The organism is Streptomyces sp. NPDC003393 (assembly GCF_053589015.1).
Genome location: NZ_JBSFRB010000043.1, coordinates 1 through 57107 on the forward strand (window position 1 = coordinate 1; position 57107 = coordinate 57107).

The 57107-nt window shown below is 69.2% G+C and carries 48 protein-coding genes, 1 tRNA gene and 4 pseudogenes; 28 read left to right on the forward strand and 25 right to left on the reverse strand.

Annotation, left to right across the window (positions count from 1 at the left end):
* Positions 1 to 771 precede the first annotated feature (771 nt).
* Entirely contained in the window at positions 772 to 2052 is a 1281-nt protein-coding gene (gene serS / locus ACWDUZ_RS31215; RefSeq protein WP_451635165.1) for a serine--tRNA ligase, read from the forward strand.
* Positions 2049 to 2885, forward strand: a complete 837-nt coding sequence (locus ACWDUZ_RS31220; RefSeq protein ID WP_451635166.1) for an HAD family hydrolase — start codon at positions 2049 to 2051, stop codon at positions 2883 to 2885. Before serS ends, ACWDUZ_RS31220 begins: the two co-directional genes overlap by 4 nt.
* A 59-nt stretch (positions 2886 to 2944) precedes the next feature.
* Here ACWDUZ_RS31220 and ACWDUZ_RS31225 read toward each other — a convergent pair.
* The 6 genes from ACWDUZ_RS31225 to ACWDUZ_RS31250 form a co-directional block, all read right to left on the reverse strand.
* Positions 2945 to 3031 (reverse strand) — tRNA-Ser (locus tag ACWDUZ_RS31225).
* 274 nt (positions 3032 to 3305) lie between these two features.
* Positions 3306 to 3545 carry an SGM_3592 family protein gene (locus ACWDUZ_RS31230; RefSeq protein WP_451635167.1) on the reverse strand — a complete coding sequence of 80 codons (240 nt, stop codon included), beginning with the start codon at positions 3543 to 3545 and terminating at the stop codon, positions 3306 to 3308.
* A gap of 96 nt (positions 3546 to 3641) precedes the next feature.
* The gene (locus ACWDUZ_RS31235; protein WP_451635168.1) at positions 3642 to 4361 is read right to left on the reverse strand and encodes an ABC transporter permease subunit; all 720 of its coding nucleotides are present in this window, start codon (positions 4359 to 4361) and stop codon (positions 3642 to 3644) included.
* Positions 4362 to 4371: 10 nt separating this feature from the next.
* Positions 4372 to 5283 carry an ABC transporter ATP-binding protein gene (locus tag ACWDUZ_RS31240; protein WP_451635169.1) on the reverse strand — a complete coding sequence of 304 codons (912 nt, stop codon included), beginning with the start codon at positions 5281 to 5283 and terminating at the stop codon, positions 4372 to 4374.
* Positions 5280 to 6191 carry an ABC transporter permease gene (locus ACWDUZ_RS31245; RefSeq protein WP_451635170.1) on the reverse strand — a complete coding sequence of 304 codons (912 nt, stop codon included), beginning with the start codon at positions 6189 to 6191 and terminating at the stop codon, positions 5280 to 5282. The genes ACWDUZ_RS31240 and ACWDUZ_RS31245 overlap by 4 nt, the downstream gene beginning before the upstream one ends.
* A complete protein-coding gene (locus ACWDUZ_RS31250; protein ID WP_358869619.1) occupies positions 6181 to 7152 on the reverse strand; it encodes an ABC transporter ATP-binding protein in 972 nt (323 codons plus the stop codon). The genes ACWDUZ_RS31245 and ACWDUZ_RS31250 overlap by 11 nt, the downstream gene beginning before the upstream one ends.
* A gap of 227 nt (positions 7153 to 7379) precedes the next feature.
* On the opposite strand from ACWDUZ_RS31250, the gene ACWDUZ_RS31255 reads away from it, so the two are divergent.
* The 5 genes and pseudogenes from ACWDUZ_RS31255 (at position 7380) to ACWDUZ_RS31275 (ending at position 12274) form a co-directional block, all read left to right on the forward strand.
* The gene (locus tag ACWDUZ_RS31255) at positions 7380 to 9143 is read left to right on the forward strand and encodes an SDR family oxidoreductase (RefSeq protein WP_451635171.1); all 1764 of its coding nucleotides are present in this window, start codon (positions 7380 to 7382) and stop codon (positions 9141 to 9143) included.
* A 176-nt stretch (positions 9144 to 9319) separates the two neighbouring features.
* A complete protein-coding gene (locus ACWDUZ_RS31260) occupies positions 9320 to 9868 on the forward strand; it encodes an RNA 2'-phosphotransferase (RefSeq protein WP_451635172.1) in 549 nt (182 codons plus the stop codon).
* Between the two features lie 12 nt (positions 9869 to 9880).
* A pseudogene (locus tag ACWDUZ_RS31265) lies at positions 9881 to 10344 on the forward strand (hypothetical protein).
* Between the two features lie 42 nt (positions 10345 to 10386).
* Positions 10387 to 11298 carry an LLM class flavin-dependent oxidoreductase gene (locus tag ACWDUZ_RS31270; protein WP_451635173.1) on the forward strand — a complete coding sequence of 304 codons (912 nt, stop codon included), beginning with the start codon at positions 10387 to 10389 and terminating at the stop codon, positions 11296 to 11298.
* A gap of 49 nt (positions 11299 to 11347) precedes the next feature.
* The gene (locus ACWDUZ_RS31275; RefSeq protein ID WP_451635174.1) at positions 11348 to 12274 is read left to right on the forward strand and encodes a Cof-type HAD-IIB family hydrolase; all 927 of its coding nucleotides are present in this window, start codon (positions 11348 to 11350) and stop codon (positions 12272 to 12274) included.
* Positions 12275 to 12292: 18 nt separating this feature from the next.
* Here ACWDUZ_RS31275 and cydD read toward each other — a convergent pair whose 3' ends face one another.
* The 4 genes from cydD to hisC form a co-directional block, all read right to left on the reverse strand.
* The gene (gene cydD, locus ACWDUZ_RS31280; RefSeq protein ID WP_451635175.1) at positions 12293 to 15796 is read right to left on the reverse strand and encodes a thiol reductant ABC exporter subunit CydD; all 3504 of its coding nucleotides are present in this window, start codon (positions 15794 to 15796) and stop codon (positions 12293 to 12295) included.
* A gap of 60 nt (positions 15797 to 15856) precedes the next feature.
* Entirely contained in the window at positions 15857 to 16861 is a 1005-nt protein-coding gene (gene cydB / locus ACWDUZ_RS31285) for a cytochrome d ubiquinol oxidase subunit II (protein WP_451635176.1), read from the reverse strand.
* A gap of 18 nt (positions 16862 to 16879) precedes the next feature.
* Complete coding sequence (locus ACWDUZ_RS31290; protein ID WP_451635177.1) at positions 16880 to 18388, reverse strand: cytochrome ubiquinol oxidase subunit I; 1509 nt, start codon at positions 18386 to 18388, stop codon at positions 16880 to 16882.
* Between the two features lie 549 nt (positions 18389 to 18937).
* The gene (gene hisC, locus ACWDUZ_RS31295; protein WP_451635178.1) at positions 18938 to 20017 is read right to left on the reverse strand and encodes a histidinol-phosphate transaminase; all 1080 of its coding nucleotides are present in this window, start codon (positions 20015 to 20017) and stop codon (positions 18938 to 18940) included.
* A gap of 431 nt (positions 20018 to 20448) precedes the next feature.
* Here hisC and ACWDUZ_RS31300 point away from each other — a divergent pair, with 431 nt between their 5' ends.
* The 3 genes from ACWDUZ_RS31300 (at position 20449) to ACWDUZ_RS31310 (ending at position 23897) form a co-directional block, all read left to right on the forward strand.
* A complete protein-coding gene (locus tag ACWDUZ_RS31300) occupies positions 20449 to 21561 on the forward strand; it encodes a LacI family DNA-binding transcriptional regulator (protein ID WP_451635179.1) in 1113 nt (370 codons plus the stop codon).
* Positions 21562 to 21760: 199 nt separating this feature from the next.
* Positions 21761 to 22852 carry a metallophosphoesterase gene (locus ACWDUZ_RS31305; protein WP_451635180.1) on the forward strand — a complete coding sequence of 364 codons (1092 nt, stop codon included), beginning with the start codon at positions 21761 to 21763 and terminating at the stop codon, positions 22850 to 22852.
* 193 nt (positions 22853 to 23045) lie between these two features.
* The gene (locus ACWDUZ_RS31310; protein ID WP_451635181.1) at positions 23046 to 23897 is read left to right on the forward strand and encodes a hypothetical protein; all 852 of its coding nucleotides are present in this window, start codon (positions 23046 to 23048) and stop codon (positions 23895 to 23897) included.
* A 119-nt stretch (positions 23898 to 24016) separates the two neighbouring features.
* Here ACWDUZ_RS31310 and thiC read toward each other — a convergent pair whose 3' ends face one another.
* Positions 24017 to 25801 carry a phosphomethylpyrimidine synthase ThiC gene (gene thiC, locus ACWDUZ_RS31315; protein WP_451635182.1) on the reverse strand — a complete coding sequence of 595 codons (1785 nt, stop codon included), beginning with the start codon at positions 25799 to 25801 and terminating at the stop codon, positions 24017 to 24019.
* Between the two features lie 241 nt (positions 25802 to 26042).
* On the opposite strand from thiC, the gene ACWDUZ_RS31320 reads away from it, so the two are divergent.
* The gene (locus ACWDUZ_RS31320) at positions 26043 to 27407 is read left to right on the forward strand and encodes a YibE/F family protein (protein ID WP_451635183.1); all 1365 of its coding nucleotides are present in this window, start codon (positions 26043 to 26045) and stop codon (positions 27405 to 27407) included.
* A gap of 90 nt (positions 27408 to 27497) precedes the next feature.
* Here the strand turns inward: ACWDUZ_RS31320 and ACWDUZ_RS31325 are convergent, their stop codons facing one another.
* The 4 genes from ACWDUZ_RS31325 to ACWDUZ_RS31340 form a co-directional block, all read right to left on the reverse strand.
* Complete coding sequence (locus ACWDUZ_RS31325) at positions 27498 to 27935, reverse strand: SsgA family sporulation/cell division regulator (protein WP_030168615.1); 438 nt, start codon at positions 27933 to 27935, stop codon at positions 27498 to 27500.
* Positions 27936 to 28033: 98 nt separating this feature from the next.
* Complete coding sequence (locus ACWDUZ_RS31330) at positions 28034 to 28831, reverse strand: IclR family transcriptional regulator (protein ID WP_451635184.1); 798 nt, start codon at positions 28829 to 28831, stop codon at positions 28034 to 28036.
* 303 nt (positions 28832 to 29134) lie between these two features.
* A complete protein-coding gene (locus ACWDUZ_RS31335; RefSeq protein WP_086729530.1) occupies positions 29135 to 29347 on the reverse strand; it encodes a DUF5326 family protein in 213 nt (70 codons plus the stop codon).
* Positions 29348 to 29526: 179 nt separating this feature from the next.
* Positions 29527 to 29844, reverse strand: a complete 318-nt coding sequence (locus ACWDUZ_RS31340) for a cupin domain-containing protein (protein WP_451635185.1) — start codon at positions 29842 to 29844, stop codon at positions 29527 to 29529.
* Positions 29845 to 29892: 48 nt separating this feature from the next.
* Between ACWDUZ_RS31340 and ACWDUZ_RS31345 the strand changes: the two genes are divergently transcribed.
* From ACWDUZ_RS31345 to ACWDUZ_RS31365, 5 genes are all read left to right on the forward strand, one after another.
* Positions 29893 to 30270 (forward strand): phage holin family protein, encoded by a 378-nt coding sequence (locus ACWDUZ_RS31345; protein ID WP_451635186.1) that lies wholly within the window; start codon positions 29893 to 29895, stop codon positions 30268 to 30270.
* Positions 30271 to 30438: 168 nt separating this feature from the next.
* Complete coding sequence (locus tag ACWDUZ_RS31350; RefSeq protein WP_451635187.1) at positions 30439 to 31629, forward strand: cystathionine gamma-lyase; 1191 nt, start codon at positions 30439 to 30441, stop codon at positions 31627 to 31629.
* A 217-nt stretch (positions 31630 to 31846) separates the two neighbouring features.
* The gene (locus ACWDUZ_RS31355) at positions 31847 to 32752 is read left to right on the forward strand and encodes a LysR family transcriptional regulator (protein WP_451635188.1); all 906 of its coding nucleotides are present in this window, start codon (positions 31847 to 31849) and stop codon (positions 32750 to 32752) included.
* A gap of 87 nt (positions 32753 to 32839) precedes the next feature.
* A complete protein-coding gene (locus ACWDUZ_RS31360; protein ID WP_451635189.1) occupies positions 32840 to 33322 on the forward strand; it encodes an NUDIX domain-containing protein in 483 nt (160 codons plus the stop codon).
* A gap of 138 nt (positions 33323 to 33460) precedes the next feature.
* Entirely contained in the window at positions 33461 to 34327 is an 867-nt protein-coding gene (locus ACWDUZ_RS31365) for a GNAT family N-acetyltransferase (protein ID WP_451635190.1), read from the forward strand.
* 3 nt (positions 34328 to 34330) lie between these two features.
* On the opposite strand, the pseudogene ACWDUZ_RS31370 reads toward ACWDUZ_RS31365, so the two are convergent.
* Positions 34331 to 34491 (reverse strand): annotated as a pseudogene (locus ACWDUZ_RS31370) (heme-binding protein); the annotation flags it as partial.
* Between the two features lie 49 nt (positions 34492 to 34540).
* Between ACWDUZ_RS31370 and ACWDUZ_RS31375 the strand changes: the two are divergent.
* Positions 34541 to 34675: pseudogene (locus tag ACWDUZ_RS31375) on the forward strand (MarR family transcriptional regulator); the annotation flags it as partial.
* 9 nt (positions 34676 to 34684) lie between these two features.
* Positions 34685 to 35137 carry an N-acetyltransferase family protein gene (locus ACWDUZ_RS31380; protein ID WP_451635191.1) on the forward strand — a complete coding sequence of 151 codons (453 nt, stop codon included), beginning with the start codon at positions 34685 to 34687 and terminating at the stop codon, positions 35135 to 35137.
* Between the two features lie 79 nt (positions 35138 to 35216).
* Here the strand turns inward: ACWDUZ_RS31380 and ACWDUZ_RS31385 are convergent, their stop codons facing one another.
* On the reverse strand, positions 35217 to 36602 hold the full coding sequence (locus ACWDUZ_RS31385; RefSeq protein ID WP_451635192.1) for a serine hydrolase domain-containing protein: 1386 nt from the start codon (positions 36600 to 36602) through the stop codon (positions 35217 to 35219).
* Positions 36603 to 36867: 265 nt separating this feature from the next.
* Here ACWDUZ_RS31385 and ACWDUZ_RS31390 point away from each other — a divergent pair.
* Positions 36868 to 37775, forward strand: a pseudogene (locus ACWDUZ_RS31390) (RNA polymerase subunit sigma-70).
* Between the two features lie 57 nt (positions 37776 to 37832).
* Positions 37833 to 38393 carry a dihydrofolate reductase family protein gene (locus tag ACWDUZ_RS31395; protein ID WP_451635193.1) on the forward strand — a complete coding sequence of 187 codons (561 nt, stop codon included), beginning with the start codon at positions 37833 to 37835 and terminating at the stop codon, positions 38391 to 38393.
* 101 nt (positions 38394 to 38494) lie between these two features.
* Here the strand turns inward: ACWDUZ_RS31395 and dnaB are convergent, their stop codons facing one another.
* Entirely contained in the window at positions 38495 to 39970 is a 1476-nt protein-coding gene (gene dnaB / locus ACWDUZ_RS31400) for a replicative DNA helicase (protein WP_451635194.1), read from the reverse strand.
* A 435-nt stretch (positions 39971 to 40405) separates the two neighbouring features.
* Here dnaB and ACWDUZ_RS31405 point away from each other — a divergent pair, with 435 nt between their 5' ends.
* The gene (locus tag ACWDUZ_RS31405) at positions 40406 to 41767 is read left to right on the forward strand and encodes an MATE family efflux transporter (RefSeq protein WP_451635222.1); all 1362 of its coding nucleotides are present in this window, start codon (positions 40406 to 40408) and stop codon (positions 41765 to 41767) included.
* Positions 41768 to 41946: 179 nt separating this feature from the next.
* Here the strand turns inward: ACWDUZ_RS31405 and rplI are convergent, their stop codons facing one another.
* The 4 genes from rplI to rpsF form a co-directional block, all read right to left on the reverse strand.
* The gene (gene rplI, locus ACWDUZ_RS31410) at positions 41947 to 42393 is read right to left on the reverse strand and encodes a 50S ribosomal protein L9 (protein WP_030168569.1); all 447 of its coding nucleotides are present in this window, start codon (positions 42391 to 42393) and stop codon (positions 41947 to 41949) included.
* Between the two features lie 18 nt (positions 42394 to 42411).
* Complete coding sequence (gene rpsR, locus ACWDUZ_RS31415) at positions 42412 to 42648, reverse strand: 30S ribosomal protein S18 (RefSeq protein WP_003949403.1); 237 nt, start codon at positions 42646 to 42648, stop codon at positions 42412 to 42414.
* A gap of 81 nt (positions 42649 to 42729) precedes the next feature.
* Entirely contained in the window at positions 42730 to 43308 is a 579-nt protein-coding gene (locus ACWDUZ_RS31420) for a single-stranded DNA-binding protein (protein ID WP_451635195.1), read from the reverse strand.
* 74 nt (positions 43309 to 43382) lie between these two features.
* Positions 43383 to 43673 (reverse strand): 30S ribosomal protein S6, encoded by a 291-nt coding sequence (gene rpsF / locus ACWDUZ_RS31425; RefSeq protein ID WP_009189556.1) that lies wholly within the window; start codon positions 43671 to 43673, stop codon positions 43383 to 43385.
* Positions 43674 to 43949: 276 nt separating this feature from the next.
* On the opposite strand from rpsF, the gene ACWDUZ_RS31430 reads away from it, so the two are divergent.
* The 3 genes from ACWDUZ_RS31430 (at position 43950) to ACWDUZ_RS31440 (ending at position 46702) form a co-directional block, all read left to right on the forward strand.
* The gene (locus ACWDUZ_RS31430) at positions 43950 to 44279 is read left to right on the forward strand and encodes a hypothetical protein (RefSeq protein WP_451635196.1); all 330 of its coding nucleotides are present in this window, start codon (positions 43950 to 43952) and stop codon (positions 44277 to 44279) included.
* Between the two features lie 170 nt (positions 44280 to 44449).
* Positions 44450 to 45571 carry a peptidoglycan bridge formation glycyltransferase FemX gene (femX, locus tag ACWDUZ_RS31435; protein WP_451635197.1) on the forward strand — a complete coding sequence of 374 codons (1122 nt, stop codon included), beginning with the start codon at positions 44450 to 44452 and terminating at the stop codon, positions 45569 to 45571.
* Positions 45572 to 45670: 99 nt separating this feature from the next.
* Positions 45671 to 46702: an alanine racemase gene (locus ACWDUZ_RS31440; protein ID WP_451635198.1), complete on the forward strand. Its 1032-nt coding sequence runs from the start codon at positions 45671 to 45673 to the stop codon at positions 46700 to 46702.
* An 84-nt stretch (positions 46703 to 46786) separates the two neighbouring features.
* Here ACWDUZ_RS31440 and ACWDUZ_RS31445 read toward each other — a convergent pair whose 3' ends face one another.
* Positions 46787 to 48301, reverse strand: a complete 1515-nt coding sequence (locus ACWDUZ_RS31445; RefSeq protein WP_451635199.1) for a glycosyltransferase family 87 protein — start codon at positions 48299 to 48301, stop codon at positions 46787 to 46789.
* Between the two features lie 118 nt (positions 48302 to 48419).
* Positions 48420 to 51134 (reverse strand): transglycosylase domain-containing protein, encoded by a 2715-nt coding sequence (locus ACWDUZ_RS31450; protein WP_451635200.1) that lies wholly within the window; start codon positions 51132 to 51134, stop codon positions 48420 to 48422.
* Between the two features lie 396 nt (positions 51135 to 51530).
* Between ACWDUZ_RS31450 and ACWDUZ_RS31455 the strand changes: the two genes are divergently transcribed.
* The 4 genes from ACWDUZ_RS31455 to ACWDUZ_RS31470 all read left to right on the forward strand — a co-directional run bounded on the left by ACWDUZ_RS31455 (position 51531) and on the right by ACWDUZ_RS31470 (position 55322).
* Entirely contained in the window at positions 51531 to 52214 is a 684-nt protein-coding gene (locus ACWDUZ_RS31455; protein WP_451635201.1) for a helix-turn-helix transcriptional regulator, read from the forward strand.
* 44 nt (positions 52215 to 52258) lie between these two features.
* Positions 52259 to 53341, forward strand: coding sequence for an inositol-3-phosphate synthase (locus tag ACWDUZ_RS31460; RefSeq protein ID WP_451635202.1), 1083 nt, complete (start codon positions 52259 to 52261; stop codon positions 53339 to 53341).
* Between the two features lie 91 nt (positions 53342 to 53432).
* On the forward strand, positions 53433 to 54695 hold the full coding sequence (locus ACWDUZ_RS31465; protein ID WP_451635203.1) for an MFS transporter: 1263 nt from the start codon (positions 53433 to 53435) through the stop codon (positions 54693 to 54695).
* A 126-nt stretch (positions 54696 to 54821) separates the two neighbouring features.
* Positions 54822 to 55322: an LppU/SCO3897 family protein gene (locus ACWDUZ_RS31470; RefSeq protein ID WP_451635204.1), complete on the forward strand. Its 501-nt coding sequence runs from the start codon at positions 54822 to 54824 to the stop codon at positions 55320 to 55322.
* A 100-nt stretch (positions 55323 to 55422) separates the two neighbouring features.
* Here ACWDUZ_RS31470 and ACWDUZ_RS31475 read toward each other — a convergent pair whose 3' ends face one another.
* The gene (locus ACWDUZ_RS31475; protein WP_451635205.1) at positions 55423 to 56889 is read right to left on the reverse strand and encodes a CCA tRNA nucleotidyltransferase; all 1467 of its coding nucleotides are present in this window, start codon (positions 56887 to 56889) and stop codon (positions 55423 to 55425) included.
* Positions 56890 to 57107: the final 218 nt, after the last annotated feature.

Genomic DNA, 57107 nt, shown 5'->3' on the forward strand with positions numbered 1-57107 from the left:
CCGCGGCCAACTCCCCACCCAGCACACCCCGTCAACGACACACCCGATCAAACGGACACGCCACCGGCGAGTGAACCTGACCAAGCCCTACTAGGGTCGGTGGCACGGTGCCAGGACGCCGTTTCCAAGGTTGGCGGCACGCGGCCAGGCGGCCGTTTCCAGGGTGTCCGGCGCGTGTGCGTCGTGATCCGCCGTACAGACGCCGGCTAGTCGTTTCTGACCGAATGCGATCGGTCTTACCTGCAGATCTTCGTCATCCACAGGAGTTATCCACAGGTGCCCTGATCGACCTGGGGACAAGTCGACACCGCGCGACACCTCGGTCGACATAACGCCCTTCAGACCGCAAGCCGGACCATCACCCCGTAGGTGCCCCTTCGTCCATCCGTTTCCTTTGATTCATCTTTTGGAGCGACCCCTTTCCACCCGAAAGTGGGTGTCAGGCCGGTTTGCACCGGGAATTCTCCCTTCCGGCCGATGCTTCCGGAGTGATCAATTCCGACATCCACAGATCTTGCACACAGCCTGTGGATAACTCGCCGGCGGTGATGGACCCCTGTGGACAACACAGCCCCCAAGTCCCCCTCTGCGCAAGGGAATCCAGTCAACCAGGCCTCTGCGACCGACCCCCTTCCAGGGGGCAGCGCATCCCTTTATTGACACACTCCGCAATTCGTCCATAACGGTGTGTACGCCGACGCACACCTCCGAGACGCGCGGTTCGGAATACAGGGTCGTGAGCGGGAACGTGGCACCGGTAGCCTTGACCGCGTGATTGACCTTCGTCTGCTCCGTGAGGACCCCGACCGTGCGCGCGCCTCCCAGCGCGCCCGTGGAGAGGACGTCGCGCTCGTCGACTCCCTCCTGTCTGCCGACGAGCGGCGCAGGTCGTCCGGCGTCCGCTTCGACGAGCTGCGCGCCGAACAGAAGGCGCTGGGCAAGCTCATCCCCAAGGCCACCGGTGACGAGAAGGCCGAGCTGCTGAAGAAGGCGAGCCAGCTCGCCGCCGACGTCAAGGCCGCCGACGCCGAGCGCGACGCCGCGGACAGCGAGACCCACGAACTGCTGCTCCAGCTCGGCAACCTCGTGCACCCCGACGTGCCCGTCGGCGGTGAGGAGGACTTCGTCACGCTGGAGACGCACGGCACGATCCGCGACTTCTCCGCCGAGGGCTTCACCCCCAAGGACCACCTGGAGCTCGGTCAGCTCCTCGGCGCGATCGACGTGGAGCGCGCCGCGAAGGTGTCCGGTTCGCGCTTCTACTTCCTCACCGGTGTCGGCGCCCTGCTGGAGCTGGCCCTGGTGAACGCGGCGATTGCACAGGCCACCGCGGCCGGCTTCACCCCGATGCTGACCCCCGCGCTGGTCCGCCCCCAGTCGATGGCCGGCACCGGCTTCCTCGGCCAGGCCGCGCAGGACGTCTACCACCTCGACAAGGACGACCTCTACCTGGTCGGCACGTCCGAGGTGCCGCTGGCGGCGTACCACATGGACGAGATCATCGACGCCGAACGCCTGCCGCTGCGCTACGCGGGCTTCTCGCCGTGCTTCCGCCGTGAGGCCGGCTCGCACGGCAAGGACACCCGCGGCATCTTCCGCGTGCACCAGTTCGACAAGGTCGAGATGTTCTCCTACGTGGCCCCCGAGGAGTCGCAGGAGGAGCACCGGCGGCTGCTGGAGTGGGAGAAGCAGTGGCTGACCTCGCTGGAGCTGCCGTTCCGCGTCATCGACGTGGCCTCGGGTGACCTGGGTTCCTCGGCGGCGCGCAAGTTCGACTGCGAGGCGTGGATCCCCACCCAGGGCAAGTACCGCGAGCTGACCTCGACGTCGGACTGCACCGAGTACCAGTCGCGCCGACTGCAGATCCGTGTCCGCGACGGCAAGCAGGTCAAGCCGCTGGCCACGCTCAACGGCACGCTGTGCGCGGTCCCGCGCACCATCGTGGCGATCCTGGAGAACCACCAGCAGGCCGACGGTTCGGTGCGCGTGCCCGAGGTGCTGCGTCCCTACCTCGGCGGCCGGGAGGTCCTGGAGCCGGTGGCCACCAAGTGACCCACCCCGCTCCCGAGGCCGCCGGCGACACGTCCGGCGGCCTCCCCTACCGGCTGATCGCGACCGACCTGGACGGCACGCTGCTGCGTTCCGACGAGTCGATATCGACCCGCACCCGTGAGGCGCTCGCCGCGGCCACCGAGGCGGGTGCCGCGCACATCGTGGTCACCGGCCGTGCCGTCCCGTGGACCCGGCACATCCTCGACGACCTCGACTACCGGGGCCTCGCGGTCTGCGGCCAGGGCGCCCAGGTCTACCACGCGGGTGAGCAGCGTCTGCTGACCTCGGTGACCCTGGACCGGCAGCTGGCCGGGGTGGCCCTGGCCAAGATCGAGGCGGAGGTCGGCCCGCTGTACCTGGCGGCCAGCCGGGACGGCCTGGACGGCGAGGTGATCGTGGGCCCCGGCTACACCCTCACCGGCGCCCTGCCGGCCACCCCGTTCGCGGACGCCTCGGACCTGTGGAGCGCACCGCTCAACAAGATCTACGTCCAGCATCCGACTCTCTCCGACGACGAGCTCGCCGATGCGGCGAACCGGGCCGCGGGCGGTTTCGTCTCCGTCACCATGGCCGGCGAGGGCATCGTCGAACTGCTCCCCCTCGGACTGTCCAAGGCGACGGGCCTCTCGCTCGCCGCACGACGGCTGGGCCTGAAGGCCGCCGACACGATCGCCTTCGGCGACATGCCCAACGACATCCCGATGTTCGCCTGGGCCGCGCACGGCGTGGCCATGGCCAACGCGCACGAGGAACTGAAGGCAGTCGCGGACGAGGTGACCGCCTCCCACGAGGAGGACGGCATCGCGGTGGTGCTGGAAAGGTTCCTGGGCTGAACTCGCGGCTCTCGCCGGTCTCGGTGGTGCGGTTTCGGTCTGTGCCGTTTCGGTCTCTGTGGAGGATGCACGGATCGAACGTGCGCGGGGTTTCACCCCCGACCACGGCTTAGCAAGCCGGTGCCTTACCACTCGGCCAATCCTCCGGGTGGGCGGCCCACGCGACAGCGGATCGCGTGCTCGAAGCGGCCGCCCCGGGCAGCGCCCCGTGCGGGGCGGGCTCGACGCGGAGCGGTGAGGACTACTCCGGAGCCCGCCGCGGGCTGCCCTGTCGGGAGCTGGGCGTACTGCCGTGCATGGACATCGCCACAGCTCCTCTCCCAGAACGTGGCGCCGGCTCACCCCGGCGCTGCGGACCCCATCACTGTGCCGTCCCGGGGCCACCTACGCCACCGAATTCAGCGCGCACCGCGCGATGGCTCAGCGCCGCCGCCACCCGCGTCGGCGGACCTTGCTGAAGAACCATCCCGCGGGTGGCTCGTCGGAGCGCCAGGGCTGCGGTTCGGGCGCCTCGCGGCGCCAGCGGGCGGCGAGCACCCGAGCCCGGGCGGACGGCTCGGTGGTCTCTGCGGCTCGTATGAAGTCCGCGTCGAGGACCACGTCGTCCCAGCCGTCGCCGGTGGCCCCCCGGCCGTCGCGTTCCGGCGTCTGGCCTGCCATCCCGTCCTCCCGATCGTCCGTCCGGTGCGCCCAGTGTGCGCGCGTGGGGGTGAAGGCTCCGTCAGGGCCGGGTGAGGCCCGCCCGGGAAGCGGTTCTCACTCCTCCCCGGCGAGGGTCAGGGCCCGCAGCTTCTGCCCGGCGTACCAGGTGGCCAACACGGTCACCAGCACCAGCAGCACCGTCGCCGTCGACAGCCCGACGTCGGAGGTGACCAGGTCTCCGCCGACCATCTTGTGCGCCACCGCCAGGGACCACTGCTGGATGCTCAGGGTGCGCGCTCCGGGCACCAGGGAGCCGAACAGCGCCTCCCAGACGAGGGCGTAGACGAGGCCGAAGACCACCGCGTGCCGGGAGACCGTGCCCAGCAGCAGGAACAGGGCGGAGTAGGCGATGGAGGCGACGAGTGCGGCCACCGTGTAGGCCACGGCGATCTGCTGCCCGTTGCCGTTGAGGATCAGTCCGGCGACCAGCGTCGGCACCGCCGAGAACACCATGGTCACCGCGATCGCCACGATCAGCTTGGTGAGAATGATCGTCGGCCGCTTCAGCGGCTTGGACAGCAGGTACACCACCGAGCCGTCGTCGATCTCCGGTCCGATCGCACCGGTACCGGCGATGACACCGATGATCGGGACCATGGTGGCGAGCGCGAACCCGCCCAGGACGTTCGCCGCGGTCTGGTCGTCGGCGCCGGTGAGCGCGCGGACGACCACGGCGATGACGATCAGCAGCAGCGGCAGCGCGCCGAGGATGAGGGCCCGGCGACGGCCGAGGAGGGCTCGGTAGGTGAGCCGGGCGACTGTGGGGTCGTACATCTTCGGCCTCCTACGCCGCGACCAGATACGAGAAGACGGACTCGAGGGACTCGTCGGACGGCGAGACCGTGTGCAGCCGGATGCCTCGGTCCCGGGCCACCCTCGGCAGCAGGGTCGTGAACCGGCCGAAGTCGACGGCCTGGATGTGCAGCGCGCCCTCGACCAGGTCCACCTCGATGCCGGACGTCGACGGGTCGGCGATCAGTGCGGCCGCGAGGGCGCGGTCGTCGCTGGAGCGCACCAGGTAGCGGTGCGGGCGGTCGGTCATCAGACGTCGGATCTTGCGGAAGTCGCCGCTGGCCGCGTGCCGGCCGGCGACCACCACCTCGATGTGCCAGGCCAGCTGTTCGACCTCCTCCAGGATGTGGGAGGAGAAGAGCACCGTGCGGCCCTCGTCACCCATGCGCCGCAGCAGGTCCATCAGCTGCATGCGCTGGCGCGGGTCCATGCCGTTGAACGGCTCGTCCAGCAGGAGCAGCGAGGGGTCGTGCACGAGGGCGCTGGCCATCTTCACCCGCTGCCGCATGCCCTTGGAATAGGTGGAGATCTTCCGGTCCTGTGCGTACTCCATCTCGACCGTGGCCAGGGCCTTCTGTGCCGCCTTGGCCCCGAGGCCGTGCAGCTCGGCGTTGGCGACGACGAACTCGCGGCCGGTGAGGAAGTCGTACATCGCCTCCCGCTCGGGGACGACGCCGATGTGCCGGTAGATCTGCTCGTTGCGCCACACCGGCTGTCCGTCGAGGGTGACGGAGCCGGTGGAGGGGGCGAGGAAGCCGCCCATCATGTTGATCAGCGTGGACTTGCCGGCTCCGTTGGGGCCGAGCAGACCGGTGACGCCGGGGCCGATCGTCATGGTGATGTCGTTGACGGCGACCACATTGCCGAACCAGCGGGAGACATGGTCGATGGTGAGGGTCGTCACAGTCCCACCTTCTTGTAGCGGCGCAGCAGGAGGCCGTAGGCAGCGGCGATGAGGCCCAGGAGGACGAGGACGTAGACGACGCCCTCTCCGGTGCCGGGGCCGACGGCACCGGGCGCCGCGGACGTCGCGCCCAGGAAGGCGGTCTGCACGCCGTCGATCAGGGTGACCGGCGAGAACAGGCCGATCCAGGGGATCGCGCCGGTGTTGTTCTGGGCGTCGGCGATGGCCTGGAGGGTGGAGACCGCGCCGTAGGAGATGACCAGCACGGCGATCACGGCCGCTATGCCGAAGCCGCGGCGCGGGGTCACGGCGGCGATGACGAGGCCGATGCCGGCGAAGAGCAGTGAGAGCAGTGCCACGGAGACGAGCCCCTGTGCGAATCCCTTGGTCTGGTCGGCGAAGTCCAGCTTGGCCAGCAGTGCGCCGACGTAGAGCACGAGCAGCGGCGCGGCGGTCAGGATGAACAGGGCCGAGGCCAGTGCCGCATACTTGGCGCGGACGTAGTCGGCGGTCTCGATCGGCCGCGAGAAGTACAGCGGCACGGTCTTGAAGCGCAGGTCCCGCGACACCGCCTGCGGTGCCTGCGAGGCGACGTACAGGCTGATCACGGCCTGCATGATGATCGCGTAGCGGGTGTAGTCGACGGGCAGGTCCTTGGTGGCGACCGCGACGGCGACCATGATGGCCGCGGGCACGCACATCACCACGAACAGCAGCATCGGCAGCACCTTGGACTTGACCGAGCGGCCGAGGCCGTAGGCGCCGCGCAGGGACTGCGAGTACAGCGAGCGGCGGGCGTAGGCACGGCCGAGGCGGGGGCCGTCGTAGGTGCGGTAGCCGATGTTGTGGATGCGGGTCTGGTCACCCGCCGGCCTGACGGGTGCGCCCATGGGCTGCTCAACTGCCATGGCCGACCGCCTCCTTCCGCTGTCCGTCGCGCTGTTCGTCGTCCCGGAAGACCTCCGAGATGTGGTGCCGGCGCTGTTCCATGCGCACCAGGCCGAGGCCGAGGTCCGCGATCACGTCCCGCACCAGGTCGTACGTCTCCTCACCCTGCGCGGTGAGGAGCAGGACGTGTCCAGCGCCCGGCAGGCCGGTGCCGTCCTCGGTCTGCATCCCGCGCGCGTGGAGCGCGTCGCGCACCGCGCGGGTGCCGTCCGGGTGCTCGTCGCTGTCGGTGACCTCGATCGCGAGGGTGGTCGTGGTCTGGGTGAAGTCGGTGGTGGAGCTGGACCGCAGGAGCTTGCCGCCGTCGATGACGACGACGTGGTCGCAGGTGCGCTCCAGCTCCCCCAGCAGGTGTGAGGTGACCAGGACCGAGATGCCGAAGTCGGTGTGGATCCGCCGGATCAGGCCGAGCATCTCGTCGCGACCGACCGGGTCGAGGCCGTTGGTCGGCTCGTCGAGGAAGACCAGCTGCGGGTCGTGCACCAGGGCCTGGGCGAGCTTGACGCGCTGTTTCATGCCGGTGGAGTAGCCGCCTATGGGGCGGTAGCGCTCCTCGTACAGTCCGACATGGCGCAGCGTGTCCGCGGTGCGCTCGCGCGCGGCGGTGGGCGGCAGGCCGGACATGCGCGCCATGTGGACGACGAACTCGGTGGCCGAGACGTCGGGTGGCAGGCAGTCGTGTTCCGGCATGTAGCCGACGCGCTCGCGGATGGCGGCGCCCTTGGTGGCGACGTCGAGGCCGAGCACCTCGGCGCGGCCCTCCGTGGCGGGGGACAGACCCAGCAGGATCTTGATCAGTGTGGACTTGCCGGCTCCGTTGGCGCCGACGAGTCCGGTCACACCGGGTCCGACGTCCACGGAGAGCCGGTCAAGCGCGGTCACCCGGGGGAACCGCTTGCTCAGGCTTTCGGTCGCGATCACAGTCACGTCTTCAACGGTAGTGACCCGTGCCACGCGAGGCGTCAGACCCCAGAGCCGTTTCTGCCTCCGACTCGAGTATTACGGGAACCCTAGGGGTCAGGCCCTGCGGTCTGACGGCGCCGGGTGGAGGAGCGTCCACCCGGCACTATTGACGACCCGTCTAACAACTGCCACAGTCGCCCACGGCTACGCGGCGAGGAGCATTGGGCAGAGGAGAGGGGACACATGTGACGTCGCTGAACGGCGCACGGGAACGCCGGGTGCGCACCGGCGGGGTCGAGCTGTGCGTGGCCGAGCTGGGCGACCCACGGCAGCCGACGGTCGTCCTGGTGCACGGCTACCCGGACAGCAAGGAGGTCTGGGCCGAGGTGGCCGAACGCCTCGCCGGCCCCGGCCGGCTGCATGTCGTGCTGTACGACGTCCGCGGCCACGGCCGCTCCACCGCGCCGAGGCCGCTGCGGGGCGGGTTCACCCTGGAGAAACTCACCGACGACTTCCTCGCGGTCGCGGACGCCGTCAGCCCCGACCGCCCGGTGCACCTGGTCGGGCACGACTGGGGTTCGGTGCAGGCCTGGGAGTTCGTCACCGTCGAGCGCACCCGGGGCCGGATCGCCTCGTTCACCTCCATGTCCGGACCGTCACTCGACCACTTCGGCCACTGGATCCACGCGCGCCTCAAGCGCCCCACTCCGCGCCGCGTGGGCCAACTCCTCGGTCAGGGCGCCAAGTCCTGGTACGTGTACCTGCTGCACACCCCCGTGCTGCCGGAACTGGCCTGGCGCGGCCCGCTCGGCAGAAGCTGGCCGAAGGTCCTCCAGCGTGTCGAGAAAGTGCCCGGCGGCGGCTATCCGACGGCGTCCCTGCCCCGGGACGCCGCGCACGGAGCCTGGTTGTACCGGGACAATGTGCGCTCCCGCCTGCGCAGCCCGCGGACGGACGCCCACGCACACACTCCCGTGCAGCTCATCACTCCCGTGGAGGACGCGTTCCTGTCCGAGCGGCTGTACGACGACCTGGAGCAGTGGGTCCCTCGGCTGGTGCGCCGCACGCTCCCCGCCAAGCACTGGATCCCGCGCACCCGGCCCGACCAGTTGGCCGCCTGGATCACAGAGTTCGTGACCGCCACCGAGAGCGGACGACCGCAGACCGCCGCCACGGGGAAGTACGCCGACCGCTTCGCCGGGCAGCTCGTGCTGGTCACGGGAGCGGGCAGCGGCATCGGCCGGGCCACGGCGTTCGCGTTCGCGGAGGCCGGCGCGCGTGTGGTGGCCGTGGACCGGGACGCGGAAGCCGCAGCGCGCACCGCCGAGCTGGCCGGGCCGCTCGGCGCGTCGGCGGCGTGGTCGGAGACCGTGGACGTCTCCGACGGGCAGGCCATGGAGAAGCTGGCCGACAAGGTCGCCGCCGAGCACGGCGTGGTGGACGTCCTGGTGAACAACGCGGGCGTCGGACTGTCCGGCTCCTTCTTCGACCACACCGTGCAGGACTGGAAGAACGTCCTCGACGTCAATCTGTGGGGCGTGATCCACGGCTGCCGGCTGTTCGGCAGGCAGATGGCCGAGCGCGGTCAAGGCGGCCACATCATCAACGTCGCGTCCGCGGCCGCGTACCAGCCCTCCCGGGCGCTGCCCGCCTACAGCACCTCCAAGGCGGCGGTGCTGATGCTCAGCGAGTGCCTGCGCGCCGAGCTGGCCGGGCAGGGAATCGGCGTCACGGCGGTCTGTCCCGGCTTCGTCGACACGGCCATCACCTCGACCGCACGCTTCACGGGCGTCGACGCGGAGGAGGAGAGGCGCCTCCGACGGCGCGCCGCCCGGTTGTACGGACTGCGAGGCTATCCGCCGGAGAAGGTCGCCGAGGCGATCCTGCGCGCGGTCGTACGCGACGAGGCGATGGTGCCGGTGACCCCGGAGGCGCGCCTCTTCCACGCGATGTCGCGCTTCACTCCGCGTGCGCTGCGCAGGCTGGCACGGGTGCGGCCACGCTGGTGAGTGGGGCGGCCGTGCGGCCTCTCTGAGTGGCAGTCTGCGGCACAACGCCCTCGCGCGGCGGTCAGTTGTCCACAGAAGTGCCCGTTCGCTTGTGGACAACACGCCTTGGCTGTGGATCAAACCTGCGGAACGAAAAAGACCTGCGTGATGCTCGTCTCTCCCGGCACGCTGATGGCATGGACGAAAGACGCACCGTGAAGGTGTCGAAGTACCTCTCCAAGCACCTACGCCATCAGCCCGGGAGGATCGGGCTCACCCTGGACGAGAGCGGCTGGGTGGCCATCGATGCGCTGATCGCGGCGGCTGCCGCGCACGGCTTCCCCGTCACGCGCGAGGAACTGGACCAGGTGGTCGCCACCAACGACAAGCAGCGGTTCGCGATCGACGGCGACCGCATCCGCGCCAGCCAGGGGCACAGCATCGACGTCGATCTCGGGCTGCCCCCGGCGACTCCGCCGCCCTACCTCTACCACGGGACCGTGGCCCGCAATCTGGAGTCGATCCGCGCCGAGGGACTGCGGCCCATGAGCCGTCACGACGTTCATCTCTCGCCTGACCGGGAGACCGCGACCCGCGTCGGCGCCCGCCGAGGCCGCCCCGTCGTGCTCGCCGTCGACGCCTTGGCCATGCACCGGGACGGCCATGTCTTCCACGTCAGCGCCAACGGGGTGTGGCTGACCAAGGGCGTACCACCGCAATACCTTCGGTTTCCCTCGGGTCACTGATCCGGCTTGGGCATGATCGTCGCCATGGACCGCCATCCGCCCACCACCGGGGCCGCCGTCACCGCCTGTCGCGCCATCGCGGCCGCGTACACACGCGAGATCGAGGTGACCCACGACATCGGCGCCGACCAGACCTCCCGTCGCAGCGCCGTCGGCGTCGGGGTGACCAACGACCCGGACGGGTCGCTCCCGCACGAGGCCTTCATCGAGTTCAGCGGCCTGCCGCGGATCGCCGTGCGGCTCTCCCCGGAGGACGACGCGCTGATCTCCGTCGAGGGGGTCGAATTCCCCGACCTGCCTCGTGACGATGTTCCCGCTTCTATTCGCGCCGTGTTCGACGACCTGGCATACGTCACGGCGCGTCGGTTCCCGCCCGGTTACCGCATGGTCGTGCCCCTCCCGACGGAGACCGCACATACAAGGAGCGTATCCCCGTGATCGGCCTCACTCCGCGGCTGAACAGCCGCATACAGTGACCGTTTCACGTGAAACACGGGCGGACGCTTAGGCTCGCCTGCATGAGTCTGCGCTTGAGCACCGTGATCCTTCCCTACCGCCGCTGGCACGAGGGCGGCCGTTCGGCGTGGACCCGCGCCGAACAACTGGGCTTCCACACCGCCTACACCTACGACCACCTGTCCTGGCGCAGCTTCCGGGACGGCCCGTGGTTCGGTGCCGTGCCGACGCTGACCGCGGCCGCCGCCGTGACCGAACGGCTCCGTCTGGGCACCCTGGTCACCTCGCCGAACTTCCGGCACCCGGTCACCCTCGCCAAGGAACTGATCTCGCTCGACGACATCTCCGGCGGCCGGATCACCCTCGGCATCGGGGCGGGCGGTACCGGCTTCGACGCCACCACGCTCGGCCAGGAGCCCTGGACTCCCCGCGAGCGCGCCGATCGCTTCGCCGAGTTCGTCCTGCTGCTCGACCGGCTGCTGACCGAGGACGGCACGGAGGGCATGTCGTACGACGGCGACTTCTATTCGGCACACGAGGCCCGCAACATCCCCGGTTGCGTCCAGCGGCCCCGGCTGCCGTTCGCGGTGGCCGCCACCGGCCCACGCGGGCTGCGGCTGGCCGCCCGCTACGGTCAGGCGTGGGTGACCACGGGCGATCCGAAGCTCTACGAGAACGGCACGCCGGAGCAGTCCGTGCAGGCCCTCCGCGGCCAGGCCGAGAAGCTGGCCGATGCGTGTGCCGAGGTCGGCCGTGACGCCGCCGGCCTCGACAAGATCCTTCTGACCGGCTTCACCCCTGACCGGGGGCGCCCGCTGGAGTCCCTCGACGCCTTCGTCGACTTCGCCGGCCGCCACCAGGAGCTGGGGTTCACCGAGATCGTGATCCACTGGCCGATCCCCGACTCGGACTTCGCCGCGGAGGAGAAGGTGTTCGAACGGATCGCCATGGAAGCGCCCTCTCAGCTGACGTGACGCAGGCTACCCCTCAAATGTGCGCACTCCCGCACGGGCGTGCGGGCATATGCGGGACAATGACGCGGTGACCTCAGCGACTCGACAGCCCGAGCCCCCGGCCTCTCCCACGCTCTCGACCTCGCTCGAGTCGGGAGGTGCTCGCGTCGTCAAGCCACGGCTCATCGCCACCGACCTCGACGGAACCCTGCTGCGCGACGACAAGTCGGTGTCGCCCCGTACGGTCGCCGCCCTCGCCGCCGCCGAGGAGGCCGGCATCGAGGTCTTCTTCGTCACCGGCCGCCCGGCCCGCTGGATGGACGTCGTCAGCGACCATGTCCACGGCCATGGCCTGGCGATCTGCGGCAACGGGGCCGCCGTGGTCGACCTCCACGGCGGCCCCGGCACCCACCGTTTCGTGAAGATCCGGGACCTGGCGCGGGACAACGCGCTGGACGCCGTGCGGCTGGTGCGCGAGGCCACACCCGGCACGGTCTACGCGGTCGAGCAGACGTACGGCTTCTACCAGGAGCCGGACTATCCGAAGCTGCACATGGAGGTGCCGGACGCCCTCGCACCCGCCGAGGAGCTGCTCGCACCCGGTGGCGTCGCCGCCGGGCAGCCGGTCCTGAAGATCCTCGCCCACCACCCGACGCTGGACCCGGACGCCTTTCTCACCGTCGCGCGCCTCGCCGTCGGGGAGCGTGCCACCATCACCCGCTCCAGTCCCAGCGCCCTGCTGGAGATCAGCGGACCGGGCGTCTCCAAGGCCAGCACGCTGGCGCTGTGCTGCGCCGAGCGCGGCATCTCGCACGAGGAGGTCGTCGCCTTCGGCGACATGCCGAACGACATCGAGATGCTCACCTGGGCCGGCCGGTCCTACGCCATGGGCAACGCCCACCCCGACGCGATCGCCGCGGCGTCCGGTCGCACGGTCGCCAACAACGAGGACGGTGTCGCCGTCGTGATCGAGCGGCTGCTGGGGGAGCGGCGGTAGTTCTCCGGGGGCGCGCCGCTACCGCGCCCCCACCAGCAGCTCCGCCGCGGCCTCCCGCTCCGCCATCCGCCGCAGCGGCCCGGGGAGGGCCGCCAGTTCCGCGTACGGCCCCCGCTGGACCACACGACCCTCGTCGAGCACGATCACCTCGTCCACGGCCTCCAGTCCGGCCAGGCGGTGGGTGATGAGCACCGTCGTACGGCCCTCGGTGGCGGCCAGCAGATCGGCGGTGAGTGCGTCGGCGGTCTCCAGGTCCAGGTGCTCGGCGGGCTCGTCGAGCACCAGGACGGGAAAGTCGGCCAGCAGCGCCCGGGCCAGGGCCAGCCGCTGGCGCTGACCACCGGAGAGCCGCGTGCCGTGCTCGCCGACGAGTGTGTCGAGGCCGTCGGGCAGAGTGTCGGCCCAGTCCAGCAGCCGGGCCCGGGCCAGCGCATCACGCAACTCGGGCTCGGTGGCGTCCTTCTTCGCCAGCAGCAGGTTCTCCCGCACCGAGCTGTCGAACATGTGCGCGTCCTGGGCACACAGCCCGACGAGCCGTCGTACGTCGTCGCCGTCCAGCGCGCGGGCATCGATGCCGCCGAGGGTGTAGACGCCCGCCGTCGGGTCGAGGAACCGCAGCAGCACCTGTGCCAGCGTCGTCTTGCCGGATCCTGACGGCCCGACCACGGCCACCCTGCGACCCGTCTCCAGAGTCAGGTCCAGCCCGCTGAGTGCGTCCCGTCCCTGCCCCGCGTGCCGGGCTGTCAGGCCCCTGACGGTGAGTGGGAACGGCGATGCCGGCGACTGCCGGGGACGTTCGGGCTCCCGGACGGGCCCGGAGGCGTCCAGGACCTCGTGTACACGCTCCGCGCTGCGACGCACCCGCTGCCGGTACTGCACGGCGAGCGGCATGCCGAGCACCGCTTCGAAGACGGCCAGCGGGGTGAGCACGACGACGGCCATGGCCACCCCGTCCAGGCGCCCGCCGGCGACCGCCTGGACGCCGGCGAGGGCCGCGGCCGCGACGGTCAGCCCGCAGACCAGGGCGGTGAGCCCGTCGCCGAGCGCGGTGGCGGTGGCCGCGCGCGAGGCGATCCGGGTCAGCGCACCGTCGGCCCGTCGCGTCTCGGCGGCACGGGAAGGCAGGGCGCCGGCGACCGTCAGTTCGGCGGTCCCGGTCAGCAGGTCGGTCACACGGGTCGCGAGGACGCCGCGGGCCGGGGCCAGCCGCCGCTCGGCGCGCCGGGCCACGGCGCTGGTGACCAGCGGGACGCCGGCACCGGCCGCGAGCAGCCCGACGGCGAGCACGGCACCGGCCTCGGGCAGCAGCCAGGAGGTGAAGGCGACGGAGGCCGTGGACACCGCCAGCGCCGCACCGGCCGGCAGCAGCCAGCGCAGCCAGTAGTCCTGCAACGCGTCCACATCGGCGACGAGCCGCGTCAGCAGATCGCCCCGGTGCAGACCGCGCAGTCCCGCGGGCGCCAACCGCTCCAGGCGCCGGTAGACGGCCACTCGTGTGTCCGCGAGCATGCGCAGCACCGCGTCGTGCGACACCAGTCGTTCCGCGTACCGGAACACCGCCCGGCCGATACCGAAGGCCCGTGTCGCCGTGACCGCCACCATCAGGTAGAGCACGGGGGGATGCTGCGACGCCCGGGAGATCAGCCAGCCGGATGTGGCCATGAGCCCGACGGCACTGCCGAGGGCGAGGCTGCCGAGGACCAGAGCGAGGGCGAGGTGGCCGCTCCGGGGCCCGGACATCGCCCGGACCCGGGTGAGGACAGCACCCTTCGCCGCCAAGGTCGCGTCCCCGGGCCCGTCTTCCGGTACGGCAGCACTGCTCCGCACCGTCTCGACCATGGGTTCCGGACGACTCGCGGGTACCGGCGCCATGGGCGCCGGGCCGTTCCTCCGGTTGCCGTCCAGTCGCACCACCCGGTCAGCGACGCCCAGCAGCGCCGGCCGGTGGACGACGAGCAGCACCGTCCGCCCGGCCGCGAGCCGCCGCACCGCCGTCACGACCTCGGCCTCGGTCGCTCCGTCCAGCGCGGCCGTCGGCTCGTCCAGCAGCAGGACCGGCCGGTCGGCGAGGAAGGCCCGTGCCAGCGCCAACCGCTGCCGCTGACCGGCGGAGAGCCCGGTGCCGTCCTCACCGAGCACCGTCCGCGTCCCGTCCGGCAGCGCGTCGACGAACTCCAGGGCCCCGGCGTCGGCCAACGCCCTGCGTACGGCCGTCTCGTCCGCGTCGGGCCGTGCCAGCCGTACGTTCTCGGCGATCGTCCCGGCATACAGGTGGGGCCGCTGAGGCACCCAGGCGATGCGGGCACGCCACTGTTCCAGATTCAGGTCGGCGAGATCGGCTCCTCCGACGCGCACCCGGCCCTCGGTGGGCCGGACGAAGCCCAGCAGAAGGTTCAGCAGGGTCGACTTGCCGGCGCCGCTCGGCCCGACGAGAGCGACCGTCTCCCCCGGCCGCACGGTGAAGGACACCTCGGCCACGGCGTCCACGCTCCGTCCGGGGTAGCGGACGCGCACGCCCTCGAAAGTCAGCGCATCGGAGGTGACGGCCGCCGTACCGGACTCCGGCAGGGGTGTCTCCAGCACGGCGAAGATCTCCTCCGCGGCCGCCAGTCCCTCCGCCGCCGCGTGGTACTGGGCGCCGACCTGGCGTAGCGGCAGGTAGGCCTCCGGCGCGAGGACGAGGATGACCAGGCCGGTGTACAGGTCCATGTTGCCGTTGACCAGCCGCATGCCGATCGACACGGCGACCAGAGCCACTGACAGAGTGGCCAGCAGCTCCAGTGCGAAGGAGGAGAGGAAGGCGAGCCGCAGGGTGCGCAGCGTCGCGCGCCGGTACTCGCCCGTGATGCGCCGGATCGAGTCCGCCTGCGCCTTGGCCCGGCCGAAGACCTTCAGGGTCGGCAGTCCCGCGACCACGTCCAGGAAGTGCCCGGAGAGTCGGGACAGCAGCCGCCACTGGCGGTCCATGCGGGACTGCGTGGCCCAGCCGATCAGCATCATGAAGACCGGGATGAGCGGAAGGGTGCCGACGATGATGGCCGCCGACACCCAGTCCTCGGTGACGATCCTCGCCAGCACTGCCACGGGGACGACCACCGCGAGCCCCAACTGCGGCAGATAGCGGGAGAAGTAGTCGTCCAAGGCGTCGACACCACGCGTCGCCAACGCCACCAGCGAGCCGGTCCGCTGCCCGCTGAGCCATCCCGGACCAAGCGCCGCCGCGCGCTCCAGCAACCGGTCGCGCAGTTCGGACTTCACCGCCGCACTCGCCCGGTGCGCGGCGAGCTCGGTGAGCCAGGAGACCAAGGCCCGGCCGCAGGCGACCGTCACCAACAGCAGCAGCGGAGTGCGGAGTTCACCGGCCGCCATTCCGTGCTGGAAGGCACCGACCACCACCTCGGCGACAAGCATGGCCTGAGCGATGACGAGGCCCGCACCGAGAGCCCCCAGGCCGAGAACGGCCATCAGAAAGAGCCGGGTGGCCCGCGCGTAGCGGAGAAGTCGCGGATCGATCGGTTTCACGTGGAGCATGCCCTTCGGCCCAGTGGGGTGTGTTTCACGTGAAACACACCCCGGTCGGACTCAGTGCGCGGGTTCGGCGATGTGGTGCGTGCCGATCCGCTTGCGGAACACCCAGTAGGTCCACCCCTGGTAGAGCAGGACGAGCGGTGTGGCGATCCCTGCGCACCAGGTCATGATCTTCAGGGTGTAGGGGCTGGACGAGGCGTTGGTGACCGTCAGGCTCCAGTCCGCGTCCAGCGTGGACGGCATGACGTTCGGGAAGAGCGACAGGAAGAGCATGGCCACGGCGGCCACGATGGTGAGACCGGACAGGGCGAACGACCATCCCTCCCGCCCGAGCTGATTGACCACCAGTGCGGTGACCAGGGCCACCACTGCCACGACCAGCGCCACCAGGCTCCGGGCGTTGCCCGAGTGGGCCTGCGTCCACAGGAGAAAGACCAGAGCCGCGACGGCCGTCAGAAGGCCCAGACGCAGGGCCAGCCTGCGCGCCCGTTCCCGGATGTCACCGACGGTCTTCAGCGCCGTGAACACCGCACCGTGGAAGGTGAACAGTGTCAGGGTCACCAGACCGCCGAGGAGCGCATACGGGTTGAGCAGGTCCCCGACGCCACCGACGTATTCGAGGTTCCTGTCGATCGGTACCCCGTGCACGATGTTGCCGAATGCCACGCCCCACAGGAAGGCGGGGATCAGCGAGCACCAGAAGATGGCGGTCTCCCAGTTGCGCTGCCAGTTCTCCTCGGGCCGCTTGGCCCGGTACTCGAAGGCGACACCCCGCACGATCAGGCAGACCAGGATGACCAGGAGCGGCAGGTAGAAGCCAGAGAAGAGCGTGGCGTACCACTCGGGGAACGCGGCGAAGGTGGCCCCGCCCGCGGTGATCAGCCACACCTCGTTGCCGTCCCAGACAGGGCCGATGGTGTTGATCAGAACACGCTTCTCGGCCCGGTTCCGGGCGAGCAGCTTGGTGAGGACGCCGACCCCGAAGTCGAAGCCCTCCAGGAAGAAGTAGCCGGTCCACAGGACGGCGATGAGGACGAACCAGACGTCGTGCAGTTCCATGACTGTGCCTCCCTCGGCCTAGTACGAGAAGGCCATCGGCTTGTCGGCGTCACGGACTTCGCCGCCGATCTTCGTGGGCGGGTTGAGGTCGGCCTCCGTGAGCTCCGGCGGGCCGGCCTTGACGTACTTCGCGAGCAGCTTCACCTCGACGACGGCGAGGATGGCGTAGAGCAGCGTGAAGACGGTCATGGAGGTGATGACCTCGCCCTGGGAGACGCCGGGGGAGACTGCCTGTCGGGTCTGGAGCACGCCGTAGACGGCCCAGGGCTGGCGGCCCATCTCGGTGAAGATCCAGCCCCAGGAGTTGGCGATCAGGGGGAACGCGAGTGTCCAGATCGCGATCCGCCAGTACCACGTCGTCAGCTGCGGGCCGAGTGCCTTGTTCTTGAACAGGACCAGGTGCGGCACCTCGTCCTCGCCGACCCGCAGATGCCGCGGCAGCAGGAACTTCTTGCGGGTGAGCCAGAGCCCGGCCAGGCCGATGGAGAAGGACGTCATCCCGAATCCGATCATCCACCGGAAGCCCCAGAAGGTGACGGGGATGTTGGGCCGGTAGTCGCCGGGACCGAACTGTTGCTGCTCGGCCTTGTTGACGTCGTTGATGCCGGGGACGTAGGAGCTGAAGCTGTCGTCGGCCAGGAAGGACAGCAGGCCGGGTATCTCGATCGCGACCGAGTTGTGGCCCTTCTCCACGTCGCCGTAGGCGAAGACCGAGAACGGGGCCGGCTTCTGTCCGTCCCAGAGCGCCTCGGCGGCGGCCATCTTCATCGGCTGCTGCTTGAACATGACCTTGCCGAGGGTGTCACCGCTGACGGCGGTGAGCAGGCCGGCGATGGTGACGGTGACCAGGCCGAGCCGCAGCGAGGTCTTCATCGTGCTCACGTGCTTCTTGCGCAGCAGGTGGTAGGAGGCGATGCCGACCATGAAGGCGCCACCGGTGAGGAAGGCGGCCGAGAGGGTGTGGAAGGCCTGGCTGAGTGCGGTGTTCTGGGTCAGGACGGCCCAGAAGTCGGTGAGTTCGGCACGGCCCCTGGCCTTGTCGATCCGGTAGCCGACGGGATGCTGCATCCACGAGTTGGCCGCGAGGATGAAGTACGCCGAGAGGATCGTGCCGAGGGAGACCATCCAGATGCACGCCAGATGGATCTTCTTGGGCAGCTTGTCCCAGCCGAAGATCCACAGGCCGATGAAGGTCGACTCGAAGAAGAACGCGATCAGTGCCTCGAAGGCGAGCGGGGCACCGAAGATGTCGCCGACGAAGCGGGAGTAGTCCGACCAGTTCATGCCGAACTGGAACTCCTGCACGATGCCGGTGACCACACCCATGGCGATGTTGATCAGGAAGAGCTTGCCCCAGAACTTGGTCGCCCTGAGGTACTTCTCCTTCTCCGTGCGCACCCAGGCGGTCTGCAGCCCGGCCGTCAGGGCGGCCAGGGAGATCGTCAGGGGAACGAACAGGAAGTGGTAGACGGTCGTGATGCCGAACTGCCAGCGCGCCAGTGTCTCCGGCGCCAAAGCCAGGTTCACGTCGTCACTCTCCTTACGTCGCCGTGGTCGAGGCGACGGTTTGCCCCGATATGTCCCACACAACAGGGCAGTAATCGGACTCGCTTGTGAACGCGTTCACATTCACAAGCAATTATGACGCACAGGTTTTCGGTGCGGAACCCGGGGGGTCCCTGTTCTCCGTCACGTCAAGACCTGGGCAAGAAATTCAACAAGTTGTTGAACGACATCTCATGCGGATGCAGATCTCCCGGCCCGCGGGACACCTCACCGCGACCCGTGTTCCACGTGAAACAGACGCCCAGCAGGTCGTCGGCCCAGGCACGGTCGCCTTCTGGACCGACGGTGATGTCGCCGGCCCTTCCCTACGGGCGCCCGCGCCCATCCCACCAGGCCGGAGTCTCCCCCGAAGGAGTTCGGGGGAGGGCGCCCACCTCATGAGCCCATGCAACGTCCTCAGCAGGATCGACGGCGGCCCCCGCCTTCCGACGACCGTGTGTGCTGGCGACCCGGTATGCGTGGAACCTCTCGAGGGCTACCAGCGGCGATCGGAAAGACCGCGCCGGCCGCTCAGGCCTCCCTGCGGAAGGCTTCCGCGGTCTTCAGGAAGATGTCATTCGCCTCGGTCTCCCCGACGGTCACGCGCACACCCTCGCCCACGAACGGCCGGACGACCACGCCGGCGTGCTCGCAGGCCTCGGCGAAGGCCATCGTCCGGTCCCCCAGCCGCAGCCACACGAAGTTCGCCTGCGTCTCGGGCACCGTCCAGCCCTGCGCACGCAACGCGTCGACCACGCGTGTACGTTCGCACACCAGCGAGCCGACCCGGCCGAGCAGCTCGTCCTCGGCACGCAGCGAGGCGACGGCCGCGTCCTGGGCCAGCTGGCTCACTCCGAACGGCACCGCCGTCTTGCGCAGCGCCGCCGCCACCGGTTCATGGGCGATCGCGAAACCCACCCGCAGCCCGGCCAGGCCATAGGCCTTGGAGAAGGTGCGCAACACACAGACGTTGGGCCGCTCCCGGTACAGCGACACACCGTCCGGCACCTCGGCGTCGCGGATGAACTCGCGGTAAGCCTCGTCGAGCACCACCAGGACATCGCTGGGCACCCGGTCGAGGAAGCGTTCCAGCTCGGCCCGTCGCACCACCGTGCCGGTCGGGTTGTTGGGGTTGCAGACGAAGATCAGTCGGGTGCGGTCGGTGATCGCGTCCGCCATCGCGTCCAGGTCGTGCACATCGCCCGGCGTCAGCGGGACCTGCACCGAGGTCGCCCCGCTGATCTGCGTGATGATCGGATAGGCCTCGAAGGAACGCCAGGCGTAGATGACCTCGTCGCCGGGGCCACTGGTGGCCTGGAGCAGCTGCTGGGCGACGCCGACGGAGCCGGTGCCGGTGGCCACGTGGGCGGCCGGCACCCCGAAACGCTCGGCCAGCTCCTCGGTCAGGGCGGTGCACGCCATGTCCGGGTACCGGTTGAAGGAGCAGGCGGCAGCCGTCACGGTCTCCATGACCCCGGGCAGCGGCGGGTACGGGTTCTCGTTGGAGGACAGCTTGTAGGCCGCCGGGCCGCCGGCCGCGGCGGGCTTGCCCGGCTTGTAGGTGGGGATACCCTCCAGCTCGGCGCGCAGCTTCGGGCTCGTCTCGCTCACCGCAGTCCTCCTCGTGACCACACCGGCTTTCAATACTGCACACCTTATGAGGATTGGGCGCCCGTGCGAATGGGCGGGGCCCGATCGCTCCCGCCCGGCCGCCGACCTGGCCTCTCACCCCGCCTCAGCAGCGTCGGGGGTCACCATCGTACGAATATGTACGGATACGAGGGGCGCGTCGCACATATATCTACGCGCCGGTGGCTCGCGCCGTGGCGCGCATCCCTCGTGAAGGTGAGTTGAGACCTCTTCGAGACCTCGAAGGCACGCCAGGTGCACGCGCGCCACCGCGTCATCTCCTGACACCTCACCTGCTAACTTACTTGTTTTCTAAGGTAGTTGGACCGAAATGACCATGCAGAAACGTGCCTGTCAATGCGCGCATATGCGTCCGCACTACCCCACCCCATGAGCCCTACTATCGGCTCGCCATGACAGCAGCAGGGAAGCACCAGGTGAGCCGCGCGGAAACCTCACGTCGAGGCAGTCGGCCGGGCCGGGCGGGCATCAGAGACGTGGCCGCCGCCGCCGGAGTCTCCATCACGACCGTCTCCGACGCCCTCAACGGCAAGGGCCGGCTCCCGGACGCCACCCGGCGCCATGTCCGCGAGGTGGCCGACCGGCTGGGATACCGCCCCTCGGCCGCAGCCCGCACCCTTCGTACCGGCAAGTCGGGCCTCATCGGCCTGACCGTGACGACGTACGGGGATGAACCTTTCACCTTCACCGAGTTCGCGTACTTCGCCGAGATGGCCCGCGCCGCCACCTCCGCCGCGCTCGCCCGCGGCTACGCCCTCGTCATCCTCCCCGCGACCTCACGCCACGACGTGTGGTCGAACGTCGCCCTGGACGGCACGGTCGTCATCGACCCCTCCGACCAGGATCCGGTCGTCAGCGAACTGGTCCGCCAGGGCTTACCGGTGGTCAGCGACGGCCGCCCGGCCGGTTCGCTCCCCGTCACCGCCTGGGTCGACAACGACCACGAGGCCGCCGTGCTGGACATCCTCGACCACCTCGCCGAGGCCGGTGCCCGCCGTATCGGCCTGCTCACCGGCACCACCACGGACACCTACACCCACCTGTCGACCACCGCCTACCTGCACTGGTGCGAACGCGTCGGCCAGGACCCGGTGTACGAGGCCTATCCCGCCCACGATCCCTGCGCGGGCGCCGTCGCCGCCGACCGGCTGCTCGCCCGCCCCGATCGGCCGGACGCCGTCTACGGGCTGTTCGACCCGAACGGCACCGACCTGCTCGCCGCCGCCCGCCGCTACGGCCTGCGCGTGCCCGACGACCTGCTGCTGGTCTGCTGCAGCGAGTCCACGGTGTACGCCAACACCGAGCCGCCCATCACAACGCTCTCCCTCAAGCCGCGCCGCATCGGCACGGCGGTGGTGCAACTGCTCATCGACGCCATCGAGGGACTGGAGTCCGACCACCCGGTCGAGCAGGTCATACCGACCGAGCTGATCGTGCGCACCTCGTCCCAGCGGCGCCCGCCGCGCACGACCGTCAGCCCGCCACGCACACCGGAAGGGCACTGAGAACCCGGGGCACCGGGGACAGCCGGTCGCGGGAGCGCCGAAGACGGCCCAATCGGGGCGAAAGCCGCGGTGAACCTGAGTCCTGTTCCGATTCACCACCCCTGGGTCATCACATGGCGCGATCCGCATTCCTATGATGGGCCCACGACACCGCGGGCCGCTGCGACCAGGCAGTCCGAAGCGGTGCAGATGCGGCGCGATGGTGGAGGGGTCGATGACTCAGGGGGCCGGTCAGGGACCCGAAGTGGAGCGGACGGCGACGCTGCGCGACTTCCGGGTACCCGCGTACGTGAACGAGACCGGCCCGTACGCCCACGACACCCACCCCGCGGAGCCCCTCCGGCCGACCGAGGACGGCTACCCGGACGCGTACACGCCCACCCAGCGCGACCTTCCCGTCATCAACCGCGGCGACACACTCCAGGTGACCGTGGACCCGGCTCCCGCCCCGGCCCCCCAGCCCGCGACCGGGCCCGGCCCGCTGTACGTCGTCGGTGACGTGCACGGCTATCTCGACCAGTTGATCGCCGCCCTGCAGGAACAGGGCCTCGTCGACTCCGCCGGCCAGTGGTGTGCCGGCGCCGCGCGGCTGTGGTTCCTCGGCGACTTCACCGACCGCGGCCCGGACGGCATCGGCGTCATCGACCTCGTGATGCGGCTGTCCGCCGAGGCAGCCGCGGCCGGCGGCTACTGCAAGGCCCTCATGGGCAACCACGAACTGCTGCTGCTGGGCGCCAGGCGGTTCGGGGACACACCCGTCAACTCCGGGGCGGGCACCGCCACCTTCCAGGCCGCCTGGCTGCTCAACGGCGGCCAGAAGTCCGACATGGACCGCCTCCAGGACCACCACCTGCAGTGGATGGCCCGCCTCGACGCCATCGAGGAGGTCGACGGCTACCTGCTCGTGCACTCCGACACCACCGCCTACCTCGACTACGGCGACTCGATCGAAGAGGTCAACGACACCGTCCACGAGACGCTCACCCGCAACGACGCGGACGAGTGCTGGGACCTGTTCCGCAAGTTCACCAAACGCTTCTCCTTCCGCGACGAGGGGGGCGCCGACGCCGTACGCTCCCTCCTCGATACGTACGGCGGCACCCGCATCGTTCACGGCCACAGCCCCATCCCCTACCTGCTGGGCCACGTCGGCTCCGAGGACGGTGACGACGCCGCGGGCCCCGTGGTCGAGGGACCGCACGTCTACGCCGACGGACTGGCCATCGCGATGGACGGCGGCGTGACCATGGCCGGAAAACTGCTGGTCCGGCAACTGCCGCTCGACTCCTGACCGTTCACCGTACGGGCGTCCCCACCGCCGCCCCGGGCACGGCCGGCCGCCCGACGGCAAGCAATTTGTGAAAACCCCCTGTCACCGCGTGCCCGCACGGCTCTACCATCGGCCTATCCGTAGCAGGCTCCCCTCCGTTTCTGCCCGACGGCTCGCCGCCATGCGAGCCCCAAGCCCTACGGAGCATCGGGGGATGCACATGAACAGCGTTCCGCAGCACCTGTTGAGCGAGGACCGCCAGGAATACGAGCGGATCCTCGATGAGGCGCTGCGCTCCGCCCCACACCGCCCGGAACTGGCCGCGCTCGGCGGGCGGCTCAACACCGAACAACTGCGCACCATGGCGCTGAGCGCCACCGCTCTGATCACCACGGCCGCCGCCGCCGAGTACCACCACTACGTGAAGATCCGCGAGGAACTGCGCAGGCCCGCACCGTCCACCCCGTCGTCCGCCGGCGAGACCGAGTCCGGCGGGGCCGCGACCGGGCTCGCCGCCACCGTGGGCGAGGTCGCCGAGACCACCGGCGCGGGCGCGGCCGCCGTCGTCGCGGTCCTCGCTCCCGTGCTCGCCGGAGTCGCGGCGGCCCTCTTCCTGCTCGTCGGCTACATCCTGGAGATGCTGGACCCGGCCCCCGCCTTCGCCCGGACCATGGTCACGGCGGGCTGGGTGTTCGGCGCCGTGACCGCGGCCTCGATCGTCGTCGCGGGCACCGGACTGCTCCTCACCGCCCTGCGTAACCGCCCGTCGCCCGAGACGGGACCGTACGGCGAACTGAGCGCGGAACTCGCCCAGGCCAGGCAGGCCTGGCGTGACGCCCTGCTGGAACGCGGCATCCTGCCCTTCCTGCGCGACGCGCTCGCCGCCTCCGGCCCGAACGCACACCGTACGGACCCGTCGGCACCGGGCGGCCGCATCCCACAACTCGGCTACGACCGCCCCGGTTTCAGCAGCCCCGACGACGGCGTCCCGAGTTCCCGCCCGAGCTTCTCCAGCCCGGACTTCACCAGCCCTGACTTCGGAGGACCCGAGCACCAGCCGGAGTGACCAGCATCCGGAGCCGCACCGGCCGACTCCCGTACGGGCAGGTGGCCACGGCACCGGCTGGTCCGGGCCGCACAAGCGAGTGCCCGGACCAGTGCGACCCCCGTCGCGCTCCGCCGCGCTCAGTCCGCGATCGGCAGATACACGCGGTTCCCCGCGGCCGCGAACTCCTTCGACTTCTGAGCCATACCCTCCTCGATCTCGCTCCGGCTGCTGCCGTGCTCACGACGGATGTCCTGCGAGATCTTCATCGAACAGAACTTCGGGCCGCACATCGAGCAGAAGTGGGCCGTCTTGGCGGGTTCCGCCGGGAGTGTCTCGTCGTGGAACTCCCGTGCCGTGTCCGGGTCGAGGGCGAGGTTGAACTGATCCTCCCACCGGAACTCGAAGCGGGCGTCGGACAGGGCGTCGTCCCATTCCTGGGCGCCGGGGTGTCCCTTGGCTAGGTCGGCAGCGTGCGCGGCGATCTTGTAGGTGATGACGCCGGTCTTGACGTCATCGCGGTTGGGCAGGCCCAAGTGCTCCTTGGGCGTGACATAGCAGAGCATGGCGGTGCCCCACCAGGCGATCATCGCGGCGCCGATGCCGGAGGTGATGTGGTCGTACGCCGGAGCGACGTCCGTCGTCAGCGGGCCGAGCGTATAGAACGGAGCTTCATCGCAGATCTCCTGCTGAAGGTCGATGTTCTCCTTGATCTTGTGCATCGGGACGTGTCCCGGGCCCTCGATCATCGTCTGTACGTGGAAACGCCTGGCGACGCGGTTGAGTTCCCCGAGCGTGCGCAACTCCGCGAACTGCGCCTCGTCGTTGGCGTCCGCGATCGAGCCCGGCCTGAGTCCGTCACCGAGGGAGTACGTGACGTCGTAGGCGGCGAGGATCTCGCAGAGCTCCTCGAAGTGCTCGTAGAGGAACGACTCCTTGTGGTGCGCGAGGCACCAGGCCGCCATGATCGAGCCACCACGAGAGACGATGCCGGTCTTGCGGTTCGCGGTCAGTGGCACATACGCCAGGCGCACGCCGGCGTGGACCGTCATATAGTCCACACCCTGTTCGGCCTGCTCGATGACCGTGTCCTTGTAGATCTCCCAGGTCAGCTCCTCGGCCTTGCCGTCCACCTTCTCCAGAGCCTGGTAGAGCGGCACTGTGCCGATGGGAACGGGGGAGTTGCGGAGCACCCACTCACGGGTGGTGTGGATGTTGCGGCCGGTGGAGAGGTCCATGACCGTGTCGGCGCCCCAGCGGGTCGCCCAGGTCATCTTCTCGACCTCCTCCTCGATCGAGGAGGTGACCGCCGAGTTGCCGATGTTGGCGTTGACCTTCACCAGGAACCGCTTGCCGATGATCATAGGCTCGATCTCCGGGTGGTTGACGTTGGCCGGCAGTACCGCGCGGCCCGCCGCGACTTCCTCGCGGACGACCTCGGGCGACACGTTCTCCCGGAGTGCCACGAACTCCATCTCCGGAGTGATCTCTCCGCGGTGCGCGTACGCGAGTTGCGTCACCGCCTGCCCAGCACGCCCGCGGCGCGGCTGGCGCGGCCGGCCCGGGAACACCGCGTCGAGGTTGCGCAGGCCCCCGCGCGGCGAAGTGTGCTTGATCCCGTCGTCCTCGGGGCGTACCGGACGGCCCGCGTACTCCTCGGTGTCGCCGCGGGTGATGATCCAGTTCTCCCGCAACGGTGACAGACCCCTGCGGACATCGGTGTCGACGAGCGGATCGGTGTACGGGCCCGAAGTGTCGTACAGCGTCACCGACTGCCCGTTGGTGAGATGCACCTGACGGACCGGCACCCGCAGGTCGGGGCGTGAACCCTCGACGTGCGCCTTGTGCCAGCCGATGGACTTTCCGGCCTCCTGGGACTTTTCGTCCTGAGTAGAGGCAGGCGTGCGTGCGTCCTTGTTGGTCATGAGACCTACTCCCTACGCCGGCATTACCCGGTAACAGGTTCGGCGGTCGACGCAGCGGTTCTCGTCTGCCGACGTTTCATGTGAAACATCGCTCGTTCCACGTGAAACGTCGCTATGACGAAGGTCAGCGCCCTCTCAGCCCGGTGCTCCGAGCTCCCGCGTGTGCAAAGGTGCCTCCACGCTAGCGTCATTCGTGGCGCGGTGAACAGTGGGCCCCTGCCGTTCTTGCAATGATCTGGCGGTGACCACGACGCAGCAGTCCCCTCACGGGTCTCCTCCCGGGCACGGCGGCGGACTCGGGCACGCGCACAGCCACAGCCATGGACCGGCGACTCCCGTCTCCCAGCACCTCCGCAAGGTCATCGCGGCCATCCTGATCCCGTTCGCCGCCGCGGTCGTGGTCGGGTTGGTGGTGCTCTGGCCCGGCAGCTCACCGTCGCACCAGCGCACCGGTGTGGGCTTCGACCGGCAGACCCAGCAAGCCACGGTCACCAAGGTGATGGCAGTGAGCTGTACGTCGTTGAACGCCTCCGGGAACACGCCGACCGGCGACACGTCGACGGCCGAGGGGCTCTCTGCGCGAGCCCAGACGGCCGGCACCTGCAAGAAGGCCACGGTCCGTGTCGACACTGGCCACGACAAGGGGCGTACCTTCACCGAGATCGTGCAACCTGACCAGTCACGGCAGTTGCACCACGGCGAAAAGATCGTGGTCGCCTACGAGCCCTCCGCGCCGGAGGAGTTGCAGTACTCGATCACCGACGTCGACCGGCACTTCCCGATGGCGCTGCTGGCCGGTGTCTTCGCGCTCGCCGTCGTGGTGGTGGGGCGGATGCGTGGCGTCATGGCGCTGATCGCGCTGGCTGTCAGCTTCCTGGTACTGAACCTGTTCATCCTTCCCGCGATCCTCCAGGGTTCGAACCCGCTGCTCGTGGCCGTGGTGGGGTCGAGCGCCATCATGCTGACCGCCCTCTACATGTGCCATGGCCTGTCCGCCCGCACATCGGTGGCAGTGCTCGGCACGCTGATCTCGCTGGTGCTGATCGGCGTCCTGGGCTCACTGTTCATCGGCTGGGCCGCGCTCACCGGCAACACCGACGACAACACCGAGCTCATCCATGGCCTGTTCCCGTCGATCGACATGAGCGGTCTGCTGCTCGCCGGGGTCATCATCGGCTCGCTCGGTGTCCTCGACGACGTGACCGTGACGCAGACGTCCGCGGTCTGGGAGCTGTACGAGGCCAATCCGGCGATGGGCTGGCGGGGGCTGTACCGCGCGGGTATCCGTATCGGCCGCGACCACATCGCGTCCGTCGTCAACACCCTTGTCCTGGCCTATGCGGGCGCGGCGCTGCCGCTGCTGCTGCTCTTCTCCATCGCGCAGCGCAGTGTAGGGGACGTCGCCAACAGTGAGCTGGTCGCGGAGGAGATCGTCCGTACGCTGGTGGGCTCGATCGGCCTGGTCGCCTCGGTGCCGGTCACCACTGCCCTGGCGGCCCTCGTGGTCTCGGCCGACCGGACGGGTCACGGGCCGATGCGCGGGCGCGCGACGCCCCACGTGCCGGCTCCCGAGCGCGGCGGCAGGGGAAGACGTCGCAAGCGGTGACCCCGGGACACCGGATTTTCCCCGGTTCCATGTGACCGGCGTACGCGGTGAAGCGTTACGCCACCGCACACGCCCTGCCGCCGAAACGCTTCAGCCCGCGCTCTGTTCCTCGGCCAGAATGCGCCCCAGGGCCTCGTCGAGGTGCGCGTCGAAGTCGGCCAGGGCGCCCTCCTGGCCCAGTGGTACCAGCTTGTCCGTGCGGTCCAGGAACGCCACGAGAGGCGCCGTGGAGGAACGGAACAGTGCCCGGTCACTGCCGACCTGAAGTCGGATCAGGACCTCGCTGAGCGAGTCCGCGTCCGCGGGCGAGATTCGGACGTCGCCGTCCCCGCACGGTGTGCCCACCCCGTCGATCAGCAGCTCGCGTCCGAAGGCCCAGGTCACAGGGGCGTCTCCGGGCAAGTGGAACGTCAGCCGTACGGCGTAGGGATCACAGGTCTCGTACCGCAGCTCCACCGGGATGCGGAAGGAGAGCTCCTCGGACACGAGAAAGCTCATCATGACCTCTGCCTGTACGGACTCGCGCATCGCTACCCCGTCATCTGCCGTCGACTGGCCGGGAATCGTCCCCGTGACACTGGTGGCATCTTGCTGAACGTACACGACAGATCACAAGGAGTGAGTTTTCAGATACTGATAGCGAGTGCGAGGGCTCCGGCACACCGTTCCACCTCGTGCTGCAGTTGCAGCGCCGCGGGCATCAGCCGGTCGTCCTGGTGGGCGGGAAGCGACAGGGCGATGGTCACCGCCGTCGCGCCCACCGTGATGGGAACGGCCGCGCAGACCGTCCCCAGGGCGTACTCCTGCCGCTCCGTCACCGGCCGCATCCTGCGCATCCGTTCCAGCCGCCGCAGGAAGCTGTGATTGTCACGGACCGTGTACGGAGTGACGGATCGCACGGGATAGCGGTCGAGGTGGTCGCGGCGGGCGCCGTCGTCGAGCTGGGACAGCAGGCACTGGCCGACGGCGTGCGCATGCCCGGTCTCCCGGAAGTCGGCCCACTCCTCGACCGCCGGATTGGCCGGGGTGTCGGAGACGCACATGACGTCGATCTCGCCATCACGGTACATCGCGTAGTACAAAGGCGCACCGATCAGATCACGCCATTGTGCAAGCGTCTCGACGATCGTGGTGCGACGTTTCTGCGCCGCTCCGCTGCTGCTCAGCTGCTCGGCCGCGTCCCCCAGGAAGAACAGCCCCCGGTCGCGGTGCAGGTAGCCCTCATGGACCAGGGTGCGCAACAGGTGGTAGGCGGTGGGAAGGGCGAGGCCGGTCTCACGCGCCAGCTGTTTGGCCGGAGCCCCGTACTCATGGCGTGCGACGGTTTCCAGCAGCCGCATCGCGCGCTGCACCGATCCGATGAGGGTCTGCTGCGGCTGAGCGGTCTGCTGCTCCAGCGTCGTTCCGGCATAGGGCTGTCCCACCGGTGGCGCGGAACGCGGCTGTGCGGGAAGCCCCGTGGAACGGGAGGGCGTCCGGGGGCCGGGCGGCGCGTGCGGTCCTGCGGGTGCGGTGTCAACCGTGGCCAAGGGTCACTCCCGTAGCACGAGGAGGCAGCCCGTGCGGGGAGACACGGGTGGGGAAACGCTGCCCGCGGGGGTTCTGCCCCCACGTCGATGTCCGGACCCTATCCGCCCGCCACCGCTTGCGGACGGCCTGTGCGGGAAACTTCCCCCCCGCGAGGGAACCGGCGATGAGTGTTACCGATCACCGGTGTCCCCGCGTACTCACCAGTCGCCGCGCGAGGAGGACCCCGCCATGAACTTCCGCACGATGTAGATCAGGCCGCCGACCAGGGCGACGAAGACCAGCAGCTTGAACAGCAGGCCGATCACGAAGCCCACCACGCTCGCTATCAGGCCGCCGAAGACGACCAGGGCGATGACCGGCACCGCGATCCACTTCACCCACCACGGCAGACCCGCGAAGATCTCTCGCATTGCCCTCGTCCTTACCTCTCCGCCGGCCAAGCGCCGGTGTCCGTCGGTGCCCCGCACCCCACGGTGCCGGGCACTGCCGATGTCCTGTACTCGATGCTATGGCCGTCAGCGGCTCCGGCGGGGGCTTCGCACCCTTGTCATCCCCTGACCGTCCCCCTAGGGAACCCTGAGACGGGGCCTCAGGCTTCCGGCGGAGAAAAGACCACCAGGACCCGCAGATCCTCGCTGATGTGATGGAACTTGTGGACCGTCCCGGCCGGTACGTACACCACGCTGCCCCGGGCCACCTCGGTCGTCTCCAGGCCGACCGTGATCGAGGCGCGGCCGCTGACGACGAAGTACACCTCGTCCTGGTGGTGCGGCTTCTGCGGGTCGTGCTCGCCCGCGTTCAGCGCGTACAGGCCGACCGACATGTTCCGTTCTCGCAGGAACTGGAGATATGCACCCTCGTTGGCGGCCCGCTCCGCCTCCAGGTCGTCCAGCCGGAATGCCTTCATCGTCCTCGCCCGTATCCGTGGTCGATCTCTTCTGCCACGATCAGACACATGAAGAATTTCGTAGTCAAGACGATCGCCAACGCGGGCGCACTGGCGGTCGCCGTCTGGCTGCTCGACAAGATCACCCTCACCGGCGACAGCACGGCGAAGAAGGCCGGCACGCTGATCGCCGTCGCTCTGGTCTTCGGCCTGGTCAACTTCCTGGTCAAGCCGATCGTGAAGGTGCTGACCTTTCCGCTGTTCATCCTGACGCTCGGCCTGATCACCCTGGTCGTCAACGCGCTGATGCTGCTGCTGACGTCGTGGGTGTGCGGCAAGCTGGATCTCAGCTTCCATGTCGAGGGCTTCTGGACGGCCGTACTCGGTGGCCTGATCGTCTCGGTCGTCTCCTGGGCACTGCACATGGTCCTGCCGGACGAGGACTGAGCGAAGAGGCCGGCCTCGGCGGATGCCCCGTGCCGGGGCCCACCGGCGGCTCCACACCCGAGCGCGCAACAGGGGCGTGAACGCTGTCCGAGGGTGTCCTGAGATGGTGGAGGCAGCGAGCCCGGGATTGCCGGCCGCGGTACGAGAGCATGTGAAGGGACGGGCGGTATGAGCGATTCCGCTGCGGACGGCGCCTACGGCACGGAAGGAACACGGAGGAAGACCGGTCTTCCCGCCGGTGCCGGCGACGGCACACGCGCGGTGCGCGCCGGTCTTCCCGAGCCGGTCAAGCACGAGCCCACGCTGCCCGGACCGGTGTTCGCCGCCCACTTCCATCTGCCGGGCGACCCGACGGGGCCGTACACCTACGGCCGTGACGAGAACCCGACCTGGACGCTGCTGGAGCGGGCCATCGGCGAGCTCGAGGGCCCCGGGCAGGACGGCGTCGAGACGTTGGTGTTCGCCTCCGGCATGGCGGCCATCTCGTCGGTGCTCTTCTCCCAGCTGCGCGCGGGAGACGCGGTGGTGCTGCCCAGCGACGGCTACCAGGCTCTGCCCCTGGTGCGCGACCAGCTCGACTCGTACGGCATCGAGGTACGGACCGCTCCGACCGGCCAGGACGCCCAGCTGGAGGTGCTGGACGGCGCCCGGCTGCTGTGGATCGAGTCCCCTTCGAACCCCGGCCTGGACGTGTGCGACATCCGCCGGCTGGTCGAGGCGGCGCATGCGCGCGGGGCGCTGGTCGCGGTCGACAACACCCTGGCGACACCCCTGGGGCAGCGGCCACTGGAGCTCGGCGCGGACTTCTCCGTGGCCAGCGGCACCAAGCAGCTCACCGGGCACGGCGACGTCCTGCTGGGCTACGTCGCCGGCCGCGACGCCGGAGCCATGGCCTCCGTGCGCCGCTGGCGCAAGATCGTCGGTGCGATCCCGGGGCCGATGGAGGCCTGGCTCGCACATCGTTCGATCGCCACCCTGCAGGTGCGCGTCGACCGGCAGAACGCCACCGCACTGGCCCTCGCGGAAGCACTGCGCAAGCGGCCCGAGGTGACCGGGCTGCGCTATCCGGGGCTGCCCGACGACCCCTCGCACAAGGTCGCCTCCCAGCAGATGCGTCGCTATGGATGCGTGGTGTCCTTCACGCTGCCGTCACGCGCCCGGGCCGACCGCTTCCTCGATGCCCTGCGGATCGTGGACGACGCGACGAGCTTCGGCGGGGTGCGGTCCACGGCGGAGCGGCGCGGACGCTGGGGCGGGGACGCGGTCCCGGAAGGATTCATCCGGATGTCCGTCGGCGCCGAGGACCCCGCGGACCTGGTGGCGGATGTGCTGCGCGCCCTGGACGAGACGGCGCACTGACCGCCTCTCCCTCGGCCGAGCCTTGGCAGGCGGTCCGAGCCTCCCCCCTCGTGGCTCGGACCGCCCTCGGTTCTGCGCGCGAAGAACCACGCGCACAAGGCTAGTTGACTCTGCGTCAGTGTCCAATCACAGTAGCGACAGAGACCTATCGACATATTTATAGTTGTGCGCGACCGGGGGGTCGGGCGGGGTAGGCGCCGCAAGGGGAGGGTGAGGCGTGGACCTGGCGTTGCTGCGTACCTTCGTGACCGTGCACCGGGCGGGGTCCTTCACCCGGGCAGCCGCGCTGCTCGGCCTCTCCCAGCCGGCCGTCACCTCCCAGATCCGCACGCTGGAGCGACAGCTGGGCCGACCGCTGTTCCTGCGCCAGCCCCGCGGTGTGACCCCGACATCCCTCGGTGATGAGCTCGCCCACAAGGCCGCTCCCCATCTGGATGCCCTGGTGGAGATCACCGAGTCGGGCCTCGACGACGAGTCCTCCTTCCGCACACTGCATCTGGCCGGACCACCCGAGTTCACCGCGGAACGGGCGTTGCCCGCCCTGACCGAGCTGACCGGCGAGGACGGGCAGGGCTTCGCCCTGCGGGCCTCTTTCGGGACCGCCGAGGAGGTCCTGGAGGGGTTGTCCGCCGGGCACCACGATCTCGCCATCAGCGCCGCCCGGCCGCGCGGCGCCCTGCTCACGGCGGCTCCACTGTGCGACGAGGAGCACATCCTGGTCGCCGCCCCACGTTGGGCCGACGAGATCGGCTCCATGGCGCCGCGGGGGAAGGAGACGCCCGCTCTGGAGAACGTGCCTGTGGTCGAGGTCCACGAGTCACTGCCCTTCGTCTCCCGTTACTGGGCGTCGGTCTTCGACTCCAGGCCGGCCGTGTCCGGCACCGTGATCGCCCCCGATCTGCGCGCCGTCCTGGCCTGTGCCGTGGCGGGCGCGGGACTGGCGGTCTTACCCCGCTATCTGTGTACTTCCGCCCTTGAGCGGGGAGACGTGGTGGCCCTCCATGAACCGGCGGTGCCGCCCCTGCGGACGTATGTCCTGGTGGTCCGCACCGGCACACTGTCGGTGCCGCACATCGCCCGTGCCCACGAGTGGCTGTTGCAGGCGGCCTCCGAGTGGTGCTGAGGTCCCTCGAGCGCTTGTCACCCAACGAACTCGGTCGATGACGCTTTGCGATGTTTCACGTGGAACCAACCGGGCCACATTTCTCCCATGACCGTCCGACCCGTGGTCAAGCGCACCGCTCGAGCCGTTCTCCTCGACGGCGACGACCTGATCCTGATCAAGCGCACCAAGCCCGGCGTCGACCCCTACTGGGTCACCCCTGGAGGCGGGGTCGAGCCCGAGGACACCACTGTCGTCGATGCCCTGCACCGCGAGGTGTACGAGGAACTCGGCGCAAAGATCACTGACGTCGTGCCCTGTTTCGTGGACACCGTGGAGCACATCGGCGCGGACGGTGGCGCAACCGGTGTCAAAGTGCAGCACTTCTTCGTCTGCCGTCTGGAATCGATGGACCCCTCTCTGCGACACGGCCCCGAGGTGGACGAACCCGTCGGCGAGTACGAGATCGTACGAGTGCCGTTCACGCGGGTGGGGATCGCCTCGGTCCATCTCGTCCCTCTGTCCCTGAGGCATTATCTGGACGGGAACATCGAGGGCGTCCGTGCCATGCACGCCCCGGACCTGGGCTGACGTGGCGCCGTACGTTTCACGTGAAACAACCGGCGCTTGTCCGCACGCCGCCCGGACTCCCCCCGCATGGCCAAATGCACCTACGCCCCTCTCGAAAGGAGTGGACGGGGACAACACCTGTCGGACAACCTGACCTGCGTGTCGACTCCTTCCCCTGCCAGCCTGCCCATCCGTCGTCTGACGCTTCGCGATCTCATCGCCTGCGCCGACCTGTCCGAGAATCGGGGGTGGCCGCGCGAGGAGCACAAGTGGGGTTTCCTCCTCGGCTCCGGGAAGGGATACGGCATCGACGACCCGGACGGACGACTGGTCGCCGCCTGCGTCGTCACAGAGTACGGACCGCAGGAGCGACCGGATCTGGGCGCCATCGGCATGGTCCTGGTCGCCGAGCGGCACGCCCGCCAGGGCATCGGCCGCCGATTGATGCGTCATGTCGTCTCGACGATGGGCACCACCCCACTGACCCTGCACGCCACGCCGAACGGCCGCCCGCTGTACGAAGAACTCGGGTTCAAGGTCACCGGCCGGGCCGAGATGGTGTGCGGTCGTTTCACACCGGACGGTTCTCCGTCCCGCGTCACCACCCGAGCGGCCACGGCTGAGGACCTCACCCGCATCCTCGCGCTGGACGAGGAGGTGTTCGGTGCCGACCGTACCCCTCTGATCATCAGGCTGCCCGCGTTCGCCGACCAGTTGCGGGTCGCCGAGGACGGTGACGGGATCACCGGGTACGCGGCCGCCTGGCCGAACATGAAAACCCATGTGGTGGGTCCGCTGATCGCCCGGGACACGGATACGGCCAAGGCACTGATCGCCTCCATCGCAGCTCACACTGACCGCCCACTGCGCACCGACATCGATGTGCGCCACGAGGAACTGTTGACCTGGGTCAAACAGCGCGGTCTGGCATCGATCGCCTTCAACTCGGTCATGACGAACGGCATCGCGGAGCTCCCCGGCGACTGGACTCGCCGGTTCGCTCCGCTGACCGTGGCGGCGGGGTGAGTGTCAGACCAGTGCCGTCACCGCGGTGACGGCAAAGGCGTGGTCCTGCTCCGGCGCACCGCCACCGACGCCGATCGCTCCGATCAGTCGCCCGTTCCACCGCACGGGCCCCCGACCGCGATGAACAGCAGCGGCCGGTCGAGCGCGGTGGGCAGGGTGTGGAACCCGAGGACGCCCCGCCGCCGATGTCGAGGAAGTTGGCGGGCCGGGCCCGGACTCAAGCTTTTGGAGGAGGCCCGGCCGACCAACGACGCCGCCCACGAGGCACTCGACGATGCCGCGCGCAACCCGCAGCCGGCACCGCTGGTCCGGGTCGTCGAGTCCCTGAAGGCACCGGCCGCCGCATAAGGTGCGGTCATGGGAGATCTTGAGATACGGGCGGCCGCCGCCGAGGACATCCCGGCCATCGTCGCCATGCTCGCCGACGACCCACTGGGCGCCCAGCGGGAGTCCTCCGGCGATCTAGCCCCGTACCTGGCCGCACTGGAACGGCTCACCGCGGACCCGAACCAGCACCTCGTCGTCGCCGTCCGCCAGGACCGCGTCGTCGGCACACTTCAGCTGACGATCATCCCCGGCCTGTCGCGGCGGGGGGCCACACGCTCGATCATCGAGGCCGTGCGCATCCATGCCGACCAGCGGGGAAGCGGGCTGGGCACCCAGCTGATCGAGTGGGCGATCGCGGAATCCCGGCGTCAGGGCTGCCAACTGGTTCAGCTGACGTCCGACAGGACACGAACCGACGCGCACCGCTTCTACGAGCGGCTCGGCTTCGAGCCGTCACACCTCGGCTTCAAGCTTCCGCTGTAGCCACCAGCGACAGCGGCCGCCGCGAAGGCGCTGGAGGGACCTGTTTCACGTGAAACAGGTCCCTCCAGCGACAAGCGCGCTATCCGATACCCCGCCACCCCTCCGGGTCGACTCCACCGGGAACCGACGCGTTCTCGTCGTACGGCTGCCGCGTGAACACGAAGGATCCGAGGTCCAGATGGTCCACGGAGCCGTCGGCCCGCCGTACGGGCCGCAGCAACTCTCCGGTGTAGTACCCCTCCAGTCCGGTCCAGGTGCCGTCGCCGTTGGGCCGGAAGCGGGAACGCCGGCCGGTGCCGGTCAGCGGCTCCAGGGAGAGGAGCCCATCCGCTGTCAGCCGCAGCCCGAAGCCGTACGTCCCCCAGTACCACTGCCCCGCCAGCTCCAGCACCGACGGCTCCACCTCCCGCAGCGGTCGCCAGGGCTCCGGAATCCGCGGTTCGGCGTCGGCGACGATACGGACCAGATCGACGCCCACAGTGGCCAGCGGAACCCCTGAGGTGCAGTTGGCCAGCACGACGACGGCCACGTCGTCCTCCACGGCGACGGTCAGAAAGGCGAGAAAGCCCGGCAGCGACCCGGAGTGCCCCACCAGCAGCCGTTCGCCCGACCGCCGCAACTCCAGCCCGAGCCCGTAGGCATACCCCGTCACCACGTCCGCGTCCTCGGGCGGTGCCGATGGCTGCCGCATCTCGCGCAACGACTCGGCGCTCAGCACCTTGTCGTCCCCCTGAGCGAGGAAGACGGCGAACCGGGCCAGGTCCCCCGTAGTGGACCAGAGTTGTCCGGCCGGGGCCATCCGGCCCAAATCTTCGGTGGGCTCGGGCAGCATCACGTCGGCCCACGGGTGCACCGCCCAGCCACCTGCATGAGGGGCCTGTGGTCGAGTGCTCGTCCGGTGCAGCCCCAGAGGTTCGAGTACTTCCCGCCGAAGGACGTCCTCCCATGCGGCACCGCGCAGCTTCTCGACGAGCGCGCCCAGCACGGTGTAGCCAGGATTGGAGTAGTGGAACCGTCGTCCGACCGGGTGCCGCAGCGGCTCCTCGCCGAGCACGTCGGCGAGTTCGGGGCGAAGTGTTCCAGGGGTCCTCTCCCACCAGGGCGCCGGCGATTCGGCGGCCAGGCCGCCGGTGTGCGCCAGCAGATCCCCGATCGTCGCCTCCCCCGCACCGGTTCCCGGCAGATGCTTCTCCAGCGGGTCCACGAGATCGAGCAGGCCCTCGTCGCGCAGACGCAGCACCAGCACAGCGGTGAAGGTCTTGGTGATCGAGCCGATGCGGTACTGCGTGTTCTCGTCCGGCGCGTGGCCGTCCACCGACGACCGCGCGCCGTGCCAGACCGTCCGCCCACCACGGCTCACCGCGGCCACGAGCGACGGTGTCCGCCCCTCGGCCTGGGCGACCGCGATCCGGTGCAGCAGGGCCCGGCGGGTGCTCGGAAGCAGCTCATCCTGAGGTGTCGTCATGCTCTCAGTCCATCCGGTACACCGCCGCACGTCGAGCGGATTTCTCCCCGGCGACGGGCCTGGGCACGGTGGCCACCGGCCCGGAGGCCACCGATTGCCTGACCGCACGGGCGGCCGTGCAACGGCAGGTCGGGTGGCCGCGAGGTTCACAACGAGCACTCGGGCCCAGGAGAGCACTCAGTGGTAGCTGTCCGAAGTCCTGGCCGATAGCGCTGAAGCTCCCTCTCAGGGGTGTGAGACCGGACCGGTGCAGCATGATGAGCCCGTGGACTTCGAGCCGTACCGAGGTGAGTTGGTGGCGTTCTGCTACCGGATGCTGGGTTCGGTGCACGAGGCCGAGGATCTGGTACAAGAGACACTGCTGCGTGCCTGGAAGGCCCGTGACCGGTACGACCCGGCACGCGCGGCGGTGCGGACCTGGCTGTACCGGATCGCGACCAATGTGTGCCTGACCGCGCTCGAGGGGCGCGGGCGGCGTCCGCTGCCGTCCGGGCTGGGGATGCCGAGCGACGATCCCGAGGCGCCCCTGCGGCCGGCGCTTGATGTGCCCTGGCTGGAGCCGTTCCCCGAGGCACGGTTCGATGTGGAGATCAGGGCCGATCTGCGGCTCGCATGGGTGGCGGCGGTGCAGGTCCTGCCGGCGCGGCAGCGGGCGGTCCTGGTGCTCCGCGAGGTGCTGGCGTTCACCGCCGCCGAGGTCGCCGAGCAGTTGGGCACCACGGTCGCGGCGGTCAACAGCGCCTTGCAGCGGGCCCGTGCCGCTCTCGTCGACGTGAACGATGCCGGTGCGGTCACCGAGTCCGATACATGCAGGCGTTCGAGGCGGCGGACGTCCCCGCGCTGGTGCGGCTGCTGGCCGACGACGCGGTACTGGAGATGCCCCCGGTGCCGTTGTGGTACCGAGGCAGCCGGGACTACGGCCGGTTCCTGGAGCGGGTGTTCCGGATGCGCGGCAGGGGCTGGGGGACGCGGGAGCTCACCGCGGGCGGGCAGCCCGTGCTCGCCGCATACGCGCCGGAGCCCGGTGGCGGGCGCCGGCTCCACACCCTGCAGGTCTTCACCGTCACCGAGGGGCGCATCACGCAGAACGTCGTGTTCGCCGATCCGCGCGTCTTCGACGCCTTCGAGTTGCCGGGAGAGATTCCCGCAGGCGAGTTCCGCAGGGAGCGATGAGTCGGGGCGGTGCGGACGGTAGGTACCGGTGAGCACCGAACCGAAGGGAGTCTCATCGTGAGCGTCATCGTCATCGAGTTCATCACCCTGGACGGGATCGTGTCCGACCCGGACGGATCCGCCGGGACGCCGTGGGGCGGCTGGGCGGTCCGGCACGGCCCGGAGGCGGTCGCCGGGGACAAGTTCCGGCTCGGCCGCACGCTGGACGAGGGTGTACTGCTGCTCGGGCGCGCCACCTGGCAACTGTTCTCACGGCTCTGGCCGGGCCACGACGACCCGTTCGCCGCACGGATGAACGCCGTCCCGAAGCTGGTCGTCTCCCGCACCCTGCCCGACACCGGCACCTCGGCGTGGGCGAACTCCCAACTGCTCGACGGCGACCTGGTCGACGCCGTCAAGCGCGAGCGGCGGGACGTGGTCGTCACCGGGAGCCTGAGCGTCGTGGACCGGCTGAGAGCCGCGGACCTGGTCGACGAGTACCGGCTGCTGACCTTCCCCACCGTCCTCGGTACCGGCCGGCGGCTCTTCCCGGCCGACGGCCCCCACGCCGAGCTGGAGTGCCTCTCCGCCGAGCAGGTCGGCGCCGCCGTCCTCACCCGCCACCGAAGGGCCGCCTGATGACCGCTCGCGTCAACCGTACGCGTCGCCGCCGGTGAAGACGACCGCTCGCCCGAGCATCGGGAAGGGAACGGCTACCGACGCTCGGGCGCATGCACCGGTCAGGTCTGCGCCATGTCCACGAACCGCGAGTAGTGACCTTGGAACGCGACCGTGATGGTCGCCGTCGGGCCATTGCGGTGCTTGGCCACGATCAGGTCGGCCTCGCCGGCACGCGGTGACTCCTTCTCGTAGGCGTCCTCACGGTGGAGCAGGATGACCATGTCGGCGTCCTGCTCGATGGAGCCGGACTCGCGCAGGTCGGAGACCATCGGCTTCTTGTCGGTGCGTTGCTCGGGGCCACGGTTGAGCTGGGAGAGCGCGATGACCGGGAGCTCCAGCTCCTTGGCCAGCAGCTTGAGATTGCGGGACATGTCCGAGACCTCCTGCTGACGGCTCTCGGCACGCTTGGAGCCACCGGACTGCATCAGCTGGAGGTAGTCGATGACGACCAGCTTGAGGTCGTTGCGCTGCTTCAGACGCCGGCACTTGGCGCGGATCTCCATCATCGACAGGTTCGGGGAGTCGTCGATGTAGAGCGGGGCCGCCGAGACGTCCGGCATGCGGCGGGCCAGCCGCGTCCAGTCCTCGTCGGTCATCGTGCCCGAGCGCATGTGGTGCAGCGCGACCCGGGCCTCGGCGGACAGCAGACGCATCGCGATCTCGTTGCGGCCCATTTCCAGGGAGAAGATGACGCTCGGCAGGTTGTGCCTGATGGACGCGGCCCGCGCGAAATCCAGGGCGAGCGTCGACTTGCCCATGGCGGGCCGTGCGGCGATGACGATCATCTGCCCCGGGTGCAGGCCGTTCGTCAGCGAGTCGAAGTCGGTGAACCCGGTGGGCACACCGGTCATCTCCCCGCTGCGCGAGCCGATCGCCTCGATCTCGTCGAGCGCGCCCTCCATGATGTCGCCCAGCGGCAGGTAGTCCTCGCTGGTGCGCTGCTCGGTGACGGCGTAGATCTCGGCCTGGGCGCGGTTGACGATTTCATCGACGTCGTCGTCGGCCGCGTATCCCATCTGTGTGATCCGCGTACCCGCTTCGACCAGACGGCGCAGGACCGCGCGCTCGTGGACGATCTCCGCGTAGTACGCGGCGTTCGCCGCCGTGGGCACGGTCTGCACCAGGGAGTGCAGATACGAGGCGCCACCCACCTTGTTGATCTCGCCGCGCTTGGTGAGCTCGGCGGCGATGGTGATGGGGTCGGCCGGCTCACCCTTGGCATAGACGTCGAGGATGGCCTGGTAGATCGTCTCGTGCGCGGGCTTGTAGAAGTCGTGGCCCTTGAGTATCTCGACGACGTCGGCGATGGCGTCCTTGGACAGGAGCATCCCGCCGAGAACGGACTGCTCCGCGTCGAGATCCTGCGGGGGGACGCGCTCGAACGACGAGCCGCCGTCCCACTTGCCGTCGTCCGGGCCGCGGTCGTGCTGTTCGTCGCGGCCGCGGACGTGGTCCGGCCGACGCCGGGAGGCAGGCAGACGATCGCTGGGTCCGCTGTCGGCCCAGGGGTCGTCCAAGGGCTCGGAAATGCTCACCGAGCGTCCTCCTCCTGTCCGCCGCGCGGACCTCGCCGTGCCTCTCATTTCTACGGCACGGCACTGACAATTCGAGAAGCCCGACTCCGCTTCTGGCCCGTCTCTTTATGACGGTTTGGAAGCCTGGGGACGGAGCGCGCGCCGGACTACGGTAGGCCCCCGGGCACCTTCAGCCAATCTGGTTATCCACAGGCCATGTGGACGAGCGACCGGATGCTGTGGAGAACTCCCCCAAACCTGTGCACGACCCGGTGGACAGTGCTGTGAACAAGGCCTCGCGAGATTTTCCACAACCCCTCTGACCTGCTTGATTGCCGTCCACCGGCTGTGCAGAAGAAAAACTTTCCCCGCTGGACCAAGATCGGTTCGAACGGTGCGCACAAGTGCGCAGCACGAGACGCTGGGTAAGGGTTCTAAGACCTTTGCGTCGCTTACCTGTGGACGATTAGATTGATGCCCATGACACAGGCCCCCGCACGCCCCTCGGCCGGCCGGCGTCAGCACGACCGAGAGATCGTCGCGCTGGCCGTGCCGGCCTTCGGCGCCCTCGTCGCCGAGCCACTCTTCGTCATGGCCGACAGCGCGATCGTCGGCCACCTCGGAACGGCGCAGCTCGCCGGACTCGGTGTGGCCTCGGCCCTGCTGACGACCGCCGTCAGCGTCTTCGTCTTCCTCGCCTACGGAACCACGGCCGCCGTCGCCCGACGTGTCGGCGCGGGCGATCTCCAGGCCGCGATCCGCCAGGGCATGGACGGCATCTGGCTCGCCCTGCTGCTCGGCGCCGCCGTCATCGTGGTCGTCCTGCCCACTGCCCCCGCCCTGGTCGACCTCTTCGGCTCCTCGCACACGGCGGCTCCGTACGCGACGACGTATCTGCGCATTTCCTCCCTGGGCATCCCGCCCATGCTCATGGTGCTCGCCGCCACGGGTGTACTGCGCGGGCTGCAGGACACCCGGACGCCGCTCTATGTCGCCGTCGCCGGCTTCGTCGCCAACGCCGCCCTCAACGCGGGACTCGTCTACGGCGCCGGGCTCGGCATCGCGGGTTCCGCCTGGGGCACCGTCATCGCCCAGTGCGGCATGGCCGCCGTCTACCTCACCGTGGTCGTCCGCGGAGCCCGCAGGCACTCTGCCTCCCTGCGCCCGGACGCCGCCGGGATCAGGGCGTCCGCGCAGGCCGGAGTCCCCCTGCTCGTTCGCACCCTCTCGCTGCGGGCCATCCTGTTGATCGCCACGGCGGTCGCGGCCCGCCTCGGCGACGCGGACATCGCCGCCCATCAGATCATCCTGTCCCTGTGGAGCCTGCTCGCCTTCGCGCTCGACGCGATCGCGATCGCCGGACAGGCGATCATCGGGCGCTACCTCGGTGCCGACGATCCCCAGGGCGCCCGTGAGGCATGCCGCCGCATGGTCCAGTGGGGCATGGCGGTCGGGGTCGTCCTCGGGCTCCTCGTGTTGGCGAGCCGCCCGCTCTTCCTGCCCCTGTTCACCGGCGACGCCGTGGTCAGGGAGGCCGCGTTGCCCGCGCTGCTCATGGTGGCGCTCTCCCAGCCGGTCTGCGGCGTGGTCTTTGTGCTCGACGGCGTGCTGATGGGTGCGGGAGACGGACCTTATCTCGCGGGCGCCATGCTGGTGACCCTCGTGGTCTTCACTCCGGCGGCGCTGCTCGTCCCCGTCGTGGGAGGCGGGCTCACCGCGCTCTGGGCTGCGATGACGCTGATGATGACCGTACGTCTGCTGACCTTGTGGCTGCGCTCGCGGTCGGGCAACTGGATCGTCACCGGTGCGACGCGCTGACCGTTTCACGTGAAACCACCGGGCCCGTCGGGTTTCATGTGAAACACCCGACGCCGCATCACGAGTGACAGCCATGGGACGTGACGAGCCAGACCCATGGAAAGAGCGCAACCGTGGAAAGGGGCCGCACCCTCAATGGGTACGGCCCCTTTACCGACTGCTCAGGCAGCACGCAGCACTCAGGCGGCGACAACCTCGATGCTGACCTTGGCGGCAACCTCGGGGTGCAGACGCACGGACGTCTCGTGGGCGCCCAGGGTCTTGATCGGCGCACCCAGCTCGATGCGACGCTTGTCGACCTCGGGGCCACCGGCAGCCTTGATCGCCGAGGCGACGTCGGCCGGGGTGACGGAACCGAAGAGGCGGCCGGCGTCGCCGGAGCGGACGGCCAGGCGGACCTTCACGCCCTCGAGCTGGGCCTTGACCTGGTTGGCCTGCTCGATGGTCTGGATCTCGTGGATCTTGCGAGCACGACGGATCTGCTCGACGTCCTTCTCGCCGCCCTTGGTCCAGCGGATCGCAAACTTCCGCGGGATCAGGTAGTTGCGAGCGTAGCCGTCCTTGACGTCGACGACGTCGCCCGCGGCACCGAGACCGGAGACCTCGTGGGTGAGGATGATCTTCATGAGTAGGTCACCCTTCCCTTAGCGCGCGGTGGAGGTGTAGGGCAGCAGCGCCATCTCACGGCTGTTCTTCACAGCCGTGGCGACGTCACGCTGGTGCTGCGTGCAGTTGCCGGTCACGCGGCGGGCACGGATCTTGCCGCGGTCGGAAATGAACTTCCGCAGCATGTTCGTGTCCTTGTAGTCCACGTACGTGACCTTGTCCTTGCAGAACGCGCAGACCTTCTTCTTAGGCTTGCGCACAGGCGGCTTCGCCATGGTGTTTCTCCTGTGTGATCAAGAAGTGTGGTTACGGCCCACCCCGGCCTCGGTCCGGCCCCGGAAGGCCGGCCGCACGGCCTAGAAGGGGGGCTCGTCCGAGTAGCCGCCACCGCCGCCGGAGCCGCCGCCCCAGCCACCGCCCTGGTTGCCACCGGCGGGAGCGCCGGTCGCCCACGGGTCGTCGGCGGGAGCACCGCCCTGCTGGCCGCCGCCGGAGCCGCCGCCCCAGCCGCCGCCGCCCTGGCCGCCGCCCTGGCCGCCGCCGCCACCGTAGCCACCCTGGCCACCGCGGCCGCTGGTCTTGGTGACCTTGGCCGTGGCGTTGCGCAGGCTGGCACCGACTTCGTCGACGTCCAGCTCGTAGACCGTGCGCTTGACGCCCTCCCGGTCCTCGTAGGACCGCTGCTTCAGCCGGCCCTGCACGATGACGCGCATGCCTCGCTGCAGCGACTCGGCGACATTCTCCGCCGCCTGGCGCCAGACGGAGCAGGTCAGGAAGAGGCTCTCGCCGTCCTTCCACTCGTTCGTCTGGCGGTCGAAGGTGCGGGGGGTGGACGCGACACGGAACTTCGCGACCGCCGCACCGGAGGGGGTGAAGCGCAGCTCGGGGTCGTCGACAAGATTGCCGACGACCGTGATGACGGTCTCGCCTGCCATGGGGGAACCTCTCGGCGGGTTTGCTGCTGGCTGCTTGCTGCTACTCGAAGCCCGAGATCAGCTGAGCGGGAGGCTCAGTGGGTCTCGGGGCGGAGGACCTTGGTCCGGAGGACCGACTCGTTCAGGTTCATCTGGCGGTCGAGCTCCTTGACGACCGCAGGCTCGGCCTGCAGGTCGATGACCGAGTAGATGCCCTCGGGCTTCTTCTTGATCTCGTACGCGAGACGACGACGGCCCCAGGTGTCGACCTTCTCCACCTTGCCGCCGCCATCACGGACGACGGACAGGAAGTTCTCGATCAGCGGGGAGACAGAGCGCTCCTCGAGATCGGGGTCGAGGATGACCATCACCTCGTAGTGACGCATGTGGAACCCACCTCCTCTGGACTCAGCGGCCACGGTCGTTCCGTGGCAGGAGGGTTGTGATGCGCTGGTACCGATGTCCGTGAGTAAACCAGGCCCCACTGACACTGGGGTCCACTCGGCCGAATCGGCCGGGCCGGGGCATGGCAGGGCATCGGTACAGAAGCCACAGCCTACCGCCCACCGCCGTCCGGTTGAAATTCGGCCCCGAGGGCAGACAATCTGTACACAACGGGTTGTGCAGGGCGAAGCGACGTTGCCTTCGGCAGGAGGTACCCCATGGCTCAGATCATGCGGCCGACCAAATCCAGCAGCGGCCTGCTGGCCACGGACGGCAAGCGGCACCCCGTCCAGAACACACTGCTGGCCGTGACCGCTGTCCTAGGTCTGATCTCCATCCTCACCGCTCCCTTCCCCGGACTCCACTACCTGACCGCCTGGACGGGCCTGCTGGGCGTCCTGACCGGCGGATACGGTCAGTTCATCTCGGAGACGACGCGTGAGCGCTTCGGCCTGGTCCTCGGACTGGGCGCCTCCGCGATCGGCCTCTTCTTCGGGATGGCCAACGGTGGGCTCTTCGGCATCTTCAACGGGTTCGTCGGCGGCTGACCGGGATCCCGGACCCACGACGGGCGGGTCCCCGGCACTCCCACAGGCCCGGACCGGCGGGCGAAGGGCGGACAGTGCCCCGTACGGGCGCTCCCGGGCGCAGTAGGCTCTGGCGCGAGAGCCGGAGCCCCTGAACCCATGGGGACACGCCAGCCCGAGGAGCGCCCCGAATGAGCCTGACCCTGAGGACCATCAGTCGAGAGCAGCATCTGGCCTACATCCAGAGTCTGCCCGCGGCGAGTCACATGCAGGTTCCGGCATGGGCGGACGTCAAGGCGGAGTGGCGCTCGGAGCATCTCGGCTGGTTCGACGACCGCACCGGCGAGCTGGTCGGTGCCGGCCTGGTCCTCTACCGTCAGCTGCCCAAGATCAAGCGCTACCTCGCCTACCTGCCCGAGGGCCCGGTCATCAACTGGTTCGCGCCGAACCTCGAGGACTGGATCCGGCCGATGCTGGCGCACCTGAAGCAGCAGGGTGCCTTCTCGGTGAAGATGGGGCCGCCGGTGATCATCCGCCGCTGGAACTCGGAGACCATCAAGAAGGGCATCCAGGACTCGGACGTCAAGCGCCTGCGCGACCTCGAGGCCGACTTCATCGAGCCCCGCGCCTTCGAGGTCGCCGACAAGCTGCGGCGTATGGGCTGGCAGCAGGGTGAGGACGGGGGCGCCGGCTTCGGCGACGTCCAGCCCCGCTACGTCTTCCAGGTGCCACTCGCCAACCGGTCCCTGGAAGAGGTGCACAAGAACTTCAACCAGCTGTGGCGCCGCAACATCAAGAAGGCCGAGAAGGCGGGCGTCGAGGTCGTCCAGGGCGGCTACCACGACCTGGAGGAGTGGCAGCGGCTGTACGAGATCACGGCCGTGCGCGACCACTTCCGGCCACGCCCGCTGTCGTACTTCCAGCGCATGTGGATGGCTCTCAACTCGGAGGACCCCAACCGCATGCGGCTGTACTTCGCCCGGCACAACGGCGTGAACCTGGCCGCGGCGACGATGCTGATCGTCGGGGGCCACGTCTGGTACTCCTACGGGGCCTCCGACAACATCGGCCGCGAGGTCCGCCCCTCGAACGCGATGCAGTGGCGGATGCTGCGCGACGCCTACGCCCTCGGCGCCACGGTCTACGACCTGCGCGGCATCTCCGACTCGCTGGACGAGACCGACCACCTGTTCGGCCTGATCCAGTTCAAGGTCGGCACCGGTGGGCAGGCCGCCGAGTACCTCGGCGAGTGGGACTTCCCGCTGAACAAGCTGCTCCACAAGGCGCTCGACATCTACATGTCGCGCCGCTGACCTCGCGTCCGACCGACCGACGCCGTCGCTCCGCTTCGACACCGTCGGCAATTCCCCCTCTGATTCACCGCAGCCACGAGAAAGGTTCCGGGTCCGGCCATGGCGCTCACGCTCTACGTCGACACCGCGCGCTGGCGGGCGCATCACAAGCACGTGCAGGAGCAGTTCCCCGGGCTGGTCCCGGTCTGCAAGGGCAACGGCTACGGCTTCGGCCACGAGCGGCTGGCGGAGGAGGCCACCCGGCTCGGCTCGGACGTCCTCGCCGTCGGCACGACGTACGAGGCCGCGCGGATCAAGGACTGGTTCGGCGGTGACCTGCTGGTGCTGACCCCCTACCGGCGCGGCGAGGAGCCCGTGCCGCTGCCCGACCGGGTGATCCGCTCGGTGTCGTCGGTGGACGGTGTGTACGGCCTCGTGGGGGCGCGTGTCGTGATCGAGGTGATGTCTTCGATGAAGCGGCACGGCGTCAGTGAGCAGGACCTGCCGCAGCTGCACGCCGCCATCGAGAACGTCCGCCTGGAGGGCTTCGCCATCCATCTGCCGCTGGACCGCACCGACGGCTCGGACGCCGTCGAGGAGGTCATCGGCTGGATGGACCGGCTGCGCGCGGCACGGCTTCCGCTGCACACCATGTTCGTCAGCCACCTCAAGGCCGAGGAACTCGCCCGGCTGCAGCAGCAGTTCCCGCAGACCCGGTTCCGCGCCCGCATCGGCACGCGGCTGTGGCTCGGTGACCACGAGGCCACCGAGTACCGCGGTGCGGTCCTGGACGTCACACGGGTGTCCAAGGGCGATCGCTTCGGCTATCGCCAGCAGAAGGCGGCCTCCGACGGCTTCCTCGTCGTCGTGGCGGGCGGCACGTCGCACGGAGTGGGCCTGGAGGCGCCCAAGGCGCTGCACGGCGTCATGCCGCGGGCCAAGGGTGTGGCACGGGCCGGGTTGGCCACGGTGAACCGGAACCTTTCGCCGTTCGTCTGGGGCGGCAAGCAGCGCTGGTTCGCCGAGCCCCCGCACATGCAGGTCTCCATCCTGTTCGTGCCCTCGGACGCCCCGGAGCCGAAGGTCGGCGACGAACTGGTGGCCCATCTGCGGCACACCACCACGCAGTTCGACCGGCTCATGGACCGCTGAGCCTCCCGTCCACGCCGAAGGCCGTACACGGTGCCCACCGTGTACGGCCTTCGGTCTTCCTGAAGCCTCCTCAGCTCCGTTCGCTCACAGCGAACGGTCCTCGGGCGTGGCCGGAGTCCGGCTGCCCCACTCCACCGAGGGCCCGTCGAAGTGCGCCGCGTGGAGCCGGGAGTGGCCCGAGGTGCCGAGGACGAAGTGGTCCGGCGCACCGTCGAGCACACCGCCCGAGGGATCGTCGTCCCCGGCCAGGCGCACCACGTCGCGCTCCGGCATCAGGATGTCGCGGACGACGACCGCGCACAGGTACACCGTTCCGGCCAGATGCACGGCGATCACCCAGTAATAGCCGTCGGCCGGCAGTCCCTTGTGCGCGTCCCCGCTGGTCGTGTACGCGAGGTACATCCAGATACCGAGGAAGTACGTCACCTCGCAGGCCTGCCAGATCAGGAAGTCCCGCCACTTCGGGCGGGCCAGCACCGCGAGCGGGACCAGCCACAGCACGTACTGCGGTGAGTAGACCTTGTTGGTGAGGATGAACGCCGCCACCACCAGAAAGGCCAGCTGGGCGAAGCGCGGGCGGCGGGGAGCGAACAGGGCCAGCGCCGCGATGCCGAGGAAGCACAGCACCACCAGCAGCGTGGCCGCGGTGTTGACGAAGTCGGTGCTGGGCGGATCGCTGGACTTCTGGGCCCAGATCAGCCAGAAGGATCCGAAGTCGACACCCCGGTCGTGGCTGAACCTGTAGAACTGCCACCAGCCGTCCGAGGCGAAAGCCATCACCGGCACATTCACCAGCAGCCAGGCGACGACCGTACCCGCGAGTGCCCTACCGAAGTCCCGCCATCGGCCCGCCCGCCAGCAGAGCACGAGCAGGGGACCCAGCAGGAGCACCGGATAGAGCTTGGCGGCCGTGGCGAGCCCCAGGAGGACACCGAAGGCCAGGGAGCGCTGCCGGGACCACATCAGCATCGCGGCAGCCGTCAGGGCGACCGCCAGCAGGTCCCAGTTGATGGTCGCGGTCAGCGCGAAAGCCGGCGCCAGGGCCACCAGCAGACCGTCCCAGGGCCGTCGGGCATGCGTGCGGACCACACAGACGGCGATGACGGCCGCGCAGACCATCAGCATCCCGGCGTTGGCCATCCAGTACCACCGTTCCTGGTGCTGGATGGTGCCGCTGTGCGGAGTCAGCCAGGAGGCCACCTCCATGAACACACCGGTCAGCACCGGATACTCGAGGTACGGCATGTCGCCGGTGAGCTTGTCGAAGTAGGGCACGAGGCCGTCGGCGAAGCCGCGCCCCTGGTAGAGGTGCGGGATGTCCGAGTAGCAGGCCTTCGTGTACTGCGAGCTGGCCCCGAAGAACCAGGCACTGTGGTAGCAGGGCGCCTTCTGGACCAGCCCGAGGGCGAACATGCCGATCGCGACGAGCGCGACGACCCGCACGGGAGTCCACCAGGACGTTCCGGGCAGGATGCGCCGCCCCGCAGGGCCGCCGATCAGCTCGCTGCCGGCCGCGGCGACCTCGTCCTCCCTGGTCGGCAACACCGGGCCGGGGGCGGACTCGTGCGGGCTCGCTTGCGTCGATTCAGCACTGGGCATGCCGCCATCCTGCCGTACGCGTCTCGGAAAAGCCGTGGGCCGCCGCACCTCGACGGTGCGACGGCCCATGTTTCACGTGAAACGTCCCTACCGGACGACGCCGGTGCAGGGCTCGCGGCTAGTTGCCCGTGCCTCCGAAGAAACCGCCACTGCCATTGCCGTTGCCTCGGGTGGTGCCACCGTCGGTGCTGGTCTCCGTGGCGGTGGGCGTCGGGGTGGGAAAGCCTCCGTCCGCGCCGCCGGCGTCGTTGCCTCCGCTGCCGTCGCCGCCGTTCCGACCGCCGGTGTCCGAGCAGCCGAAGAAACCGCACTGCGACTCGGTCGGTGTGGGCGTCGGCCTGGTATGGGTCGGGGTGGGGGTCGGCGTCGGCGTGGGGCTCGACTCCTGGCTCTGGGTGGCCGAGGGAGTGGGCGTGGGGCTGGGAGCGGCGTTGACGATCTCACCGACGGGCTCGGGCTTCGGGAACGGCTTGGCCTGCTGACCTTCGAGTGCCTGCAGCATGTAGTCGTGCCAGATCTGAGACGGGAACGAGGCACCGTGGATCTTCTTCTGGCCGCCCGTTCCGTACATCTCCAGGAAGGTGCGCGACTTGTTCTTCTCGTTGTCGTCCATCCGGAACATGCTGATGGCGGTGGACAGTTGCGGGGTGTAGCCGACGAACCAGGCGGACTTGTTCCCGTCGGTGGTACCGGTCTTGCCCGCCACCTCGCGACCGGGCAGCCGGGCGTTGGTACCCGTTCCCCTGTCGACGACGGTCTTGAGAACGTCCGTCACATTGTCGGCGACCGCCGCGGTGAAGGCCTGCTTCGTGGCGCTCTTGTGCTTGTAGACCAGCCCGTCCTTGTTCTTGACCTCCAGGACGGAGAACGGGTCGTTCTGCTTGCCGCTGGCCGCGAACGTGGCGTAAGCGCCGGCCATGCGGATCGCGCTGGGGTCGGAGATGCCGATGGAGAAGGACGGGAAGCTGGTGCCGGCCAGGCTGTCCTCCTTCAGCCCCGCGTCCAGGGCCGCCTGCTTGACCTTGTCCAGCCCGACGTCCATGCCGAGCTGCACGAACGCGGAGTTCACCGACTCCCGCATCGCCTCGCGCAGATCGATCATGTAGTTCGGCGGTTTCCCATAGGACTCATTGCCGTCGTTGGTCTGCAGCCACTCCTCGCCCTTCTCGTTCTTCCAGACCGTCCCGTCGTAGTTCTTGATCTTGAGCTTGTTCTTGCCGCTGAAACGGCTCTTGGGAGAGACCTGGGTGCGCTCGTCCTGCGCCTGCGTCGGGTCCCCCTTGGGATCACGGACGCCATCCCGCATCGCCGCCGCCAGCACGAACGGCTTGAAGGTCGAGCCCACCTGCGCGCCGGTGGCATCGGCGTTGTCGGTGAAGTGCTTCGTCCAGTCCTCACCGCCGTAGATCGCCGCGATGGCCCCCGTGGCCGGATCCACCGAGGCACCGCCGAACTGGACGTGGGTGTCGGTGTCCGGACGCTTCTTCGGCTTGATGTTGGCCTTCTGGACCTTCTCGACCGCGCTCTTGAGCTCGTTGACCTTCTTCTTGTCGAAGGTCGTCGTGATCGTGTAGCCACCCAGCCGCAGCTTCTCCTGGGTGATGCCGGTCTCGTCGCTGTGGGCGACCAGGTAGCTGTTGGCCAGGTCGACGAGGTAGCCGATCTGACCGCTCAGCCTGGTGTTGGACCGCGGGTTCTGCCAGTGAGGGAGCCGGGTGTACTTGGCCCGTTCGGTGGCGCTCAGATGGCCGTACTTGACCATCTTGTCCAGGGTGTCCTGCATCTGCAGCGTGGCACGCCGGGCGTTGTCCTCGGGCGTGGCGGCCGGGTCGATGGACACGGCGCCGGCCGGGTCGTAGTACGTGGCGCCCTTGAGCATGGCCGCGAGGAAGGCGCACTCTCCGGGGTTCAGCTGGATGGCGTCCTTGTTGAAGTACGCGCGTGCGGCCGCCTGGATGCCGTACGCCCCCCGGCCGTAGTACGCCGAGTTCAGGTAGCCCGCCAGGATGTCGTCCTTCTTGACGGTGGCGCCCACCTTGATCGAGATGAAGATCTCCTTGAACTTGCGGGAGACCGTCTGGGACTGGTCGTCCAGGCGCGCGTTCTTGACGTACTGCTGGGTGATCGTGGAACCACCCTGCGTCTGACCACCGGTGGCCATGTTGAAGACCGCGCGGGCAATGCCCTTGGGGTCGATGCCGCTGTCGGTGTAGAAGGTCTTGTTCTCCTGCGAGATGACCGCCCAGCGCATCGCCTCGGGGATCTGCGAGAGGTTGACGATCTGGCGGTTCGTCTCACCGCCCGTCGCGACCATCGGAGTTCCGTCGGACCAGAGGTAGACGTTGTTCTGCGCCGTCGCGGTGTCGGCGACGTTGGGCACGCTCACCATGGCATAGCCGATGCCCGCGACCGCCACCAGGCTCCCCATGAACCCGATGAACAGTCCCGAGAGCAGCTTCCAGGAGGGCATCCAGCGTCGCCAGCCGTACTTGCCCGCCCGCGGGTAGTCGATGAACCGCTTCCTGGCGGGGGGAGCGGTCCGCCCCCGGCCGCGTCCCGGCCCGTTCGGGCCGCCGGGTCCGCCTCCTCTGCGCCGGCCACCGCTTCTCTGCGCCGCCCGGCGTGCCTCGGCGCGCCCGCCGTACGGGCGGTTCTCACCTCCCGCACCGTACGAGCCGGACCCGTGGGACGTGGACCCATAGGAGTCGGCAGGTGACCCGGTGGCGCCTCGCGGTGCCGCGCGGCGGCCGGAGGACGAACCGGACTGACCGCGTCGGGCCGCGGCACGTCCGCCTCCCTGCGGCTGCGGCGGTTTGCGACGGTGCTCGCTCATCGAACGACTACTCCTCGGGCAGGCGCACCTTTGCGCGCCTGGAAACGGCGGCTGGTTTCCGGTCCCCCCGAAGTACGGATGTGACAGGTCGCGCATTCACCCGTACTGCACCAGGGACGAGGACGTCCCCAGGCGTCACTCGGTTCCCGGTGGTGTGCATGGCGCACAGACTACGCACCGTCAAAACCCACCGGGTCCCGAAGTTCACCCCAAATCAGGCAACTTGCCTCCACCGAAACAGTGATGTGATCCCGTTCACCATGTCACCCCTTGTCGCATGCGCAGCGCCGTTCTATCGTCGTGATGTATCGAGTCGATACATCAGGGCGACATAAAGACCGTCACGGCACCCGGAGTGGCCCGCCACCACCGGGTCGCGGCAGAGAGGAGGCGACCATGGGCCGGCGTTCCGGAATCCTCGAGTTCGCCGTACTCGGCCTGCTCCGCGAGTCCCCGATGCACGGCTATGAGCTGCGCAAACGACTCAATACGTCACTGGGTGTGTTCCGAGCGTTCAGCTACGGGACCCTCTACCCCTGCCTCAAGACGCTGGTCGCGAACGGCTGGTTGATCGAGGAGCCGGGGAGCACCGCCGAGGACACCGTCGCCGCTGCACTCGCGGGGCGTCGCGCCAAGATCGTCTACCGGTTGACGGCAGAAGGTAAGGAGCACTTCGAGGAGCTGCTCTCCCAGACGGGCCCCGACACGTACGACGACGAGCACTTCGCCGCGCGCTTCGCCTTCTTCGGGCAGACGTCGCGCGACGTGCGCATGCGCGTGCTCGAGGGCCGCCGTAGTCGGCTGGAGGAGCGCTTGGAGAAGATGCGCGCCTCCCTCGCACGCACCCGGGAGCGCCTCGACGACTACACCCTTGAGCTCCAGCGCCACGGGATGGAGTCCGTGGAGCGCGAAGTGCGCTGGCTGAACGAGCTCATCGAGAGCGAGCGGGCCGGACGGGACCTCAAGGGTTCCGCCTCCAGGGGGACCGCTCAGCAGGACACCACCAATGGAGCGACGGGCGGCCTGCCCCGGACCGGGGATCGTTCCCGGCCGGATACGCCCGGCGACACCGCCACGTGAGGTCCCGTCGGGGCTTCACCGAGTACACACAGGGAGCAACCGGAATGGGTTCGGTTCGCGTAGCCATCGTCGGCGTGGGCAACTGCGCCGCATCGCTGGTGCAGGGCGTCGAGTACTACAAGGACGCCGACCCGGCCTCCAAGGTCCCGGGCCTCATGCACGTGCGGTTCGGCGACTACCACGTGCGGGACGTCGAGTTCGTCGCCGCGTTCGACGTCGACGCCAAGAAGGTCGGCCTGGACCTCGCGGACGCCATCGGCGCGTCCGAGAACAACACCATCAAGATCTGCGACGTCCCCTCCACCGGCGTGACGGTGCAGCGCGGCCACACCCTGGACGGTCTCGGCAAGTACTACCGCCAGACCATCGAGGAGTCCGCCGAGGAGCCGGTCGACGTCGTCCAGGTCCTCAAGGACAAGCAGGTCGACGTTCTGGTCTGCTACCTGCCGGTCGGCTCCGAGGACGCGGCGAAGTTCTACGCCCAGTGCGCCATCGACGCCAAGGTCGCCTTCGTCAACGCCCTCCCGGTCTTCATCGCCGGCACCAAGGAGTGGGCGGACAAGTTCACCGAGGCGGGTGTGCCGATCGTCGGTGACGACATCAAGTCGCAGGTCGGCGCCACCATCACGCACCGCGTCATGGCGAAGCTGTTCGAGGACCGGGGCGTCATCCTGGACCGCACGATGCAGCTGAACGTCGGCGGCAACATGGACTTCAAGAACATGCTCGAGCGCGAGCGCCTGGAGTCCAAGAAGATCTCCAAGACCCAGGCCGTCACCTCGCAGATCCCCGACCGGGAGCTCGGCGAGAAGAACGTCCACATCGGCCCGTCCGACTACGTGGCCTGGCTCGACGACCGCAAGTGGGCTTACGTCCGCCTCGAGGGCCGTGCCTTCGGTGACGTCCCGCTGAACCTGGAGTACAAGCTCGAGGTCTGGGACTCCCCGAACTCGGCCGGCGTCATCATCGACGCCCTGCGCGCCGCGAAGATCGCCAAGGACCGGGGCATCGGCGGCCCGATCCTGTCGGCGTCCTCCTACTTCATGAAGTCCCCACCGGTCCAGTACTTCGACGACGAGGCCCGCGAGAACGTGGAGAAGTTCATCCGCGGCGACGTCGAGCGCTGACAACCGCTCCTGCCAGGGCTGAGGGTCCCCGGGCCGGGTACGCCAGGCGTACCCGGCCCGGGGACCCTTGCCGTATGTGAGGCTGTCCCTCATGGCCGTCGTCCGTGACCTGCGCGTCTTGCTGCGCTTCAAGGATTTCCGACGCCTTCTCGGCATACGGCTGCTCTCGCAGGGCGCCGACGGCGTCTACCAGGTTGCGCTCGCCACCTACGTCGTCTTCTCCCCGGAGCATCAGGCCTCGGCCGCCGCGGTCGCCTCGGCGATGGCGGTGCTGTTGCTGCCGTACTCGCTGGTCGGCCCTTTCGCCGGAGTCCTGCTGGACCGCTGGCGGCGCCGTCAGGTCTTCCTGTACGGCAATCTGGTCCGCGCGGTCATGGCTGCGGCGACGGCCGTGCTGATGGTGGCCGCCGTCCCGGACTGGCTGTTCTACGTCTCGGCGCTGTGCGTCACCGCCGTCAACCGCTTCGTCCTCGCGGGGCTGTCCGCGGCGCTGCCACGGGTGGTCGACGCCGAGCGGCTGGTGATGGCCAACTCCCTGTCGCCGACCGCGGGCTCCCTGGCGGCCTTCGCGGGCGGCGGTCTCGCCTTCCTCGTGCGCCTGGCCGGTGCGGACTCCGACGCCGCCGTGGTGCTGCTCGGCGCCGCCCTCTATCTGTGCTCGGCCCTCGTGTCGCTGCTCATGGCTCCCGAGTTGCTCGGCCCCGACCCCGGCCCGGCGCGGCCGCGGCTGGGCGCCGCGCTGACCGGCACGGCGCGCGAGCTGGCGGCCGGCGTGCTCCATCTCGCGGCGCCGCCCCGCAGGGCAGCGGCCCGGGCGTTGATCTCGATGACGCTGATGCGCTTCTGCTACGGCGCACTGACGGTCATGGTGCTGATGCTGTGCCGCTACGGTCTGACGTCCTCCACCGGTGAGGGCCTGCGCCTGCTGGGGCTGGCCCTGGGGTTCTCCGGCGCCGGGTTCTTCGCCGCGGCGGTCGTGACCCCGTGGGCCGCGGGGCGGCTGGGCCCGGCCCGCTGGATCGCCGTGTGCGCCGGCTCGGCCGCCGTCCTGGAGCCCGCCCTCGGCCTTCCGTTCGCCACCGGCCCGCTGCTGGTCGCCGTCTTCGTCCTGGGGCTCACCACCCAGAGCGCGAAGATCGCCACGGACACGATCGTGCAGTCGGTGATCGAAGACGGTTTCCGTGGCCGGATCTTTTCCGTGTACGACGTGTTGTTCAACGTCGCCTTCGTGGGCGCCGCGGGCGTCGCCGCCCTGATGCTGCCACCGGACGGCCGCTCGGTCGTGCTCGTGGTCACGGTGGCCGTGATCTACGGGGGCGTTGCGGGATCTATGGCCCGGTTTGAACGCCAGTAAGTGTCACATCAATGACACAGACCCCCCACGGAGTGCGGGGTTGTCACCGGCGGGCTGTAGCTTACGTGCGTCTTATGTCGACGCCATGTTCGCGTCATCCTGCCTACGTTCCAGGGGGACTCCCACGTGACCACTCCGCCGCCCCAGGGCCAGAACCCGTACGCCCAGGCGCCCTCCGCTCCGATGGGGCAGCAGCCCGGCCAGCCGTACCCCCCTCAGCAGCCCTACGCCCCGTTCCCCCAGCAGCAGGGCGCGCCGGTTCCGCCGCCGCCCGCCCCGACGGGGCGCGGGGGCAAGAAGACGCTGCGCATCGTGGGCGGCATCCTCCTCGTCGTCATCGTCGCCCTGCTGAAGTTCGGCGGCGCTCTCGGGCTGGGCTGGTTCCTCGGCCGCGACGACGCTGAGACCACCTCGGTGGGCGCGTGCATGCACAACAAGGGCACGATGAGCGATCCGGACCTCAAGGAGGTCGACTGCTCGTCCAGTGAGGCGCAGTACAAGGTGGTTCAGAAGTTCGACGGCTCGACCGACCAGGACAAGTGTGAGGCCGTCACCGACGCGACGATCTCCTACGTCCAGTACGGCGGCGGCCACGATGTGGTGCTCTGCCTGAAGGAAAGCAAGTAGCACCCGTTGTCATGACGCAGGGGCGACGTTTCACGTGAAACGTCGCCCCTCTCGCGTGCCGGGGTCGTGTTTCACGTGAAACGCGACCCCGCCGCCCGTCTCAGCCCTGCTCGGCCCACCATTCCTTCAGGGCCGCCACCGCCGCGTCGTGCCCCATCGGGCCGTTCTCCAGGCGCAGCTCGAGCATGTGCTGGTAGGCGCGGCCGACGTCCGGGCCGGGCTTGATCCCCAGGATCTCCATGATCTGGTTGCCGTCCAGGTCCGGGCGGATCGCGTCCAGTTCCTCCTGCTCCTGCAACTGGGCGATGCGCTTCTCCAGGCCGTCGTAGGCACGGGAGAGAGCGGCCGCCTTGCGCTTGTTGCGCGTGGTGCAGTCGGAGCGGGTCAGCTTGTGCAGGCGGTCGAGGAGTGGGCCGGCGTCACGGACGTAACGGCGTACCGCCGAGTCCGTCCACCCGCTGGTGCCATAGCCGTGGAACCGCAGGTGCAGCTCGACGAGGCGGGAGACGTCCTTCACCAGCTCGTTGGAGTACTTCAGGGCGGTCATGCGCTTCTTGGTCATCTTCGCGCCGACCACCTCGTGGTGGTGGAAGGAGACCCGGCCGTCCTTCTCGAAGCGCCGGGTGCGCGGCTTGCCGATGTCGTGCAGCAGCGCGGCCAGTCGCAGCGTGAGGTCGGGGCCGTCCTCCTCCAGGGCCATCGCCTGCTCCAGGACGATCAGCGTGTGGTCGTAGACGTCCTTGTGCCGGTGGTGCTCGTCGCTCTCCAGACGCAGGGCCGGCAGCTCGGGCAGCACGTGGTCGGCGATTCCCGTGTCCACAAGAAGAGACAGGCCCTTGCGTGGGTAGGCGGACAGGATCAGCTTGTTGAGTTCGTCCCGTACGCGTTCGGCGGAGACGATCTCGATCCGTCCGGCCATCTCCTTCATCGCCGTGACGACCTCGGGGGCGACGTCGAAGTCGAGCTGGGCGGCGAAACGCGCGGCCCGCATCATGCGCAGCGGGTCGTCGGAGAAGGACTCCTCAGGCGTTCCGGGGGTGCGCAGCACGCGCCCCGCGAGGTCCTCCAGACCGCCGTGCGGGTCGATGAACCTCTTCTCCGGAAGGGCCACCGCCATCGCGTTGACGGTGAAATCCCGGCGGACGAGGTCTTCCTCGATGGAGTCGCCGTACGACACCTCGGGCTTGCGCGAGGTGCGGTCGTAGGCCTCGGACCGGTAGGTCGTCACCTCGATCTGGAAGGACCGGTCGGCGTCCTCGACGCGGGCCTGCTTCTGGGCGCCGACCGTGCCGAAGGCGATGCCCACGTCCCACACCGCGTCCGCCCAGGGCCGCACGATCTTCAATACGTCCTCGGGACGGGCGTCGGTCGTGAAGTCCAGGTCGTTGCCGAGCCGGCCGAGCAGCGCGTCCCGGACCGAGCCGCCGACCAGGGCGAGGGAAAATCCGGCCTCCTGGAAGCGGCGCGCGAGGTCGTCGGCGACGGGGGCCACTCGCAGCAGTTCGCTCACGGCGCGCTGCTGCACCTGGCTCAGGGCAGAGGAAGTGTCATCGTTGGCGTTCGGCACAACAGAAAAGGGTACGTGGCCCGGGCGCCGGGCCGCCGCTGCATAAGGGGCCCGACCGCGGCAACATGTACCGGCCCCGGCTTCTCCCCCTTCCTCGCCCGTCACTCCGTACCTCCGCTCAGCTCTCCGCCGTGCACAAGGCGCGTCTTTGTGACGTACTGAACAGCATCCCCGGATAGGGGCATATCCAGGGCGCTCGCGCCCCGCCATCGATCTTG

Bases quoted from the DNA above. Each gene is read 5' to 3' on its own strand.
- ACWDUZ_RS31230 (WP_451635167.1), bottom strand. From the start codon at position 3,545: ATGGCAGGCCAGACGCCGGAACGCGACGGCCGGGGGGCCACCGGCGAC.
- ACWDUZ_RS31235 (WP_451635168.1), bottom strand. From the start codon at position 4,361: ATGTACGACCCCACAGTCGCCCGGCTCACCTACCGAGCCCTCCTCGGC.
- ACWDUZ_RS31245 (WP_451635170.1), bottom strand. From the start codon at position 6,191: ATGGCAGTTGAGCAGCCCATGGGCGCACCCGTCAGGCCGGCGGGTGAC.
- ACWDUZ_RS31260 (WP_451635172.1), top strand. From the start codon at position 9,320: ATGGACGAAAGACGCACCGTGAAGGTGTCGAAGTACCTCTCCAAGCAC.
- ACWDUZ_RS31270 (WP_451635173.1), top strand. From the start codon at position 10,387: ATGAGTCTGCGCTTGAGCACCGTGATCCTTCCCTACCGCCGCTGGCAC.
- ACWDUZ_RS31275 (WP_451635174.1), top strand. From the start codon at position 11,348: ATGCGGGACAATGACGCGGTGACCTCAGCGACTCGACAGCCCGAGCCC.
- cydB (WP_451635176.1), bottom strand. From the start codon at position 16,861: ATGGAACTGCACGACGTCTGGTTCGTCCTCATCGCCGTCCTGTGGACC.
- ACWDUZ_RS31300 (WP_451635179.1), top strand. From the start codon at position 20,449: ATGACAGCAGCAGGGAAGCACCAGGTGAGCCGCGCGGAAACCTCACGT.
- ACWDUZ_RS31305 (WP_451635180.1), top strand. From the start codon at position 21,761: ATGGTGGAGGGGTCGATGACTCAGGGGGCCGGTCAGGGACCCGAAGTG.
- ACWDUZ_RS31310 (WP_451635181.1), top strand. From the start codon at position 23,046: ATGCACATGAACAGCGTTCCGCAGCACCTGTTGAGCGAGGACCGCCAG.
- thiC (WP_451635182.1), bottom strand. From the start codon at position 25,801: ATGACCAACAAGGACGCACGCACGCCTGCCTCTACTCAGGACGAAAAG.
- ACWDUZ_RS31325 (WP_030168615.1), bottom strand. From the start codon at position 27,935: ATGCGCGAGTCCGTACAGGCAGAGGTCATGATGAGCTTTCTCGTGTCC.
- ACWDUZ_RS31335 (WP_086729530.1), bottom strand. From the start codon at position 29,347: ATGCGAGAGATCTTCGCGGGTCTGCCGTGGTGGGTGAAGTGGATCGCG.
- ACWDUZ_RS31340 (WP_451635185.1), bottom strand. From the start codon at position 29,844: ATGAAGGCATTCCGGCTGGACGACCTGGAGGCGGAGCGGGCCGCCAAC.
- ACWDUZ_RS31345 (WP_451635186.1), top strand. From the start codon at position 29,893: ATGAAGAATTTCGTAGTCAAGACGATCGCCAACGCGGGCGCACTGGCG.
- ACWDUZ_RS31350 (WP_451635187.1), top strand. From the start codon at position 30,439: ATGAGCGATTCCGCTGCGGACGGCGCCTACGGCACGGAAGGAACACGG.
- ACWDUZ_RS31360 (WP_451635189.1), top strand. From the start codon at position 32,840: ATGACCGTCCGACCCGTGGTCAAGCGCACCGCTCGAGCCGTTCTCCTC.
- ACWDUZ_RS31380 (WP_451635191.1), top strand. From the start codon at position 34,685: ATGGGAGATCTTGAGATACGGGCGGCCGCCGCCGAGGACATCCCGGCC.
- ACWDUZ_RS31385 (WP_451635192.1), bottom strand. From the start codon at position 36,602: ATGACGACACCTCAGGATGAGCTGCTTCCGAGCACCCGCCGGGCCCTG.
- rplI (WP_030168569.1), bottom strand. From the start codon at position 42,393: ATGAAGATCATCCTCACCCACGAGGTCTCCGGTCTCGGTGCCGCGGGC.
- rpsR (WP_003949403.1), bottom strand. From the start codon at position 42,648: ATGGCGAAGCCGCCTGTGCGCAAGCCTAAGAAGAAGGTCTGCGCGTTC.
- ACWDUZ_RS31420 (WP_451635195.1), bottom strand. From the start codon at position 43,308: ATGGCAGGCGAGACCGTCATCACGGTCGTCGGCAATCTTGTCGACGAC.
- rpsF (WP_009189556.1), bottom strand. From the start codon at position 43,673: ATGCGTCACTACGAGGTGATGGTCATCCTCGACCCCGATCTCGAGGAG.
- ACWDUZ_RS31430 (WP_451635196.1), top strand. From the start codon at position 43,950: ATGGCTCAGATCATGCGGCCGACCAAATCCAGCAGCGGCCTGCTGGCC.
- femX (WP_451635197.1), top strand. From the start codon at position 44,450: ATGAGCCTGACCCTGAGGACCATCAGTCGAGAGCAGCATCTGGCCTAC.
- ACWDUZ_RS31440 (WP_451635198.1), top strand. From the start codon at position 45,671: ATGGCGCTCACGCTCTACGTCGACACCGCGCGCTGGCGGGCGCATCAC.
- ACWDUZ_RS31445 (WP_451635199.1), bottom strand. From the start codon at position 48,301: ATGCCCAGTGCTGAATCGACGCAAGCGAGCCCGCACGAGTCCGCCCCC.
- ACWDUZ_RS31450 (WP_451635200.1), bottom strand. From the start codon at position 51,134: ATGAGCGAGCACCGTCGCAAACCGCCGCAGCCGCAGGGAGGCGGACGT.
- ACWDUZ_RS31455 (WP_451635201.1), top strand. From the start codon at position 51,531: ATGGGCCGGCGTTCCGGAATCCTCGAGTTCGCCGTACTCGGCCTGCTC.
- ACWDUZ_RS31460 (WP_451635202.1), top strand. From the start codon at position 52,259: ATGGGTTCGGTTCGCGTAGCCATCGTCGGCGTGGGCAACTGCGCCGCA.
- ACWDUZ_RS31465 (WP_451635203.1), top strand. From the start codon at position 53,433: ATGGCCGTCGTCCGTGACCTGCGCGTCTTGCTGCGCTTCAAGGATTTC.